A 56,321-nucleotide genomic window follows, 5' to 3' on the forward strand; every position below is an offset into this window, starting at 1 on the left:
CGGTTGGTTGACCGTGTCAGGCCGGTTCAGGTGGCATGAGGATTTGACACGGCAAAGATGAAGGGGCTTGCCTTTGCGGAGGCAAGCCCCTTCATCTGGACAGCGGGGCGGTTCCATAAGCACAAGTAGATGGGGCCCGCGTTATGATTGTTCTCCTTGGCCATTCAAGCGAGGAGGCATGCGAACGCCTTTGAGCCAAAAGGACAACAGACCGCCCAAGAGGAGGCAGATGTCTGCGGACAAGTACATTTTGAAGCTCCGCACGACCCAATACATGGGGAATTCCGTTGGCGTTCCGGCCACCCAAGCGGCCTGAAGCCACTGCATCACAAGAAAGAGCCACAGCAGGACTGTGACTGTAAGGGCAGCAGTTCCTGCGCGTCGTTTCAGGATTGAAATTCGCGCTCCACCTTGATCCCCCCTCCGCCAGAGCAGCCAAAACAGGCAAAGACATGCTGGGCCGGCTAGAAAGGCAAAGCCTTCGAGCGCTTTCGGGAGTTGGCGCGCGGCATCCGGTGGCCAAGTTGTTATGGTCCAGAGCCATGAGTGGACCAGCGCTTTGACCAGCAGGGTTACCCCCAATACCACTAACGGCAACCATCGTTTCATCGTGTTCACCCTGTTGGACGGCCTCATCTGCTACTCCTGGTCTGTGCGGCAGTAGTCAAGGACGTCTCGTGCCTGCTCGTGGCAATCGTTCGCGCCAGGCACCCATATCCCGGAAGGGGTGCCGGGCTTGATCAGCTTGTTGACGCAATTTTCATCAACGTTTGGTACGGGCCAGCATTCAGCGTTTGGCGCCTTGGATTGCCCTGTATGGTCAGTCCACTCCGTATCGACGAATAACCCGCCAGAATCGCCATTGCGCCCGGGGACACCTCTCCCGACTTCTCCCTGGCCGGATTCATATGTGTCTGTCTTGAGCCAATGGTGCGGAATTCCCGTCCACTGAAATCCAGGGATTTCGTTTGGGCGCTCGCAGAACTGCACCTCCAGCCCCCACGCATCCACCCGGTTCACCGGATCATCGACGCAGTAGCCGTACCAGTCGCTGTCGCCGCCCTTTGCGCCCATGGGGTCAAGGGCGGTGAAGCGGCCGGTGTCGGCGTCGTAGTCGCGCCAGACGAAGCGCGTCAGGCCGGTGTCGGCGTCAAAGAGCCCGCCTGCGAAGCCGATGGGCAGGCGCACCACATCGCCCCGGACCTGCAACAGGTTGCCGAAGCTGTCGTATTGCATCGTCTGTACAACATGGCCATCTGTTGTGGCAAGGGCCAGGGGCGTGCCGACCTGATCGCAGAGCAGCAGGTACGAGTCGTCGCCGTTCGTCACGCCAACGGGCGTGCGGCCCTCATGGTACGCCAGCCTCCACCACTCGCGTCCGTCATGGAATTCCGTGAGCCGCAGCGGGTCCAGCCACTGGTAGGCCTCGACGACCCGCCCGTTTACACGCTTCTGCGTCCGCTGGCCCTTGGTGTCGTAAGCGTAGTCGATACGCCGCCCATCCGGCAGGTCCACGCGCAGCAACAGGCCCGAGGGTTCGTACAGGTAGCGCGTCTCCTCGTCGCCAACCATCCGCAGATTCCTGAAGCCCGCGCGATCGTGGCCGTATTGAACGGTTCCGGTCTGCCCCAACCGGTTGCCCAGGCTGTAGCTGTAGCGCCGCTCGCCGCGGAAACGTTGCGGGTTGATGTCGGCAAGGCGACGGCCCTCGCCGTCGTACTGGTAGGACTCCAGCAGGCCGCCGGAGCCATCGGTGACGCGGGCGAGGCGACCTGCGGAATCGTAGGCATAGCGCCGGATTTCGGACTCGCCCCCGAGGTTCAGGGTGCGTTCTGCGATGCGGCCGCGTTCATCGCGCCGCACTGAAATAGAAGGGGAGGACATGGCTGCTCCTTGCGTTTGCGCGCCAGGCAAGATGCCCGGCACAAATTACGCAAGCATAGCATGGGGTTTGGGGGGTGGACAAAAATACCCCGTTTTTGGCCGGTAAAAGGACAAAAATAGCGGGTTGACAGGGTTTGAGGGGAGCGCGTGGAGTAGCACAACTCCGGCCCGTGTTCTCAAATCGTATGCCCGGAATTCTCAGCTTGAATGCGCGGTTGCATGGGCCGGTCAGTGCCGAATCGCGCGCAGTTGTTCACGACTGTTTCACCCCGCCCACAAAATGTAGTGCAAAGATGTAGTGCAGCAAAGAAAAAGGGTTTGCGAATCGCTTCGCAAACCCTTGATTTCTCTGGTGGAGCTGGAGGGAATTGAACCCACGGCCTCTTGAATGCCATTCAAGCGCTCTCCCAACTGAGCTACAGCCCCACGGCGTTGGGAAGCACTGTCTAGCCAAAGGCGCGGCCGGTTGTCAACCGAAATTTCTATCCTTCGGCACGTGAATTCTCCTGCTCACCATGTTGCAAATGACGGAGAAGACGCATAATTCACAAGACAGTATGCAAAGCCTGAAAAAAGCCCAGATTTGCCGCATCACCACCACTCCAGGAGGACAGTCCATGCCGATGCACAAAGCGCCTTCACTTTCGAAGCTTGCCTGGCAGCTTGCTTGTGCCCTGGTTTTGACAACGGCCCTTGCCGCCCAGGCCCTGGCCTGCACCACCACCATTGTTGGCAAGAAGGCCTCGGCCGACGGCTCGGTCATGGTCTCCCACTCCGACGACGGCCTAAACGACGCCCGCCTGGTCTACGTGCCCGCCAAGGACCACGCGCCGGGCTCCATGCGACCGGTGTACTACTCGCACTGCTCGCTGGACTTCAAGCCCCAGTGGGGCGGCACGGTGAGCCACCGCATCGTGGACGGCGGCCGCGCCCCGGCCTACGCAACCGGCCCCCGGCCCGGCATGTCCGGCGACCCCAGGAGCGTTCCCCTGGGCTTCATCCCCCAGGTGGCCCACACCTACGCGTATTTCGACGCCAACTACGGCATCATGAACGAGCACCAGCTGTCCATCGGCGAGTGCACGGACAAGGCCAAGGTGGACGCCGAGCCCGAACCGGGCAAGCGCATCTTCTACTCGGCCGAGCTTTCCCGCGTGGCGCTGGAGCGCTGCAAGACCGCCCGCGAGGCGGTGAAGCTCATGGGCGAGCTCATCGAGAAGTACGGCTACTACGGCACGGGCGAAACCCTGCTTGTGGCCGATCCCAACGAAGGCTGGGTGATGGAGATGTGCGCCTACGACAAGGACGGCACCTCCGGCGTGTGGGTGGCGCAGCGCGTGCCCGACGACCAGTTCTTTGTTGCCGCCAACCAGTTCCGCATTCGCGACGTACGCAAAGGCGCGAGCGACATGATGTTTTCGGCCAACATCTTCAAGGTCGCCCAGGAAAAGGGCTGGTGGAAGCCCGCCGATGGCCCGCTGGACTGGACCAAGGTGTACGGCGACGGCGAGTACCATCACCCGTACTACTCCCTGCGCCGCGTGTGGCGCGCCCAGTCCCTGGTGGCTCCCTCCCGCAAGCTCTCCCCCTGGGCGGAGGACGCCTTCACCCGCAGCTACCCCTTCAGCATCAAGCCCGACCAGAAGCTTGACGTGAAAGACATCTTCGCCATTCACCGCGACAACTACGAAGGAACGGAGTTCGACCTGACCAAGGGCCTGGCCGCCGGTCCCTTCGGCGACCCCGGCCGCTTCGAGGGCGGAGCCGAAGGCCTGGCCAACAAGGAGGGCCAGCTCTCCGACGTGAAGGGCGAGTTCGAGCGCCCGCTGAACATCTACCGCTGCGTATACGCCTACGTGAACCAGTCGCGCTCCTGGCTGCCCGCCGCCATCGGCGGCGTCACATGGTTCGGCCCGGACCGCCCGGCCACGGCGGTGCTCATGCCCTTCTACGCCGGGGCCCTGGACCTGCCCCGCGCCATCCAGACCAGCGACATCCTGAAGCTGGACCGCGGCAGCATGTGGACGGCCTTCAACTACGTGGCCAACCAGGCCCAGATCAAATACCAGTATATGATCAAGGACATTCGCACCCTGCGCGACAAGCACGAGGCGCGCTTCTTCGGCACCCAGAAGGCCATTGAGGAGACAGCGCTCTCGCTGTGGAAGAAGGGCGATCAGAACGCCGCGCGGCTGCTGCTCACCGAGCGCTCCAACCTCTTCGCCGCCAACGTGCTGGCCGACTGGTGGGAGCTCTCCGAACAGCTCTACATCCGCTACAACGACGGCTACTTCAACACTCCGGACAACATCGCCCAGCCCGTGTTCTACCCCGCGTGGTGGCTCAAGCAGGTGGGCTACGAGCAAGGCCCCACCACCTACGCCAAGCCGGTCAAGAAGTAACCGGCAGACCCAAAACACCGACACAGGGCCGGGGGAGCGATTCCCCGGCCCTTTTGCTGTGCCCGTCCCCAATATTCATCAAGAGACATCGCGGCCGCCCCTGGACACGATACATATTATACGATATCAACTGGCATTACCCCGCGTCTTTCGACGCGGACAAGCTCCAACAAGGAGAACAGCCATGACGCGCAATGTGGTCATCGCCATCAACGGCGGGATGGTCGGCATCGACTTTTTGGCAGGCAGCCTCAGGGGATTCTTCCTTGGAGTCGGCCCAAACGCGGGTCTCACTGTCCGAGAGGCCATGCCAGGGCGTCTCGTGGCCGGAGACTGCAACCACGACTGGTTCCAGGCCGAAGTGGACGAGGCCGAGGGCGCAACGCCGCTCAGCGTACGCATCACGACCCCTGCCGACGCCTGGTGCAACTTCGCCCCGCTGGGGCTGCCCGGCTACCACATCGACCCCGGCAAGATTGTGGTGCTTACCTACGCCCGCAAGGAAGACGGCTGCCTGGAAATGCAGACCCAAGGGCTCTAAGCCTGCACGAAACCGGGACGCCTCTCGATCTTCGCTAAAGGGGCGGCCTCACGGCGTGCGCTCCCCTCCAGCGGGGGACAGCGCCCTGTCCGGGCGGGACTACCGCCCGGCTGCGCGCACGCGCTTCTGGTGAATGTCGTAGCTCAGGCTGTAGGCGATGGCGTAGGCGCGAACGTTGCGCACGTAGGCCACGGTGGCCTGCAAACCGCTCTGCAGGGCCGCGCGCTCCACGCTGCCGAACCAGACGTTGGGGTCCAGGCCCTGGACGCGGGCCTGCTGCCGCAGCCTGCGGATGCGCGCAGGACCGGCGTTGTAGGAGGCCAGGGCGAAGTAGAAGCGCTGTTCCTCGTCCAGCCCGTCGGGCCCGATCTCCTGGTCGCGCAGGTGGCCCATGTAGCGCGTGCCCGCGTGGATGTTCTCTGGCGCGGGGCGAATGTCGCGGAAGCCCAGAGCAGCGCCCGTGCTGGGCAACACCTGCATCACGCCCACGGCCCCCATGTGGCTGCGGACGCTGTTGTCCAGGCCGGACTCCTGGAAGCCCTGGGCCATCAGGTGCAGCCAGTCGAAGCCGTACTCCTCGCTGCGGCGCTTGAACTCCGGCACGTATTGCGCCGTCTTGGGGGACAGGAAGGGATTCTGGATCCACCGCATCCCGGCCTGGGACGCCGGAAAATTCTTGTGGAACAGGGCGGTCTGCCGCTTGGCGCTCTGGCGCAAAGCCGTGTTGGCTGCGGCCAGAAGCAGGGGGTTGTCCTTGCGCACCGCCCAGGCGATGCGCCCGCCGTGGGTGGCCTGGGCCTGGGGGAACACGGCCAGCCCCGGCAGCACTCCGGCCCAAAGCCGGGCCACGTGCTCGTCGGCCAGCACGTTGTCCACCAGCCCGGCGGAAAGCATCTCCAGCAAATTTTCAACGTCAAGGACGTGGTCGGCCTCCACCACGGTCATGGGGGGCAGGCCCCGGCGCTCGAAATCCCGGCCGAGCATGGCCAAGTGTTCGGCGTGGCTGCTGCCCGCCGCCACGTGCAGCACGCGCCCGGAGAGGTCGTAGCGGCTCTTGACCGGCGGGGTGTCGGTCCGGGTGACCAGCACATCGCGCACGTCGCGGAAACAGGGCTCGGTGAAGGCCACCAGCTGCTCGCGCGCCGGAGTGATGGTGAGCCCGGCGGCGGCGATGTCGCCCCGGCCCTCCAGAAGGGCCGGAATGAGCTCGTCCAGCAACACGGGCACGAACAGCACGGAGACCTTTGGCTCGCCCTTCTTCCTCCCCTTGTTCAGGCTCTTTTCCAGCAGCAGGGTCAGGTCGTGCTCCAGCCCCTGGAAGCTGCCGTCCGGGGCCATGTAGAAATTGGTGCGGCTGGGCGTCACCAGCACGCGCACCTGCCCGCGCCGAAGCATCTCCGGCAGGTCGGCGGTGGAGGCGTGCAGGAACTGGACGGCCTGGGGAGCCTGGTCTTGCGCCCGTGCGACTTCTAGCGGCGGGCAAAGCGCCAGCACAGCAAGCAGCGCCAAGACCGGAAGGCAAAAAGCCGGGGAACGGCGTCCAAAGGCGCGAAAACGGCAGGGGGCGTCCATGAGTCGTTGATAGCAAATTGCCCCAAAAAGCCAAGCCCTTTGGCCACCATCCGGCCAGAGCGCGTTGACAGGGGGCCGCACATGGGGCACTGCTCCCAAAGGGCGCTCTTCTCGTCGGCCCGCAACCAGCCAAGGATTCTTTGTGCCCGCACCCCTCCCCGACGCATCCGCGCCCTGCCCCTCCCGGACGGTCCACGCCCTCCAGGCCGCCCTGCCGCTGGCCTGCCTCGCCGCGGTGTTCCTGCTGGAACTTGCGCACGGCGTGTTCGTTCGGGCCGACGCCTTCCAGGCCTACTCCATGTTCAGCACCACCCTGGGCAACCTGCTGGCCGCGCGCGAGTTCCCCCAGTGGCTGCCGCTGGCCGCCTACGGAAGCCCGGCAGAGCCTTACATGCTGACCTTTCTTGGCCCGCTGCACCTGCTGGTCCTGCTGGCCGGGGCGGCCCTGAACCTCACGGACGCCTGGACCCTGTTCCTGCTGGCGACCTTTGCGGAGTCCGCCGTGCTGGTGCTCGGCTCGCAGCTGCTGGCGCGCGATCTCTACAAGTCCGGCTGGACGGCGGCTGCCGTGGCCTGCTGGGTGGCTGTGTCGGTGTACTGGTGCACGCAGATATTCTGGGCGCACCGGGTGCTGGTGTACGTGCCGCTGATGCTGCTCTTCGCCCTGCGGCTGCACCGCACCGGAGACCCGCGCCAGCTGCTGCGCTGCGCCCTGGCAGCGCTGCTGGCCCTGCCCGGCGGGCTGGCCTACATGGCCCCCATGTACGCCCTGCTGGGCTGCGTGCTGCTTGTGGCCCTGCGCGTGTTCGACCGCGCCTCGGGCGCGCCCCTGCGGCTGGAGCGCCCCGGCCCGGCGCTCATGGCCGAACTGGCCCTGGTGGCGGGCTTCGGCGCGCTGTACTTCTTGCTGCTCGGCGGCGCCTTCGAGGGCCTGGGCTTCGCCTCACCCGACCGCGACGCGGCCACCGGCGCGGCCAGCCTGGACGTGTTCCTGCGTTACGGCGGCTCCGCGCTGCACACCCTGCCGGAGCTTGTCACCGGCACCTGGCGCGCGCACATCGAGTACCTCTTCTACCTGGGCGCCCCGGGCGTCGGCCTGCTGGCGTACGCCCTGTGGCGCGAGCGCTCCAGCGCGTTCCTGGCCCTGGGCGTCCTTTCCGCGGTGCTGCTGCTGCTGGCCCTGGGGCCGCACGGGGGCATCGGCTACGCGGCGTACTGGTTCCCCGGCATGAACCGCTTCCGGCACCTGTCCTTCCTGCTGCCGGTCTTGCGCCTGCTGCTCTTTTTCCTGGTCGGATACGGCCTGGACAGGCTGCTTGGGGCGGACCGGGACGAACGCCAGCGCGCCTTCGCCTGCCTCATGCTGGCCGGGGTGGTCATCCTGGCCCTCAAGCGGGTGCCCCCGTTTTCCATCACCGCGCCAGGCCTGGGCCGCTACGCACCGGAATTCGGCGTGACCCTGCTCCTGATTGCGCGCCTTGGCGTGGGCCTGGCCGGACGCCTGGCCACGGCAAGGCAACAGGCGCTTGGCCTGGCCCTGGGCCTGGGCGTTGCCCTGGCCGCCCTGCTGGACCTGGGCTGGGCGCAACACTTTCTGCTGCGCGACACCTACTCCCACTTTTCCAAGGCCGAGGTGCGCGACGTAGGCGGGGTGGACGCCACCCGGGCACGCCCGCCGCTGTTCTTCGCCGCCCGCCCGGCCAACCTGGAGGGCAACCCCAACGCGCGGGCCATGGTGGCCTTCGCCCTGCGCCAGCCGGTGAACAACTTCACCCTGCTGCAAATGGCCGGGGCGGACCCGGCCGCGCCCCTGTTCCGCATCGACTACGCCACTGCGGGCGTGCTCGCGCTGCTTGAACGCGCCGCGCCCGGCGCCCTGGCCCTGTCCAACGGACAACGCGACCCGCAGCTGTTCCTGCACGCCTACCATTGGCGCGAAGCCCTGGCAAAGGACTGGTTCCGGCAAGCCGTGGGCTGCACGGCCAAGCTGACGGTCGAGGGGGCCGACGGCTCCCGGCGTGACGCCTCCGGCGAAATCACCCACTTTTCCGCCAACCGGCTGGCCCTTGCCGTGGACGCCGGGGGCGCGGGCGGTGCCCTCTACTATGCCGACGCCTTCCACCCCGGCTGGCGCGCGCTGGTGGATGGCCGCCCCACGCCGGTGGTTCTTGCGCGGGAGGCTTTCAAGGCCGTACCCCTTGCGCCGGGCAGACATTTGGTGGAGCTCTCCTTCTTCGACCCTGGTCGCGAATGGGCCAGACGCGGCCTGGCGCTTCTGGGGGCCATGGGCCTGGCCCACCTGCTGGCCTGCGCCCTGGCCCGGAGCGTACCGAACAGGGCCGAGGCCAAACGCAAAACGCCGATTCGCGCGTGAAACCTTTCGGCGTCACGGAACGTCTAAACAGAGTCGTTTGCCGTGCCTTTCGGCGCGCAGGTTCACAGGCCCAAGCCAGCGCCGCGGGCCGACAGGACGGAACGCATCCCCTGAACCCCGGGGCTGGGGAAAACGGGTGGTGGATCACAGCATGAACGAAGTCGTCCGTATCGAAAACATCACCAGAACCTACCGCATGGGCGAAGAAACCGTCCATGCCCTGCGCGGGGTGTCCCTCACCGTCCGCCAGGGCGAGTTCGTGGCCATCATGGGCTCCAGCGGTTCGGGCAAGAGCACCTGTATGCACATTCTGGGCTGCCTGGACCGGCCCAGTTCCGGAAGCTACGCACTGGACGGCGTGGCCGTGGAGAACATGGGCAAGGACGAGCTGGCGGAAATACGCAACAAGAAGCTGGGGTTCGTGTTCCAGGGCTTCAACCTGCTTTCGCGCACCAGCGCGCTGGAAAACGTGGAGCTTCCGCTGGTCTATGGCCGCATTGACGCCGCCGAACGCAGGCGGCGCGCCCTGGCCGCCCTGGAGATGGTCGGGCTCGCCGGCCGCTCCGGGCACCTCTCGAACCAGCTCTCCGGCGGCCAGCAGCAGCGCGTGGCCATCGCCCGCGCCCTGGCCGGAGATCCGGCGCTCATTCTGGCCGACGAGCCCACCGGCAACCTCGACTCCCGCATGAGCGAGGAGATCATGGACATATTCAAGCGGCTGAACAGCCAGGGCAAGACCATCATCATGGTCACCCACGAGCCGGACATCGCCGCCCATGCGGGCAGGCAGGTGACCTTCCGCGACGGGCTCATCATCTCCGATTCCGCCAGCGCGAACTGCGCCAGCGCGGAAGGGATCGGGGCAGACGGCGCGCCCACGGCGCGGGAGGCCTAGCATGGACATCCTCCTGCCCTTGCGCATCGCCGCACGCGCCCTGCGGGTGAACCTCATGCGCTCGTTTCTGACCATGCTGGGCATCATGATCGGCATCGGCGCGGTCATCGTCATGGTGGCCGTGGGCACGGGCGCGACCAAGCAAATTTCCGAACAGATCGCCACCATGGGCTCGAACCTGCTCATCATTCTGCCCGGCAGCACCACCAGCGGCGGCGTGAACTCGGGCATGGGCTCGCAGCCCACCCTCACCTTCGACGACGTGAAGGCCATCCGGGTCGAGTGCCCGTCGGTGCTGCGCGCGGCCCCGGAGCAGCGCGGCACGGCCCAACTGGTGGCCGGGAACATGAACTGGTCCACGGACATCAGCGGCACCACGCCGGACTTCCTGCTCATCCGCGACTGGAAGGTGGCTTCCGGCCGGGAACTCACCGAAGCGGACGTGGACACGGCCCAGAAGGTCTGCCTCATAGGCCAGACCGTGGCCCAGAACCTTTTCGGCGACGAGGATCCCGTGGGCAAGCCGGTGCGCATCAGCGGCGTGCCCTTCACCGTGGTTGGCCTGCTGGGGGCCAAGGGCCGCAGCGCCCAGGGCACCGACCAGGACGACAAGGTCTTCATGCCCCTCACCACCGCGCAGAGAAAGATCATCGGCAACGCCTTCCCCGGCACCGTGGGCCCCACCCTGGTACAGGCCGTAAGCGAGGACAGGATCTCCCAGGCCGAGGAGGAGATCCTCGCCCTGCTGGACCAGCGCCACCGCGTGGGCCCCACCAAGGAACGCGACTACACCGTGCGCAACCTTTCGGAAATTCTCGCCGTATCCCAGCAGTCCGCCAAGACCATGAGCCTGCTTTTGGGCGCGGTGGCCTCCATCTCCCTGGTGGTGGGCGGCATCGGCATCATGAACATCATGCTGGTCAGCGTCACCGAACGCACACGCGAAATCGGCATCCGCGTGGCCATCGGCGCAAAAGAGCGCGACATCCTGCTCCAGTTCCTGGCCGAAGCCGTGCTGCTCACCCTGCTGGGCGGCATCATCGGCATCGGCATCGGCGTGGCCGGGGCCTTCGCCATCTCCGGTCTGCTCGGCTGGCCCACGCTCATCTCCGGCACGGCCATCGGGCTCGCCGTGGCGTTCTCCAGCGCCATCGGCATCTTCTTCGGCTATTATCCCGCGCGCAAGGCCGCCGGACTGAACCCCATAGACGCCCTGCGCTACGAGTGACGCCGCGCGTCGACAACGCGGGCGGGAGCTCTTTTCCGCAGCCCCCGCCCGCAGTTTCCACCACCATAGGGGACGACCGCCTGTGACGGACCATCCACACCCCACACAGCCCCCGGAAAGACCGCGCCACCCTTCAAGCCATGACGCAGGCACCTCGGCCGCCGTCTTCGCCGCTCTGGCCCTCAAGCCGGGCGATGTTTTCCTGGACATCGGCTGCGGGCTTGGAGACCACGCTCTGGTGGCCGCGCGCATCGTCGGCCAGGAAGGACGCGTCCACGCTCTTGACGCGGACGCCCGCTGCATCCGCTATCTGGCCGCACAGGCCCAGTTCGAGGCCCTGCCCCAAGTGGACGCGATCGAGGCGGACATCACCCGCACGCTGCCCCTGCCGGACGGCTCGGCCGCGGCCTGCCTTCTGGCCGCAGTGCTGCACATGCCGCGCGTAGCACATGCCTTGCCCGCAGTGTTTTCGGAACTCTTCCGGACCCTCGGCGAAAACGGCAGGGTCTGCGCGCTGGAATGCGGAACATTTCCGTTGTGCGGCCCGCCGCTGCCTCCGGACCTGGCCGGAGGCCGGATCATGGCGGCGGCGCGCTCCAGCGGCTTCCACCTCAGCAGTGTCGCCATGCTGGGCTACCACTACCTGATGACGTTCCAGAAAGCCCACCCGTAAACAGCGCCACGCGCTTTCGGCTCCAGACGCGCCGCCTGTCTCCCCCGCCCGTCGGCAGGAGGCAGCGAAAGGCCTGAGCCCGCCAGTCGCGCAAGACTGCGGCGCACGGCCGCGGCACTGTTCGCACTGCCCCACCTTCGCGCCCTGCATCAGTTGACAACACCTGGAAATTCCGGTTCAGCTATGTAATACGTAAGTACAAGGTGTTTCATGCCATGATGCTGTACGCGCCAGAGATGCTGAAAGGGCAAGGGCGGCAATACGCCACCTTTCTTTTTTTGTCCTTGGCAGTGGTGGCGGCCTGTCTGGTCGCCTACCCGCAGGTGCGCCGCGCGCCGTTGCTGGTGGCCGCTTCCGAACGCCTCCTGGCCGAAGGGAAGACCGCCGAGGCTCTGACGGCCCTGCGCGAGGCAATGCAACTCGGCCCTGTTCCCCTCACCAGGGCGGACGCCATGCTGGATGCCGCCCTCAAGGTCGGGGACGCCGACATTTCCGGCACGCTCGCCCTGCTGCTGATGGATGCGGGCCGAACCGTGGATTCCGGACTTGCCGGGCGAGCCGCCGGACTGCTGGACGCCAAGGGCGCCCCGGACGCGGCCCTCGCCCTGTTGGAAAAACGCCGGGGCATGGGGCCGCTCAACACACCCGAAGCCCTGCACCTGGGCGATTTGCTGCGCCGCGCGGGCCGTTTCGAGGCCGCGCTCTCCACCTACGACGATGTGTTGAGAAACCATCCCGGCGAAACGGCCGCCCAGGCGGACCGCGCCGAGACATACCTGTGGATGGGGCGGCCCGCCGAGGCGGAACACGCCGCGCGGGAGATGCTCGCGCGGGAGCCGGGCTCCCGCGCCGGGCAGCTGGTGCTGGCGCGCGCGCTGGCCTCGGCAGGCAAAACAAAGGCGGCCATCGCCGCGTACAAGAAACTCCTGGGGGACGCCCTGTGAGACTGCTTCCCTCGCGTCTTCTCGTTCTTGCCCTTGCGCTGCTGCCCCTTTGCGGAACAAGCGCGCTGTCCCAGCCCTCCGCCCCTGCGGCCGCGGTTGCGCCTTCCCCGCCGCGCGACGACGTGGCCGACTGGCTGGCGCGGCTGGAGTTGGCCAAGCTTCTTACCGAAAGCGGCCGCCACGCGGAGGCCGCCGAAGAGTTCCGCAAGGTGCTCAGGGACAGACCCGGCGAGACGCAGGCCCGCATCGGTTTGGCCCGCGCCCTGTTCTGGAGCGGCAAGCGCGACGAGGCCGCGGCCGAACTGGCCAAAGCGCCCCCCGCAGCGCTTAGCGCGGAGGACAGGCTGCTCCAGGCGGAGATCCATCTGGCGGCTGGTCGGCATGAGCAGGCCATCGATGCGCTCATCGCCTATCTTGCGTTGCGTCCAGCCGACCTGAAGGCCCGGCTCAAGCTCGCAGACGCGCTTTCCTGGCGCAAGCGCCTGGACGAATCCCTGGCCGAGTACGAGAAAATCCTTTCCGCCACGCCGGACGACCGGCAGGTGCGCCGCCGCTACGCCCGCGTGCTCACCTGGGCGGGCCGCAACGACGACGCCATCCGCGAGCTGAGGATAAGCCTTGGGCGGTAGGCGCGCCATAGCCGTCCAGGCCGGGGCAGTCTTGCTCTCCCTGTTGCTTTTTCCTTCCCCGGCCTGCCCGGCCCCGCGCAGCATCGTGCCCGAAACGGAGCGCATCTCCGACATCGAGGCCAGGCGCGAGCTGGCCCGGCTGCTTTCCCTGTCCGAATCCGGACGGGCCGAGGCCTTGGACATGCTGACCGGCCAACTTTCGCTGTCGCCCTGGGACGACGAAACCCGCCTCGCCCTGGTCGAGGTCTTGGCCCGCTCCGGCCGAGTGGCCGAGGCCGAGACGGCCCTGCACAACCTCCCAGCAAAAACCCTGGCCCAGCCGGAAATCCAGGAGCGCATCGGGACGGCCTGGTTCGCCGCCGGACGCATGGACCGCGCCGCGGAGCATTTCCGCAGGGCGCACGAGGGCGGCCGCCCGGTGCTGCGTATGCTGGCCAAGGCCCTGGCCTGGAGCGGGGACTCCAGCCAGGCCCGCCCCCTGCTGGAGACGCTCGCCGCCGAAAATCCTGCGGACCGGGAAATCGCCGTGTTGCTGGTGCGCCTGCGCCTGGCCGATGGCGATGCCACGGGGGCGCGCGAACTGGCGGACCGGCTGGTGGGCTCCGCGCCCGGCGACCCTCTGGCCCTGGCCGAACTTGCCGATGTGGAAACGGCCCTGGGGCACGCCGCAAGCGCGCGCCTTCTGTATGCCAAAGCCGTGGCCCAGGCCGCCACGACGGCGGACAAGGCCCGGCTGGCCGAACGGCAGACCCAGGCGGGCAAGACATGGGGGGCCTTTGGCAAGGCCGTCGTATTCTGGCGCAAACGGGCGGCCCAGGGAGACGCCGCCGCCCGGCTGCCTCTGGCCCTGGCCTATGTGGCCGCCCAGCGCGAGGCAGAAGCCGAGGGCGAGCTGCGCGGAATGCTGCTGAACGCCCCGGACTCCCCCGACGGCAGGGCCGCCCGGCTGGCTCTGGCGCGGCTCAAAGTGAACGGAGAGGCTTTTGCCGAGGCTTTGGAGGTCTTGCACCCGCTGCTGCCGGGCAACGCCCCCGGCGACCAGCCCCCGGCCCAGGCGCATGAGGCTGTTGCCCTGGCCGCGCGGGCGCACTGGCGGCGGGGAGACCCGCAAACCAGTCTGGCGCTGCTGGCCACGCTTCCGGCCGATGCCGAGCCCGGCCTGCGGGTTCGGCTTTTGCGGGCTTCCGGCCGAAATGCCGAGGCGCGGAGCGTTCTGGCCCGGGCCCGCGCACACCACCCGCGCGACCCCGAGATTTCCTTCCTGGCGCTTGGCGACAAGGCGGCTTCGCGGTCGCAGCTCGACGCGCTGACGGTGCCGGGCGCCCATAGCCCTGCGGAGCTTGTCGCCTGGTCGCAGCTGTACGCCGCGCAGGGGTGGCGCGACGCGGCCATCCACTGCCAGCGCGCGGCCCTGGCCGCTGACACGGACCATTTCCCCGCGCGCATGGCCCTTGCCGAAACCCTGGCCGCTTCCCAGCGGTACCCGGAAGCCTTGACGGAACTGGACGCCCTGGCCACGGAATTTCCGGACTCCTCCAAGGTGCTGCTCACACGGGCCAGGGTGCTCTCCTGGGACCGTCGCTATGCCGATGCCCAGGCGGCCTATGCCGCACTCTCCCAGGCCGATCCCGGAGACCCCGTGCCCCTGCGCGAGGCCGCGCGCGTCCACTTCTGGGCCAAGGAGAGGCCCCAGGCCCTTGACGCCTATGCCCTGCTGCTTTCCCCGCCAGTGGACGCGGCCCTGGCCGCAGACCTGGCCCGGACGGCGGATGCTGCGGGGAGCCAACGCTTGCGCGGTCTGGCCCAAGACATCGCCCAGAGCGCGGAGCAGGGCTCGCAATACCACAAATACGAGGCCCTGCTTCCTGCCGGGGCGCAATCCTCCTCCCTCCCCGAGCCTGGACTGGACGCTGCCCTTGTCCGCAACCTGCCCGCCTACCGCATCCAGAAGGCCGCATCGCTGGAGGCCCGCGCCAAGAACGCTTCCTTCGACAACCGCTTCGCCCGCGCCCTGCCGTTGTACGACAAGCTGCTGGACTTCGAACCCGGCAACCAGGAGGCCCGCTTCGACCAGGCCCAGGCCGCCTGCTCCCTGGGGCTGTGCAGCCGGGAACGCGCGGCGTACGCGCGGCTGCTGGAGATCGACCCCATGCACACCCTTGCGGGAACGGCCCTGGAACGGCTCGACCGGCGCACCGCGCCGTCCCTGGCCCTGCGCCAGAACATCTGGCACGAGGAAGGCAGGGGACGCTTGGCGCGCATTCTGCGCCTGCGCACCGACCTGGGGGTTTCCGCCACGGCGCACGACGACCACCGCTTCAGCCTTACGCAGCATTTGTGGGAAGAGAGCCCGCGCCACGCCAAAACCTACGAGGCCGTGGGGCAGACCCTGGCCTGGCAGGGCGTGTTCACCTCCACCCTGCGTGGCGATGCGGCCTGGACCAACAAACGCTACTCCATGGCCGCGCTGGACAATGTGGATACGGGCCGAATTCGGCTGGAGGTCAGCCTCGACGATGTGGCGCGCGTAGGCTTCGGCTACGAGCGCACGGAGGAGTTGGCCAACGAGTACGCCCTGCGCAAGGCCATCCTCTCCGACACCGTGTTCGCGGACCTGCGCATGAGCCCGTCGCGCGAATGGGACATCGCTGCGGAGGTCCGCGCCAAGAGTTACAGCGACGGCAACACCGGGGACATGCAACGGCTCGCCTTGGGGTATCTCGTCACCGATTTCCCGCGCCAGCTCAAGGCGGAACTTTCCGGTGAGCGGCGCAACACCGACAGGCAAAGCCAGGAGGTGTACGCCGGAGCGGACCTTGTGGACATCCTCCGCCCGTACTGGACCCCGCAGGAGTATACAGCGGCGGCCTTTTCCCTGGAATGGCGGCACGACCTGGCCGACCTGGAGTTCTGCGGCGCGCCGCAACACTGGTATGCCCTGCGGACCACGGTGGGCACGGATTCGGAGAACAATCCCTCGGTGCGCCTGGAAGCGCAATGGCGCTACGAGTTCGCCGGGCATTGGGCCCTGGAGGCCAAAGGGCTGCTCCACCGCTCGCCCAAGTGGGACGCCGACGGCCTGTGGACGGGCCTGGGCTTTGGATTCTAGGGAGGCGGCGATGGCTAGCGGAATGAGGACACGACTGTTCGCCACGGCGCTTTCGGCGGCCATGCTGTCCATCTTCCTCTACCTCATGGCCCGGACACTGCTCTTCCTCCTGTCCGCCCGGCTCTGGCAGGAAATCACCGTCGGCGTGCTGCTGCTGCTGGCCGAGGGCTTCACCATGCTCCACGCCTTCGGCTATTTCCTCAACGTGTACCATGGCCTGCGCGCCGGGGACGCTCCGCGCATCACGCGGGACACGGTTCCTCCGCTGGAAAGCCACCCGCCCGTGGCCATCGTGGTGGCCTCCTACAAAGAGCCGCTGGATGTTCTGGAGGACACGCTCACCTGTTTCTACAACCTCACGTACTCCAACAAGCGCATCTATTTCCTGGACGACACCCGCTACGACAAACCCGGAGAAAATCCGGCGGCCATGGCCGAATACCGCGAGCGGATCGACGACCTGTGCCGCCGCCTTGAAGTGAACCTCTTCCGGCGGCCCTGGCGCGGAGCCAAGGCCGGCATGATCAACGACTTCCTGGATTTCCTGGCGGGCCGCCCCGTGGCCGAGGCCGTGCTGACCTCCCATGGGGACGCGCCACGCGACGGCGAGACCGAAAAGTACGTCATCGTCTTCGATGCCGACATGAACCCCCTGCCGGATTTCGTGGAGCCCCTGGTGGCCTTCATGGAGAAGCACAAGCGCCTGGCCTTCATCCAGACGCCCCAGTACTACTCCAACTTCGAGGCCAACCTGGTGGCCAAGGCCTCCGGCCTGCAGCAGGCTGTGTTCTACGAATACATTTGCGAGGGCAAAAGCGCCCAGGACGCCATGTTCTGTTGCGGAACAAACGTCATTCTGCGCCGGGAGGCCTTGGAGGACGTGGGAGGCTTCGACGAAAGCTCCGTCACCGAAGACTTCGCCACCAGCCTGCGCTTCCACGTCAACGGCTGGAGCAGCGCCTACCTGAACAAAGTCTGCGCCTTCGGCATGGGGCCGGAGGACCTGGGCGGCTACTTCAAGCAGCAGTTCCGCTGGGCGCTTGGCACCGTGGGTCTGCTGCGGTCCATCGTACGGGAGTTCCTGCGTGGGCCGCAGCGGCTGCCAGCGGCCAAGTGGTGGGAGTACTTCCTCTCCAGCACCCACTACTTCGTGGGCTGGGTGTTCCTGGTCATGGCCGTGTGCCCGCTTCTGTACCTGTTCACGGACACGCCCAGCTACTTCGCCAATCCGGAACTCTATCTGCTGTTTTTCATGCCCTACATCATCCTGACGGTGACCATCTTCCTGTACTCCATGAGCCAGCGGAAATACCGCTTCTGGGAGCTGGCCCAGGGCATTCTGCTGCAGGCCGTCACCTTCCCGGTGTACATGAAGGCCTCGCTGCTGGCCGTGCTGGGCGTGCGGGGCAGCTTCGGCATCACGCCCAAGGGCGGCAGCACCTCCTTGCCCATGCTCAGGCTATGGCCGCAACTGGGTTTGGCCCTGGCCTGCCTGGGCGGGTTTACCTGGGGTATGCTGCGCCTGTGGCATGGCGACGGGCCCACCCTGGCCCTTTTGACCAATTCCGGCTGGTGCCTGTACCACTTCGCCATTCTGTGCACCGCGCTGCATTTCAACTTTCCGGAGGTAGGGGAATGAGGCGCGCCCTGTCCACCGTGCTCGCCGCGCTGCTTTTAGCCTCCATGGGCGCCTGCGGCGCGTCGCCCAAAAACGCCACGACCTTTGGCGTGGCCCTTGACGGCTTCCCCGTCACCCCCGCCATGATCACGGCGGCCAAGTCCTCCACCGGACTGCCCGTGCGGCTGGTGCTCTTCTATGCGCAGTGGCCCGCCGACCCGACCGGGGCGTGGGAATCGCACACATCGAGCCTGGAGACCATCCGCGCGGCCGGGGCTGTCCCGTGCCTCACCTGGGAACCCATGAGCATAGGCGAAGGCGGGCGGGAGCAGACAATACCCGCAGCGCGCATCCTTGGGGGAGAATACGACGGCTACATAACCGCGGTGGCGCAGGAGCTGAAGGCTTTCGGCGCGCCGGTGCTTCTGCGCCTGGCCCACGAGATGAACCTGGAGCGCTACCACTGGGGCACGGACAAGAGCGGGTACGGTCCGCAGAGCCCGATGCTCTATAAAGGGCTGTTCCGCCGCGTGGCGGACATCTTTCGGGCAGAGGGCGCGGACAACGTCCTGTTCGTGTTCTGCCCCAACGTGGATTCCCTTCCCGCGGCCCCCTGGAACACCGCCGCCGCCTATTACCCTGGGGACGACCTTGTGGATGTGCTTGGCATGGACGGCTACAACTGGGGCACGAGCCACAGCAAGGCCGTTCACGGGTACGACAGCTCCTTCCGCTCCTTCCGGGACATCTTCGGGCCGCTGTTCAACGCATTGCGCCAGCTGGCCCCGGCCAAGCCGGTGATGGTCTTCGAGACGGCGTCGGCATCCGCCGGGGGCGACAAGGCCGCATGGGTCGCCGAGGCCTTTGGCGCGGCCGCAGAATGGGGCCTTGCCGCCGTGACCTGGTTCGAGGTGGACAAGGAACTGGACTGGCCCCTGCGCAAAAACGTGCCGCGCGATCCCGCGCCGCTGGCGCGTCCGTTCCTGTCCGACGACCCGGCCTGGCTGAAAACACTCTCCGGGAGACGTCCATGAACGCATCACGGCGACGCGAAAAGCGCCTCGACATCGAGAGCGTGGTGCTTCCGTTCCTTGGGTCGCGCGCGGAGGACTACCAGACCTTCGAATACCTGCTGCTGGACGTGAGCCCGGGCGGAGTCGGCGTCACCCTGCCCCGGTGGCTGGCCTCGCGGGAGCTGTTGCGTCAGGGGCAGCGCGTGAACCTGCACCTGCCCTTCGAACTTGGCGGCAAGATGCTGCACAGCGGCGTGGTGACCTGGACCAGATGGGACGAGGAGCAGGAGGCGCAGTACGCCGGGGTGGTGCTGGACGAGGCCTCGCCCGCGCTCTACCCGGTATTCGTTACCCTGGACAGCCGACAGATAGCCATTGACCTTGGCGGCTTTTCCGGACTGGACCATCTTTTGGCCCGCGTGCTCAAGGACTCGGTGCTGCTCAAGCGCGGAATCCTCATCTACCTCAAGCACCTGAGCGCCTATTTTTCCCGCGTAAGCGACCTGGAGCGCGAGGAGTATCTCCTGTTCCGGGAAGCCGTCATCGACGAAGTGCGGCACAACGTGCAGACGCACATGACCACGTTGTCCGCTCTGCTGCGCCAGGCCGAGGATAACGGCGAACAGGCCCTGGAGCGCCTGGACCTGGACGAGCTGCGGCGGGCCATGGATCCGGAATTCTACATCGACATGTTCAACGCAGCCCTGGGCGACGAGACCGTGGGCCTGTTCCTCCGCGCCATCAAGGAACTGGAACGCAAGCTCCTGTCCAACCACAACACCTGTGTGCTGCTCTACATCAACTCACTCTGAGGCTTTGCCGAAGGCCTTGCGGATGACGAGGACATTGTTCGGATTTCCGGCCTTGTACCCCACGCTGTCGGCGGCGGTGCGAATGAGGTAGAGACCCATGCCTCCCTCGGGCAAATCCTCCAGGCTCTGGGCCACGGCAAGGTCGTTGGTGAGCTTCGTGCGGTCCTTGAGCGGTTCGCCCTGGTCCTGCACGCAAATGACCAGCCCCGTACCGTCCACGACAAGGGTCACCCGGACCATGCCGTCCGGCCGCCCCTTGTAGGCGTGCTTGATGGAATTGTTGGCGGCCTCGCACGTGGCGAGTTCCAAGGCGTCCGCCTCGTCCCGGGACAGGGGGAGGCCCTGGCAAACGCCGCGCACCGCCAGTCCCAGCAGGTACACAAGCTCCAGCCTGCTCGCTATGCTCAGGTCTATGGACTGCATGGCGTCACCCTGTGCGGGGGCCTGCGGCCAAGGTGGAGACAGCCTCGGCCTCGGTCTCAAAAATGCGGAAAACGCCCCGGTCCAGCCGGGTGATGGCGAAGAGCTTGCGTACCTTCTCGCCCAGGCAGCATACGGCCATTTCGCCACGGCCGCCCAATGTCTTCATGCTCGACATCAGCGAGGCCAGGCCGCTTGAGTCCATGAAGTCCACCTGCTCCAGGTTGAGCACAAAACGCTGGCCTCCCGCCTGGATCAAATCCACCATATGGGCCTTGAGCCTTGGTGCGGCCGCCGCATCCAGGCGCTGGCCCTTGGCGAGAACCACCGTCACGCCCTGTTCGGTCCTGTCCGTAAATTCCATGCGTTCCTCCCCAAAAATCAGATTGCCGTGAAGCGCACGCACATGATGGAGATGTCGTCGTCGGGCGGGCGGCCATCGGCGTGCGCCTGGAGCGTGCCGACGGTGCGGTCGAGCACCAGCTGCGGCGTCCACCCCACGCATTCGGAGAACACCTCCCAAAGCCTGACCTCGCCGAACTGCTCGCCGTCCGGGTTCTCCAACTCCGTAACGCCATCGGTGTAGATCAAGAGCAGGTCGCCATCGCCGATGACGGCCCGGCCAAGCGCATAGGTGTTCCCCATGCCCATGCCCACCAGGGTGCCGCCATCCTCAAGCAATTCGGTGCGGCCATCGGACCGCAACAACATGGGAGCAGGATGCCCGGCGTTGCAGTAGGCCAACATGCCGCCCCTGGTCTCGTAGACCATGTAGAACATGCTGAAAAACTTATCGAAGCGTTCAATGGGGAAGGCCTCGTCCAGCAGGCGCAGCACGGTTTCCGGAGAGCGGGGCTGCTGCGTGAGCGTATCCATAAGCATGTTTCCGGCCAGCGACAGCTCCTGGGCGACGGAAACGGAGACAAGGGCCGCAGGCACGCCATGGCCGCTCACGTCCACCATGTACAGGCCGGTGTGCTGCGGTCCCAGGCAGACCACGTTGAAGATGTCGCCGCCGATGGTGGCGCTGGGCATGAAACGATAGTCCCACTCCAGGCCCAGGCTGCATGTGCCCTCCTTGGGCAGCAGGCTGCGCTGTATCTCCGCGGCGGCCTCCAGGTCCGCCTGCAGGCGTTGCTGGCGTTCCTCCAGTTGCACCTGCGCGCGCTTCAATTCGGTAATGTCGTTCACCAGCACAAAGAACCCGCGCACATCCGAAGGTTCCCCATCCGGGATGTAGTGCGCCAGGGCGTGGCGATGATCGCCATCGGCATTGACCAGTTCGCGCTCGAAGTGCTGGGGTTCGCCGCGCAAAACGCCGCGGACCTGACGCTCGTATTGCGAGAAGGCTTCAGGCCCGAGCAGGTCCGGCAAGCTCTTGCCGATGACCTCGTGCAGGGGTTTGCCGATCCATAGCAGGTAGGCGTCGTTGGCGAATCCGCAGCTCAGGTCGGCGTTCCAGTAACCCACCATGCCGGGGATGTTGTTGGTGATGGACTTGAGAAACTGTTCGTTCTTGGCCAGGGCCGCGTTGGCCTGCTCCAGCTTCTGGCGGGCCTGCGCGCGCTCGGAAACATCCCGCACAATGCCCGTAAACAGATTCTCCCCGCCGATGACCATGCCGCCCACGGTCAGCTCCAGGGGGATGCTTGACCCGTCCTTCCGCAGGCCCTGCACTTCGCGTCCCCCCTTGCCCAGGACATGCGGCTCACCGGTGCGCAGATAGCGGGCAAGATAGCCATCGTGCTGGCTGCGAAAGGGTTCGGCCATAAGCAGCGAAACGTTCCGGCCAACCAGCTCCTCCTGGGCGTAGCCAAAAATCCGGCAGGCCGCCGCGTTGGCCGAGCGGATCAGGCCGTCTCCGCCCACGGTGAAGATGGCGTCCACCGCGTTCTCCAGCACGGCGGCCAAGCGGGCTTCGCTCTCGCGCAGCTCAAATGTCATGGCCTCCGCCAGGGAAAGCGCCCGCGCCCTGGTGCCCAGCAGGGACTGCACGAACAGCGCGAGCAGCAGGCTGATGCAGATGCCGCCCGCCAGGACCATGCGCGGCACAGAGCGGTCCACCGTGGCCTCGAACTCCGGCAGGGAACGGAACACCAGGGTCCACGGTCTGCCATAGGTCATCACCTCGCGCCGCAACTCGAACATCGGAGTACGGCCGCTGTCCCGCAAGGAGCCGTGGTTCTCGCTGCGGAACAACAGCGCGTCTTCGGTGGCGGCACTGCCGTCGTATATCTCCAGCCCCAAGCCGGGAAGGGTCTTGCCAAGAACGCCCCGCATGAAGTCGTTTACGCGGAAGGGACTGTACACGTAGCCGCGCAAGGCGGCACGCCGCTCTTCCACGGTGAACACGGGGACACCCGGTTCATAGTGGGGCATGTACAGCAGAAACCCGGCCTGCACGTCCGCATCGGTCTCCTGCACCAGGGTCACCCTTCCCGTGGCCGCAGGATCCCCGGTGTCGCGCGCCCGCTCCATGGCCGTCCGGCGCACCGGCTCGCTGAACATGTCGTAGCCGAACGCCTTCTGGTTCCGCGTGTCGAAGGGCTCCAGGTAGAGGATGGCGGTATAGATGTCGCGCCGTCCCGGTGGATGCACTGCGTATTCGGGAAATCCCTCGGCCCGCACGGTCTTTTCGTGCCGCCGCAGGTCGGAGGGGGGCACCAGAATCGTGTAGCCGATTCCCTGGATGCCGGGATAATGCTGCGCGATGTTGAGCTTGGCCACGTAACCGCGCCATTGGGCGCGGCTGGGCTGGCCGAGTGCGGCGAACATCGCCCGCCCCCCGCGAAGGGCCATTTCGTAGGTGGAAAGACGGTCCTCTATGGCCAGGCTTATTTCCTTCGTCCTGCCCGAAAAACGCGCCCTGGCGAGCGTGTCGGTCAGGGTCGAGGCGTTGTGCCACCCGATCGCGGTCAAAATGAGGCAAAGCAGAATAAGCCCCAGGACCAGTGGCGACGGGCGGCTCCCAAGGCCAAGCCATGTTCTGGCGTCTCCTTGCGTGCGGGGGGCGGATTCAATGCGGTCTGCCATGGTGCACGGCCCTGCCTTGGGTGGACATCAAATTCGATATATCTCGCAAAACGTCATGCCAGCGCAAGAGGTTTCTCGTCTACAACGGACGGATCGCCTTTGCCGCGGAAGCCTGCGGACGGGCCGCGCAGTCTTGGCGACGGTGGCGTTATCAGCGGTCTGCCGTTCCCTGTTCCGCGCACTGAAGGCGCGTCATCATGGGGCCTCTGGCCCCCAAAGACCGGGGGGCTCTGTAGCGTGCGCGGCAACTGCTCGAAAACGCAGAAGGCGCACCCCATTCCCGTCTCAACACCCTGCCCGGCTGCGGCCGTCAGGCGGGGACGGGACACTGCTTTCACCCCGCCAGCCGTTGCGTTTTCAACAAGGGGAAAACGCACGGGCGCTTGTGCGCAGTCTGCCGCTTTGCTACGATGTCTCGCATCAGGAGGCGCCCATGCCCATCGCCGCCCGTCTGCTGCTCGTCCCCTGCATTCTCGCCCTGCTTGCAACCCCGTCCATGGCCGAGCGCCGTGTCGCTCTGGTCATCGGCAACGGCGCGTACAAGGACGCCCCCCTCAAAAATCCGACCAACGATGCGCGAGACATGGCGGCAGAGCTCCAAAAACTGGGCTTCGAGGTCATGCTTCGGGAAAACGCCACCCTGCGCCAAATGGAGGACGCGCTGGACCAGTTCTGGGCCAGCATCCGACAAGGCGGCACAGGGCTTTTCTTCTTCGCGGGGCATGGGCTGCAGGTGAAGGGCGTCAACTATCTGGTTCCGGTGGATGCACGCATTCTTGTGGAGCAGGATGTGCGAAGCGCGTGCCTGGACGCCAACCGGGTTTTGGGCCGCATGGAAAACGCCGGCAATGGGCTGAACATCCTGCTCCTTGACGCCTGCCGCAACAACCCCTTCGCCCGCTCCTGGCGCAGCGCGGACGCGGGCCTGGCCAAAATGGACGCGCCCACGGGCACGCTCATCGGCTACGCAACAGCGCCAGATTCCGTAGCAGCGGACGGCACGGGCAGAAACGGCGTATACACCAGGCACTTGCTGGAGCAGATGCGCGCGCCCGGGCAAAGCATTGAAGCCATGCTCAAGCGGGTGCGCATCGGTGTGCTCCGCGATACGGATCGGCGGCAGACGCCTTGGGAGTCCTCAAGCCTCACCGGAGATTTTTTTTTCAACCCGCAGGACGCGCCCGCATCCCAGCTCGCGCCGCTCCCCGCAACGCCGGAATTCGACGCCAAAGCCCGGAAAAAACGCTTGGCCGAAGAGGCGGCGCGCCTCAAGCTGGAAAAGGAACAGCTGGCCCAAATGCAGGCCCTCCAGGCCGAACAGGAGCGCCTGGAGGCTGAGCGGCAAAAGGTGGAGCAAGCCAAGCTGCTGGCCATGGCCCCCCGCCCCAAGCAGCCCATCAAGGGCGTCCAGACGCCGACCGCTTCTTCCCATGCGGCGCAATTCGCACAATTGGCCCGCGCCGGTCAGGCCAATGCGCGGGAGCATTTTCAGCGCGCCATACAGGGCAATCCCGACGATGCCGAAGCACGCGCAGGACTAGCCATCGCACTGGTGTTCGCCGAGCAGGACGCCGATGCCGCCTATCAGGTCAAGCGGCTCTCGGAATCCAGCGCGCAGACGCCGGGAGTTCGGCTTGCCCAAGCTCTCCTGGCGGGGATGGCGCGCAAGCCCGAAACCCCGCATCTGTTCGCCCTGGCTGCCGAGGCCGGGGCGGACCGCGCCTTGGTGCTGCTTTGCCAGGCCACTGCGGCGGAACGCAGCCTGCAATATGAAGAAGGGCTTGCACGGCTGCAAAACTACGCCGCCCTGGTGCCAGAAGGCCAGCGAAGTCCAAATCACCAGTTGCTGGCCCAGGCCATGGACGTGAAGAATCGTCTCGCGGGGCGGTACGCCATCGCCTGGGGACAAAAGGAATCTCCAAGCCCCATGGTCATTGAGTTCGCCGTCAAAGACGGGGTTCTGGTGGGGACTGCGGGCGGCGCCGGTGAGCACATGCGGCTCGTGAGCATCACCAACATCCTGCTCCAGGGAAACGCCCTGAGTTTTCAATGCGACTTCCGGGTCGGGCTGCTCTTTCTCGGCGGCTCCGGACTCACCTATAAATACAGCGCCGAACTTGGAAGAGACCTGTCGGCAATCCGCGTGAAGGTGGACTCCGGTCAGGGCAGGGGCGGCATGGACTGGCTGGTGCGGCTGCCCGACGCACGCTGACGCCAAGGCCGCTATCCGGGCGCGGGCTAGTCTTTCGGTCCGGGGCAGGTGTTGGGGTCCAGGTCGAGCACTTCCTCGCCCCGGATGTAGTGCATGATGCGCGGGTGGTCCACGGCGTCGAGCAGGTTGGCGATGGCCCCGCGCAGGCGTTCCGCGCCGCTCAGGGCGCAGCCGATGAGTTCGATCTCGCGGCCCATGTCGAAGCCGATGCCGATCTGCCGCAGGGCCTGGGCCGTGGCGGAGTGCAGCACGGCCTCCATGTCCTCCTTCACCAGCTCCAGGCAATTCTTGATGACGGAGAGGGCGTTGTTGCCAACATGCGCCATGCCGCCGGCCGCCTTGGCCAGTGCATCGCGGCCGACCTCCAGACGCGAGCCCACGGTAAGGGACACGATGCGCGAGCAGTCGGACAGGAAGCTGTGGTCGTAGTGGCTGAAGAAATCCACCGAGCGCGAATAGAGCATGATGAGGCCGAAAGGCCGGGTGTCGTGCCCGCGCAGGATGAAGGCCAGACGTGAGCGGTAGCCCTCCTGATAGGCCACGCAGTCATACGACTCGCCGCCGCGCTCGGAACTCATGAGGTTGTTCGAGAGCACGTAGCTCCATTTCTTGCCGGCCACGGCCTGCATGACGGGATGGCCGGGGATGCTCTCCTCCAGGGCGTGCACCAGAATGGGCGTGCTGGTGCCATGGGCGGTGTTGGCGGCCACGTTGATCCACTCGCCGCTGGCGTCGCGCAGGCGGCAGACGAAGAGGTCCGCCTCCAGAAGCTCCGTCAGCACCTCGGCGCTCTGCTCCATCACCTCCTCGGGCGTCTGGAATTCGCCGCCCACGTTGATGAGCGCGTAAATGATCTGCAGGGTGAGGGAAAGATCCTCGTGGGAGCGGCGCATGACCGCAAACTGCTGCTCCATGTGGCTGAGCGCCTGCTTGGCCTTGCCCCGGCGGCGCAGGCGCGCGGCCACGGGCTTGTCCAGCGCGGCGCGGACATCCGTCAGCATGGGCAGAAGCGAACGCCAGTCATAGACCTTGGCCCGGCCATCCACAAAGACCGGGCGCTTGCCAGCGGCCTCCAGCCCCGCCTTCACCGAGTGCAGGAGGTCGCACATGGCGCGGCGCACCGGGGCCGGGGCTTCGCCCATGATGGACAGGAGTTCCTGGCGCAGGGGACGCGGGGGAACAGGACACGGCATTTGACGGGATCGGCTTGGCATCTGGCTACTCACGGGCTTAGCGGTACGCACTGCGCGCGGGGCAAACGCGCGGGAGCAGGTGCCATTATACCCCGGCGGGGGGGCTTGGCAAGCCGTGTGCGGAAAGGAACAAGGCGGCTTGTCCAGACGCCACGTCCTCAGCGTTTTGCATCAGCACTTCCCTTGCGCAGTTGCGGTCGCCCCTGGGCCAGGCAGCAGCCATTTCCACCACCGGCAATCCCGGCTCCACGCTTCGCAACACCACCCCCCGCCGCGCCCAGTCCCGGGCCGAGGCAGGAACAAGGCACAGGCCGAATCCGGCGGCGACCAGCGATAGCGCCGCGTGCTTGCCGTTCACCTCCTGCGAAATACGGGGTTCGCCACCGGCCGGGCCAAGCGCCCCCTTCAGGGCGGACAGCATGGCATCGTGCAGGACGGGCATGGCCTGACGGGGAAACAGGATCAGCGGCTCCGCGGCGATCTCCGCCAGTGGTGCCACGGTGAGGCTCGCCAGACGGTGGCCTTCCGGCAGGGCGAGCACATAGGGCTCGCGCAGCACCAGTCTGGTGTCCAGGCCGCTCAAGTCCACCCCGGCGGCCAGGCGGATGAAGCCTACGTCCAGCCGCCGTGCGCGCAGTTCGTCGCACTGCGCCGGTGTGGGCAGCTCGCGCAGGCGCAGGGCCACGCCCGGCCTGGCGGCCCGAAACGCGGCCAATGCCCGGCACAACACCGCGTCCATCACCGGATTCATGAAACCCACCACAAGCTCCCCGGCCTCGCCCGCGTGGATGCGCCGGGCCACGCCGGAGGCCTCCTCGGCCTGGCGCAGCACCTCGCGCGCGCGCGCCAAAAACGCCGCTCCGGCCGGGGTGAGGCGCACGCTGCGGCTGCTGCGCTCAAACAGCCGCGCACCAATCTCCTCCTCCAGCGCGCGGATCTGCTGCGAGAGCGGCGGCTGGGCCAAATGCAGGCGCGCGGCCGCACGGCCGAAGTGCAGTTCCTCGGCCACGGCGAGAAAATAGCGCAAGTGTCTCAGCTCCATATTTCATATATGAAACATATCAATCAGCAGTGCAAGATATATTTCACATGCACGACAGATCCCCCTATGCTGCCGCAAACAAGGAGGCCTCATGTTGCGAAGACGGACGTTCCTGACGATGCTGACGCTGCTTTCGCTTTGGACCGCGCCCCAGGCGACTGGGGCCGAAGAACTGCACCCCACGGGAGGAGCCATGGAGGAGAAGCGCATGGAGACGGGACGAGAGCAACTGGAACGATTGAATCCCAGGGCCGAGGCAGACCTGCGCGCAGCCCTGGACGACATTGCGCCGGACATGGTGGAAATGGTCGTGGCCTTCGGCTACGCCGACATCTACGCCCGGCCGGGGCTTGCCGCAGAGGACCGGCAGGTGGCCACCATTGCCGCGCTGACCGCGCTGGGCAACGCGGAGCCGCAGCTCCGCTTCCACATGGACGGCGCGCTGAACCTGGGCTTGAGCCCGCAGGAGGTGGTGGAAATCCTCTATGTCAGCACGGTGTTCGCGGGCTTTCCGGCCGGGCTGAATGCGCTGGGGTGCGCGCGGGAGGTGTTCCGCCAACGCGGGGTGCGGCCAGCCCCCCCGGCCCCGCGTACGGGGGACCGCAGGACACGCGGTCTGGCCGCACTGGAGGCCACAAGCACGGGCGCGGGCAAGCAGGTGCTGGATGCGCTTGCGGACATGGCGCCGGACATGGCCGGATTCATCCTGGACTTCTCCTACGGCGACGTCATCTCGCGGCCGGTGCTCTCGGCCCGGCGCAAGGAGATCGCCATGTGCGCGGCGGCCATGGCGCGCGGCACCATGCGGCCGCAGCTCAAGGTCCATGCCCGTGCGGGCCTGAACGTTGGCCTCACCCGTCAGGAACTTGTGGAGGTCGCCATGCAAATGGCGGCCTATGCGGGCTTTCCCGCCAGCCTGAACGCCCTCTCCGCCCTGCGCGAGGCGTTTCAGGAGGCGCAAACCGCGCAATAGCGCCGGGGCGAAGCTGTGGGACGAAAAAAAAGGGCGGGCCGCGCAAACGGTCCGCCCTTGAGGCTTTTGCAGGGATGACGCGATCCTACCCGCCCAGGTACGCCTTTTTGACTTCCGGGTCGGCCAGCAGCTGCTCGCTGCTGCCCTGGGCCACAATCTCGCCGGTGTCCAGCACGTAGCCCCGGTGGGCGAAGCGCAGGGCCAGATTGGCGTTCTGCTCGATCAAGAGGATGGTCAGGCCCTCGCGGTTCAGCTCCTTCAAGGTGCGGAACATGTCGTACATCAAGAGCGGAGCCAGCCCCATGCTGGGCTCGTCGAGCATGAGGAAACCGCACTTGCTCATGATGGCGCGGCCCAGGGCCAGCATCTGCTGCTCGCCGCCGGAAAGGGACTCGCTGCGCTGCTTCTTGCGCTCGGCCAGGCGCGGGAACAGGGTGTACACCCGATCGTAGTCGCGCGCGGTGGCCTCGTGCCCGTCGGTGCGGGCGTAGGTGGCCAGCTTGAGGTTCTCCTCCACCGTCAGGTTGCCGAAAATGCGGCGCCCTTCGGGCACCAGGGCCATGTCCAGGTCGGACACCACCTTGTGCGGCGGCACGTTCAGAATGCTCTGCCCCTTGAAGATGATGTCGCCCTCGGTGACGCGCGGGGCCTCCGGGGGCGGCAGGCGGCAGATGCTCATGAGCGTGGTGGACTTGCCCGCGCCGTTGGCGCCGATCAAGGTCACGATCTCGCCCTCCTTCACGTCGAAGGAGATGCCGTGCAGGGCCTCGATATTGCCGTAGCGAACCTTGAGGTTCTTGACTTCCAGGAGCGTGTTCAAATCGTGTCGTCTCCAAGGTAGGCTTTGATGACCGTGGGGTTCTTCTGGATCTGCTCCGGGGTGCCGTCCGCGATGGTGGCCCCGAAGTCGATGACCTTGATGCGCGTGCACAGGCTCATGACCACGGTCATCTGGTGCTCGATCATCCAGATGGTGACGGGGAAGGTGTCGTGTATCCAGCGCACCAGCTTGATGAGTCCTTCCACATCCGCCGAATTGAGCCCGGCTGCGGGCTCGTCCAGGAGCAGCAGCGAGGGCTTGACGCTCATGGCCCGGGCGATCTCCACCCGGCGCTGCACGCCGTAGGGCAGGTTCCTGGGCAGTTCATAGGCGCAGTCCTTCAGGTCCATGGCCTCCAGAAGCTCCCAGGCGATCGTGTCGATGGCCTTTTCCCGCGTCACGTAGTTCTTGGTGCGCAGAAAGCAGTCCATGATGCCGTAGCCCAGGCGGTAGTGCTGGGCGATGCGGATGTTGTCCAGCACATGCATCTCGCTCCACAAGCGGATGCCCTGGAAGGTGCGCGCCACGCCCAGGGCCGTCACCTGATGGGGCCTGAGGCCCCTGGTGTCCTTGCCCTGGAATTTTATGCTGCCCTCGCTCGGCTGGTAAAAGCCGGAGATGAGGTTGAACACGGTGGTCTTGCCCGCCCCGTTGGGACCGATAAGCGCCACCATCTCGCGTTCGGCCAGTTCGATATTGAAGTCGTTGACCGCGATCAGGCCGCCGAAGCGGCGCGTGAGTCCGTGTATCTCAAGAAGCGACATGCTCTCTCCGGCTCGCTATTTGAACGAATAATACTTGCGCAGTTTGGGGAACAGGTCGGACAACTCCTTGTTGCCCATAAGCCCCTCCGGCCTGAACTGCATGAGCAGGATCAGCACCAGGGGGATGACCACCCACTTCCACACGCCCAGGAAGCGCAAAGCTTCCATAAGCACCGTGAACAGCACCGCGGCCAGCGTGGCGCCCGAAAGCGAGCCCATGCCGCCCAGGTACACCATGACCATGATCTCGGTGGAACGCATGATGTCGAAGCTTTGCGGGTTCACGTAGCCCAGGATGTGCGCGTAGAGCCCGCCCGCAAGACCCGCCAGGCCGGAGGAGAGCATGAAGGCGATGAGCTTCATGCGGTTTGTGTCCACGCTCATGATCTCCGCCGCGATCTCGTCCTGGCAGATGGCGGGCACGCCCTTGCCAAGCGTGGAGGACACGAAGCGCCGGAGCAGCCACACGGTGAACAGGGTGCCCAGCATCACGAAGATGAGCATCCAGGGGATGTCCACCACGGCCTTCATGCCGTTTTCCGTGGCGCTCATGCCCATGAATCCGCGCGGCCCGCCCACTATCTCCATGTTGTTGATGGCCGAGATGACGATGTAATTGGCGGCCAGGGTGATGATGGCCAGGTAGTCGCCCCGCGTCTTGAAGGAGGGGATGGCCACCACCAGACCGGCCAGGGCCGCCGCCACGGAGCCCACCAAAAGCGCCAGGGGGAAGCCCACAAGCGCCAGTTGGCCGGGCAAAAGCGGCGCGCCCAGGATGGCGTTCTTGCTGAACAGCAGCACGGTGCAGATGGAGGAGACGTAGGCCCCCACGCACATGAAGCCGCCGTGCCCGCAGGAGAACTCGCCCATGTAGCCGTTCACCAGGTTCAGGCTGGTGGCGAGCATGATGTTGACGCCCATGAACATGAGCACGGAGATGTAATAGCTGTCCAGCACGCCGAACTGCGCCAGGACGGCGATGCAGGCCATGAAGGCGAAAACGCCGATGGTGACGATGTGTTTCTGCATTGGCTGGCCCCGCCTAGATCTTGGTGGTCTGCGCCACGCCGAAGATGCCGGTGGGCCTGAGCCAGAGGATGATCAAAAGCACCGAGAAGGCGAAGAGGTCGCGCAGGGTGCTGGGGAACACCGCCACAACGCCGATCTCGATGAAGCCGAGCAGGAAGCCGCCCACGATGGCGCCCCGGATGTCGCCGATGCCGCCCACCACCGCCGCGATGAAGGCCTTCCACCCGATGAGCGCGCCCATGTACGGTTCGAGGATGGGGTAGCTCATGGCGAAGAGGATGCCCGCCAGCCCCGCCATGCCGGAACCCAAGATGAAGGTGAACACGATGATGGTGTCCAGCGGAATGCCCATGAGCGGGATGGCGAACTTGTCGTAGCTGATGCCGCGCATGGCCATGCCGATCTTGGTCTTGCTGACGATGGTCTCCAGGAAGAAGAACACCAGGATGGCCGCCACGATGACGATGACCTTGAGGTTGGTCACGGACACGCCGCCGCCCAGATCCCACACCACCTTGTCGATGAGGTCGGGGAAGCGTTTGCGGCTGGCGCCGAGCAAGGCCAGGTTGCCGTTCTCGAGCATGAGGCCGGCCATGAGGGCGGTGATGACCACGTACAGCCGGTTGGCGCCCTTGCGGCGCAGGGGGCGGTACATGGTGCGCTCCAGCGCCACGCCCACGAAAGATGTCAGCACCATGGTCACCGGCACGGTGATGGCGAGGGCCAGGGCCGGGTTCAGACTCATGCCCAGGGCGAAGCCATCGCTTGTGCCGAGCAGCGTCACCGCCACGAAGAAGGCGATGTACGCGCCCACCATGAAAATGTCGCCATGGGCGAAGTTGATGAGCCGAAGCACGCCGTAGACCAGGGTGTAGCCCAGGGCGATGAGGGCGTAGAAACTGCCGAACTGCAACGCGTTCAGGATATGCTGAAAGATTTCCACCGGGGGCACCTTGGCTTTGAGAGTGAGCCTGCGCGCGGCCGGGTCCGCACAAGCCTGCGCCCTGTGTCGGGCGGGTGCGGCGGGAACGCCTTGGCGCGCAAAACAAGGCGGCGGGGACCGTTAAAGCGGCCCCCGCCGCGCGTCATGCCATTCGCGCGTCTACTCGGGGCAGACGGATTCCTTGAACTCGAACTTGCCCTCCGGGCTGATCTGGACCACCACGGCGCACTTGTTGGGGTCGCCGGTGCCGGCGAACTTCATGTTGCCGGTAATGCCCGCGAACTCCTTGATGTTGGCCAGGGCGTCGCGCACGAGCTTGCGCTGGGCCTTGATGTCCTTCTCCACCTTGCCGGCGGACTGGATGGCCTGGAGCACCAGGCGGGTGGCGTCCCAGGTGAGGGCGGCCACGTCGTCCGGAACGTACTTGTACTTGGAGTTGTAGCGGTCGATGAACTCCTTGGTGGCGCCCTGCGCGCCGGCCGCGGCATAGTGGGTGCTGAAGAACTGGCCGATGCAGTCCTTGCCGCACAGGGTCATCAGCTCGGCCGAACCCCAGGCGTCGGAGCCCATGAACGGACCCTGGTAGCCCAGGTCGTGGGCCTGCTTCACGATGAGCGCGACCTGATTGTAGTTGTCGGGGACGAAGATGAAGTCAGGCTTGGCGGCGATGATCTTGGTCAGCTGGGCGGAAAAATCCTGGTCCTTGGTGCCGTGGGACTCGAAACCGACCACGGAGCCCTCGCCGTTCTTCTTCTCCCACTCGGCCTTGAAGATCTCGGCCAGGCCCTTGGAGTAGTCGTTGGCGATGTCGAAAATGACCGCGCTGGTCTTGGCGCCGAACTGCTTGGAGGCGAAATTGACGGCCACGGGACCCTGGAAGGGGTCCAGGAAGCAGGCGCGGAACACCCAGGGGCGGTCCTTGGTGGTGTCCGGGTTGGTGGACCAGGGGGTCACCATGGGCACCTGGGAGTCGTTGCAGGTGGCGCCGGCCGGAATGGCCTGCTTGGAGGAGTTGGGGCCGACGATGGCCACGACGTTGTCCTGGTTGATGAGCTTCAGCGCGGCGTTGACGGCGCTTTCGGCCTTGGCTTCGTTGTCCTGGTAGATGAACTCGAGCTTGTACTTCTTGCCGCCGACCTCAAGGCCGCCAGCGGCGTTGATGTCTTCCTTCAGCATTTCGGCGGCGAATTTGGAAGCCTCGCCCACCTTCGGGATATCGCCGGTCAGTTCCAGGTTGAAGCCGACTTTGATCGTGTCGCTGTCCTTGCCGCAGCCCATGAGCGCAAACGCGCCCAGGGAAAGGGCAAGAACGGCCATCAGCACCTTGACTGTCATCGTTTTCATCGTTCCTCCTCCGAAATTTGTAAAAAACCACCAGGCCAATTAGTGTATTTCCCATTAACCCAAACGGAAATGGAGTTCAAAGGATTTTTTCCCGAAAGCGGGTCATTTGCCCGCGTACCGAATTTTATTCTTCTTCCACATGGAGCACGCCGCGTTGCCTGCGGCGGCGATTTGGTGTAATTCCCCACCCTGCGCCAAGAAATCGTTCGTACAACGAAAACGGAGCCCCCATGTCAGAAAAAGCAGTGCGCAAGGTGCTGGAGCACGCCCGCGAAGGCCTGAACGTCCGCGAGGCGTTCTTTGAGGAAAACGCGCAGCATCTGGTGGACATCGCCAAGACCATGGCCCTCGCCCTTACCGAAGGAGGCAAGGTTCTTTTCTGCGGCAACGGCGGCAGCGCCGCCGACAGCCAGCACCTGGCCGCCGAATTCGTCAACCGCTTCCGCCTGGAGCGCCCGCCCCTGCCCGCTCTGGCGCTCACCACGGACACCTCCATCCTCACCGCCATCGGCAACGACTACGGCTTCGACCTGGTGTTCGTGAAACAGGTGCAGGCGCTTGGCCTTGCCGGGGACATCCTCATCGGCATCAGCACCTCCGGCACCAGCAGGAACGTCATCGCGGCCCTGCGCGAGGCCAAGGCGCGGGGGCTGGTGACCATCGGCATGTGCGGTTCGGCCACCGGGGAGATGGAGCCGCTCTGCGACCACCTCATCAGCGTGCCCAGCCGCGACACGGCCCTCATCCAGGAGGTGCACATCGCCGCCGGCCACATGCTGTGCCACGTGGTGGACCACTTTCTCTTCGAGGCGGTGATGGAGCTTGGCCGAAGCTAGGTCCAGACCCAGCGGCGGCGGCGGCTTGGCCGTTGCCGTTGCCACACTGGGCCCGGTGGGCCGGATGCCCGGAGCTCCGGGCACATGGGGTTCGCTGGCGGCCCTTCTGGCCGCGCCCTGGTGCTTCACCCCGCTGCCGATTGGCGCGCGCGTTGGCGTGTTGTGCCTGGTGCTCGTTCTGGGGGCATGGACCGCGGGCAGGGCCGAAAAGGCCTTGGGCGGCAAGGATCCTGGCTGCGTGGTGGTGGATGAGCTACTGGGGCAGTGGACCGCCTTCGCCCCGTTTCACCTGGCGGGCTGGACACGGGCCATGCCGCTGGAGATGCTGGCCCTGTTCGTCCTCTTCCGCATCTTCGACATTTTGAAGCCCTGGCCCATACGGCAGGTCGAGCGCACCGTTCCGGGCGGGTTCGGCATCATGCTGGACGATCTGCTGGCCGGATTGCTGGCCGCCGGGGCCTACGCCTTGTTGCGGCCCCTGGTCTAGGCCCACCAGCACCCGCCCAGGGCCGTCCCTGAACCGGAGTCGGCCGCCATTCGCCCCCCCATTCCCGCGCCGCATCCCGGACGCAAAAAACCGCCGCTGCCCGAAGGCAACGGCGGTTTGTACGTGCGTTCGCGGCAGCAGGCTAGTTCTGCAGCTTGAACTCGTCGCGGCGGTTCTTGGACCAGGCGGCCTCGTTGTGGCCCGGGTCCATGGGGCGCTCCTTGCCGTAGCTCACGATGGTGATGCGGCTGTCGGGAATGCCCAGCTGGTTCAGGAACTCCTGAGAGGCCTTGGCGCGACGCTCGCCCAGGGCGAGGTTGTACTCGCTGGTGCCGCGCTCGTCGCAGTGGCCTTCAACAACGATGTTGAACAGGGAGTACTTCTTCATGGCCTCGGCCTTGGCGTTCAACACCTCGCGGCTCTCCGGGGTCAGCTCAAAGGAGTCGAAGGCGAAGAAGATCATGTTGCCGAGTTCGCGCTGGGCAGCCTCACGCTGCTGGGCGCGCAGTTCGTCCTCGGTGAGGGCGCGCGGAGCCGGAGCGGGCTGGTTCTGCCAATCGGTATCCTTGTCCGAAATCTCGACCTTTGTGGCCGAGGCGGGCATGACGTCGGCGGACTTCTTGGCGCAACCGGCGCCCAGGGCCACCAACATGCACATCATCAGAATGCTTCCCCAAATACGTTTGGCGTTCATGATTCCTCCTTCAATTCCCTTGCGTTTGCGCAGGTGATGCGTCCGGGATGTTCAAACAATCCGCCACCAAAAGCTCTTTCCAGGCGAAGATATTCCGCCTGTTTCCACCGAAAAGCAAGCTCCTTTTTCACCGCGTCTAGTTGAGGGCCGGAGCCACGCCCCAGGCCGGGGCCATGGCGTCGCCGGGACCGGTGGGCAACTGCCGTGCCGCATCGCCATAGCGCGTGGTGATGAAGATCTTGCTGCCGCCGTTGCGGGTTGAGGAAAAGGAGATGAAATACCCGTCCGGGTCGAAGCTCGGATCCTCGTCGCTGCCGGGTCCGAAGGTGATCTGCCGCTCCTGCCCGGCCACCAGGTCGCGCACGAAGATGCGCTGCCCTTCCGGGGTGAGGCGCGCAAAGGCCACGAAGCGTCCGTCCGGGCTCAGGGTGGGCCGGGTGTTGTAGCTGCCCTCGTAGGTGATGCGCTCGACAGCGCCGGTGTCGCGGTTGAGCAGAAAAATCTGCGGTCCGCCGAGCCTGCCGGAGCAGAAGGCCATCTTCCGGCCGGAAAGGTCGAAGGCGGGCGAGACGTTGATGGCCCAGCTGGGGGCCAGCGCCTTGCCGGGATTCATGTGCTCGTCCAGCAGGTAGATGTCTGGATTGCCGCTTGTGGACAGGGAAATGGCGATGCGTCCGTCCGGGGTGTAGGTGGGGCTGATGGCCACGTTGCCCGCGAACTTGCGCAGGCGCGACACGCGCGTGTTGCGGTCCCATATGCCCAGGCGGTGCCCGCGGTCGGAAATGTTGGTGTAGGCCACATACCGCCCGTCCTTGGACCAGGAGGGGCTCACGTTGTAGCCGTTGTCGTTGGTGATCTGCGTAAGCCCGCGGCCCAACGCCGAGGAGGTGAACAGCTCCTTGCCGCCATTGACCTTCTTGGAGAAGGCGAGTGTCGAGTCGAAGAAGCCGCTCTTGCCGGTGAGCACGCGCATGAGCTGCGCGCAAAAGCGGTCGGCCACCAGGGCCACCCCCCCGTCATCCACCTGGCTGTAGCCCTTGCCCAGAAGCAGCTTGCGCGTGTAGGTCTCGTACACGCGGGCCTCTATGTCCTGGCCGCGCCCGCCCACGGTCATCACCAGGTCTATGCGGCCAAGCTGCAGGGGCTTGAAGTCGATTTCATCAGCCTTGAGCCCTTTGCTGGGATCGCCGCCCAACACCTCGCTCATGTAGGCCAGCCGCAAAAAGGGCAGGTAGCTGATGTCGCTCTGCACGGTTTCGGCGAACCGCTTGGCCAGCGCGCTGCTGCCAGGGCCGCCTGGGCCGCGCGCGGGCAGCACGAGAATGTTCACCTTGTTCTGGCCGGGACCAAAAATATCCACGGACAGGGCGTCGCCAGCGTGGCCGCCCTTGGCCAGCAGCAGAACCATGAGGCAGGCAAGAATCAAGGTCTTGAGTTTCATTGCGTTCTCGGGGATGCTGAAGCTATTTCAGCATTTCCTGCAGGTTGAAGGTGATGCGCAGGGTGTCCAGGGTCTTCACGCGCGGGGGGGGCAAGGTTTCGGTCTGGGCCACGGCGTTCATGGCCGAATTGTCGAAAATTTGGTTGCCGGAAGACGTGACGACCTTTGACCCCAGGATCTTGCCCTGCCGCGGGTCGATCTTGATCTCCAGGGTCACGGCCACGTTGGTCTCGGTGCCGAAGGCCGGGTACCGCCAATTCTTTTTGATGATCTGCTTCACGATGTCGCCGTAGACGCTCATGAGCCCTGTGCCCGTGCCGCCCGCGCCCGTGCCCTTGCCGCCGCCCGCGCCGCCGGGGCCGGTGCCTCCTGCCGTAAAGATGTTGCCGCCCGTGGACTTGCGCAGGGCGGCCAGCTCGCCCGCCACGGGGTCGGGCTTGGCGGCCGGGGCCTTGGCTGTCTTGGCCTTGGCGGAAACGTCCTGCTTCACATCCTGCAAGGCCTGCTTGAGCAGCTCTTCCTTGGTGGGCTTCTTCTCCTCCGGCTTGGCGGGCTGCGGCGGGGTCTTGTCTTCCTTCTTCTCCGGCTTGGGCTTTTCCTCCACCTTCTTTTCACTGATGGCCTTGGCGTCGTCCACCTTGGGGGCGGGCTTGGGCTCGGGCTTGGCCTGGGCGGGCGCCGGCGGGGGGGCGATGGCGGCGGCGGCCTGCTCCTCCTGCTGGCCTTCGGCCAGGGCCGGGGGCGCTCCGGCGGCCTCGCCGGTCTCCCCTGCGGCCGGATCCTCGGAAGGATTCAGAGACACCAAATCCACAGTGTACATGGGCTTGTCCATGTCCACCTTGAGTGTGGCGCTCAGGTTCATCATGGCCAGGGTCACAAGCATGGCGTGCAGCGCCAGCGAAAGCATGAACCCTGTGGAACGTCGGGATTCCCGCACGGATGTTCCCTCTCGGCCCGAAAGCTACGGCTTTCCAGGCTGTTGCGCCGCCCCGGCGGCCGGGGCCTTCTCTTCGCTCGACTCGGCCACGATGCCGAGCTTCTCGATGCCCACGCTCTTGATCTCGCCCATGACCTTGACCACGATGCCGTAGGGGACTTCCTGGTCGGCACGCAGGTACAGCTGCTTTTTCTGGTTCACCACCAGGTTCAGCAAATGGTTCTGCAAATCCTCGAAGGGCACGTTGTACTCGTCGAGGTACAGGCCGCCGTCCTTCTTGACGGTGAGCACCAGATGGTCGCTGCCCGCAGGCAGGGTGCGCACGCTGCGGGTCTTGGGCAGGTCCACGTCCACGCCTTGCGTCAGCATGGGCGCGGTGACCATGAAAATGATGAGCAGCACCAGCATCACGTCCACAAAGGGCGTGACGTTGATCTCGGCAAGGTAGCCCCGCTTGCCGCCGTCTTTGCCGACGCTTGCGCCCATGGCCGCCTCCTACTGGTTCCGGGAGCCCGGCCCGGACGCCCAGGAGACTTCGCGCTCCACGCGGTTCAAGAATGCGCCCGCGAAGTTCACCAGCTCGGTCTCCACCTCGCCCAGCATGGCGTTGAGGTAGTTGTAGGCAATGGTGGCGGGGATGGCCACCACCAGCCCGATGGCCGTGGCGATGAGGGCCTCCGAGATGCCGGGGGCCACGGTGGCGAGCGCGGCCGACTGCGACAGGCCGATGGAATGGAAAGAGTGCATGATGCCCCACACCGTGCCGAAGAGCCCGATGAACGGCGCGGCGTTGGCGCAGGTGGCCAGAAACGAGAGCGATGCGGACAGGCGCTTCATCTCCTCGGAAACGCCCTGGCGCAGCACGCGCCGGAGGGTGTCCTTCACCAGCATCCGCTTGCGGTCGCGCTCGATGTCGGCGCGCTCCAGCTTGCGGAACTCGCCCACGGCCAGCAGCCCCACCTTGGACAGGGGCGAGGTCTCGTCGCGGCTGATGGCGGAAAGCCCCTCGGAGAGGTCCGCCGCGTCGTTGAACAGGGCATAGCCCCGCGCCACCTGCTTTTTGGCCCGATTGTACAGGATCAGCTTATGAAAAATGATGGTCCAGCTCCACAGGGACATGCACACGAGGAACCCCATGACCAGCTGCACGCCCAGCGTGGCGCTCAGGAACATGCTCCAAAATCCGCCTTCAGGCACCATGCGCGTCTCTCCTCTTGGGCAGCGGCGGCGTTCGCCTGCCGCGTGCGAGTGTGTCCCGGCCGCAGCCGACCGGGGCCATGCGAAAAACCTAGCGGCGCGCGCGGGCGCGCTGCACAATGTCCCAGGCGTTCTGCGCCGCCTGGGCGATGTCCTCGGGCGTGAGCCCCGCGCCCAGCCCCACCTTCTGGCGCATCTCGCGCGAGACCAGGTCGCCCGGCGCATGGGCGTCGTTGTCGATGACCAACCTGGCCCCGCAGCGTTTGGCCATGGCCGCCACGTGGCCGTTGGCGTAGCTGTGGCCGCGCCGGGTGGTGATCTCCAGCGCCACGCCGCGCTCTGCGGCCAGCCGGGCCTCCACCTCGGTGATGAGCCCCGGATGCGCCAGCACGTCCACCCCGGCCTCGATGGCGGCGAGGTTGGTGCCCTGGGCCACGGGCTCCACCACGGTCTCGCCGTGGCAGACGACGATCTGCGCCCCGGCCTCGCGGGCCATCTGCGCAAACTCGGCCATGAGGGCGGGCGGCACATGGGTCAGCTCCACCCCGGCCAGCACCTCCATGTCGAAGAAGTGCGCGTAAGACACCGTAAGACGGCGGACGTTGTCCAGAATGAGGGGGATGTTGCTGGCGTCGGCGTGGTCGGTAATGGCGATGGCGCGGTACCCGGCCACCTTGGCCCGGCGGATGAGCTCCGCCGGAATCAGCTCGCCGTCGCTGAAGGTGCTGTGCGTGTGCAGGTCGATCATGCTCGCCTCACATCTTGTACTTAAGCTCGTCCGGGGAGAGGTTTTCCAGCTCCTCGGTCCACTTGTCGCGCTCCACGCCGGAAAACTGGGCCTGCGCGGCCTCCAGGGTGCGGGTGCCCGCCTGGTCCAGCACGCGCCGGGCCACGCGCACCGGCAGGCCGAAGCGCGCGGCCAGGGCTATGGCGTCGGACGGACGGCAATCCACCCGCAGAACCTCGCAGCCCTCGCCCTCGCCCCGCAGCAGCACCAGCTCGGCGTAAAACGTTCCCTCGCGCAGGTCCACCACCTCGGCGGCGGACAAGCGCGCCCCCAGGGCCTTAACCACGCGGCCCATGAGGTCGTGGGTCATGGGCCGGGGCGTCTCCACGGCGTTTATGGCCAGGGAAATGGCCATGGCCTCCACCGGCCCCACCCATATGGGCAAAGCCAGGTCGCTGGCCTCGTCCTTCAGGATGATGACCGGCGACTGGGCCTTTTCGTCCACGGCGAGGCCGAAAATCTTCATCTCTACCATGGCTGGCCCGCCCTCTCTCCCACCAGGGAGTGGTTCTTGGCTTCGACGATGCGCGCACGCACGAGCAGACCCGCGGGATCGCGCCGGAAGCCGTCCGGAGCGCCACCGCCCGCGTCGTCCAGGCGCAGGTTCACCACGCGCCCGGCCTCGTCGCGGCCACGCCAGAAGGACGGACCCTCGTCCTGTTTGCGGCTTTTGGCCTCCAGCAGCACAACGGCCTCGCTTCCCTCCAATCTTTTTAGAGTTTCTTTAGTAATGTCATTCTGCAAAGACTGCAAGCGCAACAATCGCGCCTGGGCAACGGTTTCGTCAATCTTCGGCGTCATGCGCACGCTGGCCGTGCCGGGCCTGTCGGAATAGCGGAACGAGAAGCTGGACTCGAAGCGCACGCGCTCCATCATGTCCAGGGTCTGGGCGAAATCGTCCTCGGTCTCGCCGGGGAAGCCCACAATGAGGTCCGTGGTGAGCGCAATGTCCGGCCGGGCCGCGCGCAGCCCCTCGACGATCCCCAGATACCGCGTCCGGTCGTACTTGCGGCCCATGCGCGCCAGCACGGCGTCGCTGCCCGCCTGCAGCGGCAGGTGCAGGGCCGGGCACAGGTTCGCAAGCTCCCCGAAGGCGCGGATGACCGCCGGGTCGATGTCCTTGGGGTGCGAGGTGGTGAAGCGCAGGCGCACAAGGCCGGGGATGGCCGCCACCCGGCGCAGCAGTTCGGCGAAGCCCACGCCGCAACCGCCGGAATCAAGGCCGTAGGAATTCACGTTCTGGCCAAGCAGGGTGATCTCGCGCGCGCCCTGCTCCACGCGGGCGCGGCACTCGTCCAGCACGGCCTGGGGTGCGCGGGACTTCTGCCTGCCGCGCGTATGGGGCACGATGCAGTAGGCGCAGAAATTGTCGCAGCCTTGCATGATGTTCACAAAGGCCTGGGCCGGTCCGGCGTCGGGCTCGCCCGCGTCGGCGTCAAAGGCGGGAGCGGGGTGCGGGGCGTGGGGATGCAGCACGTCCTCGCGTTCCGGGTAGGCGGGCAAAAAATCCAGCAGGGCCACGCGGGCGTCCGGCTCCGCGGCCAGACGGTCAAGGGCGTCGGGCGCGGCGGCGATGCCGTCGGTGCCGAAGACCAGGCGCACAAAGGGAAAGCGCTCGAAAAACCCCTGGCCGATCTGCTGGGCCACGCAGCCGCCCACGGCGGCCAGCAGGCCGGGCTTGCCGCGCCGATAGGCCGCCAGACGGCCAAGCTCGCTGTACACCTTCTGTTCGGGTTTTTCGCGTACGCTGCAGGTGTTGACCACGAAACACCAGGCGTGCTCCTCCGTGGTTTGCCGCCACCCGCGCGCCACAAGGGCGCGGGTCAGCCAGTCCGAGTCGCCCACGTTCATTTGGCACCCGAAGGTGATGATGTGAAAGGTCTTGTCCAAGAACACTCCAAAAACGTTTCAAGCACCCGCACTCCCCGTGCGGAAGCGGGCATATTCCCCTTCCGGCCGCAGGTCAACGGTCCGCAACGGCTGTCCCCCTGCACCCGGCGGCGGCAGGCCATGCCGACTTCAAAACCGTCGTGCGCCGAAAAAGGGCACAAGCATGGGCACGCGCGCGGCATAATCCCGCCATGCCGAGCCGAGTTCGGCGGCCAGCCTGCGCTCCTCCAGCCAGGTTCCCAGCACCATGTACGCGCAGCCGAACAGCGTGAACACCAAGGAGCCCAGGCTTTGCGTCGGCTGGCAGGCCAGGATGAGGATGCCGCCCGCGTGCATGGGGTGGCGCACCAGCCCGTAGGCCCCGGTGGTGCGGAACTGTCGCCGGATGTCCGGGCCGTGGGACAGGCGGCCGTGCAGGAACTCCCACAATTGCGTCAGGCCAAGCATCCTGAGCCCGCCCACCTGGAGCACGGCCCAGGCCAGCAGCAACACCCCAGCGCCCTGCCCCGCCCACAGCAGCACCCTCGCCGCGCCCCCAACAGCCCACATCCGCTGGGGCAGGTCCGGCTCCTTGGCGAGCACCAGCCAGAAGGTCCACACGCTTACCAAAGCGTAGCCCAAAGGATACAGGACACAGCGCGGCCCAAGGGCCAGCTCGAAGGCGGCCTTGACCCTGCGCGCGGCCAGGATGCTATGCAGCGCGCCCCAGCCCGTCCACAGCCCCAGGGCGTAGGCCGCGTCGGCGAGCGCCTCGGGAGCCAGGGAGCCGGAGGGCGTCACGCGGCGTCGCCCTTCTCCGGCGGCAGGCCAGGCAGCCAGGCGTCCAGGAACTCCAGCACGGCGCGGGCGTTTTCCTCCACCGGGCGCAGGGCGTCCAGCACGCACTCGGCCTCCGGGTTCTCCTCGTAGGGCACGTCCACGCCCACCACCTGGCCCAGGCCGGGCACGGGCTGGCCGGTGCGCTTGCGCATGAGCGCCTTCTGGTACATGCCGGGCATGACGTAGGCTCCCCGGTGGCCGCCGATGGACTGCTGGCTGGAGCGCACGGCCTCGCGGCGCATGGCCTCGGGCAGGGGGCAGCGCACCAGCACCTCGGCCATGCGCGGAATGACGGCGCGCGCCTCCTGGCGCATGGCCAGCCTGTAGGCCGTGGCGTCCAAAATGACGCCCCGCCCCTGGACCACCAGGTCCGCGGCCTCGCGGGCGAAGAGCTCATACGCCTTGGCGCGTTCCTCCGCCGTGTAGGCGGGCTGCGGGAAGTAGGCCCGGCGGCGCTCGTCCATCATCAACAACGCGGGCTCCACCCCGCGCCGGGACAGTTCCTCGCACACCGCGCGGGCGATGGTGCTCTTGCCGCAGCCGGGCAGCCCGGTGAACCAGAGCGCCCAGCCGGGGGAGTCGGCCGAGGCGCTCATGCCTGGCCTCCGTCGCAGGGCTCAAGGTAGCGGCCCGGGGTGCGCCAGTCGAAGGCCTCGTCCTCCAGCACGCGGAGGATGAAGCGCACCAGCGCGCGGCGCACGGCTTCCGGATGGTCGGGGTACCACTCCGGCGAGACGATGACCAACCCCCGGAACACGAAGAAGGGCGCAATGGCCGCGAGCACGCCCTGGTCGCCGCTGGCGGCGAGGTACTCTTCGAACAGAATGTTCCAAAGCTCCGCAAACGGCCCCTGGAACAGCGCTCCAGGCTGTGCGGCCTCCGGGTTCATGCGCAGGCCGAAAAGCAGGTAGTTGGCGGCCAGCGAGGCCAGATCGCTGGCGGGTTCGCCCCACTCGCCCCGGCTGCGGTCCAGCACGCGGAAATCCCGTTGCGGCGCGTCCGGAGGATCCACCAGGATGTTCCAGGGGTGCACGTCGCCATGGACCACGCTTAGGCGGTGGGAGAAGCCCCGCAGCTTCCAGCGCCAGTCGATGAGGCGCTTCTCAAGCCGCGCGAAGTCCTCGTCGGCCAGAAAGGGGCAGGGGTGCGGAAACGCCTCGTCCACCAGTCCCATGATGCACTCGCTGGCGCCCAGCAGGTTGCGCACATGGCGATAATAGAGGTCCGCGTCGTCCTTCTTCACGGCGTGGATCTCCGCCAGCCAGCGGGCGAGGGCGCGCGCCATGTCGCGGTCGGCCGGGCGGTAGTCCCCGCCGCTGATGCGCTCCAGGTCCAGAAAATAGTCATAGCCCCGGAGCTTCTCGTTCATGATGAAAAACTCGCACGGCTCGGCCACGGGAACAAGGCGGCTGTGGGCGTCCACGTAACCGAGGGCCATGGGTCGCACGTGGCGCGGCAGGCGCGCGCTGGTCTCGAACTGAAACATGAGGATGGCGGCGCGATCCCAGTAGAACTGGTGGCCGTACTTGTCGCCGCGCATGACGGAGAGCACGCCCTCTCGCGGCTCCCCGTCCACGCGGAAGCGCACCAAGAGCGGCTTGCCGTAGCCGAAGCGCTTGATGCCCTGCTTGTCCAGAGTGCCGATGGCCCCGAGGTCGTCGAGCTCGGCGCCGGGCCCGAAGGCCCGGCGCAGGTACTCGGCCACACGTTCCGGCGTCAGGTCGATCATGGGACCCTCCTTCCGGTTGTCGCGCGGGGCGCCTGGTGCGGCGCGGCGCGGGTGGTTTCCGGGCGGGAACGCCCGGCTAGATGCTGCGCCCGAAATGGGCGCTCAAGCTCGCGTTGAAGTCCTCCATGCTGAACCGGTGCTCCTGGGTGCCCTTGCTGGCCACGCAGAAGGCCGCGCACACGCTGCCCAGCTCCGCCGCCTTGGCCAGGGGTTCGCCCAGGCACAGGCCCTTCAGAAGCCCTGCGCGGTAAGCGTCGCCCGCGCCGGTGGGGTCAAGCGCCTTGTCCACCTTGACCACGGGCACGCGGGTCTCCTGCGCGCCTTGGGCGATGAGCGAGCCTTCCTCGCCCAGGGTGGTGACCAGCGCGCCGGTGCGCTTGAGCAGTTCCGCGCGCGAAAGGCCAGTGGCCTTGATAACCAGTTCGAGCTCGTAGTCGTTGGTGCACAGGGCAAAGGAGCCCTCGATGGCCTGGGCCATCTGCTCGCCGGTAAGCGCGGTGATCTGCTGGCCGGGGTCGAAGATGTAGGGGATTCCCGCCTTCTTGAAGTAGGCGGGCAGTTCCACCATGTCCTGCACGTTGCCCGGCGAAACGATGCCCATGACGGAGCCGTCGTGCCGGTCCGGGAATCTGTAGCCGCAGGGCTCGCGCATGGCGCCGGGGTTGAAGCCGGTGATCTGGTTGTCGGCCTGGTCCGTGGTGATGTAGGCCCCGGCCGTGAACTGGCTCTCCACGCTGCGGATGCCGTCCAGCGGCAGGCCAAGGCCGCGCAGGCGCTCGGCATAGGGGGCGAAGTCGCGCCCGGCGCAGCCGAGAATCAGCGGCTTTTCGCCCAGCAGGGCCAGGTTGTAGGCGATGTTGCCCGCTGTGCCGCCGAAAAACTCGCACAAACCGTCCACCAGAAAGCAGACATTCAAGATGTGGATCTTGTCCGGCAGGATGTGGTCGGAAAACTTGCCGGGAAAGTTCATAATGCGGTCCAAGGCCACGGAGCCGGAAACATAAAGCTGCATGAATCCTCCAGAAGTATGCGGAGCAAAGCCCGCAAGGGGGGTGGTCGGCCGTCTCAGGACGGCCGGGGCGCTGTCTCGGCCTCGATCCAGCGCAGAAAATCCGGGTTGCCGCCGGTTATGGGCAGAGCGGCCACGCAGGGGCAATCATAGCTGTGGGCGCGCTTCAGCGCCTCGGTAAGGGGCGCCACCAGCTCTCCGGTGGTCTTGAGGACGAGCACGGCCTCTTCGGCGCTTTCAAGGGCGCCTTGCCACCAGTAGAACGAACGCATCCCCGGCAAGATGTTGGCGCAGGCCGCCAGGCGCTCCGTAACCGCGAGACGGGCCAGGCGCTCGGCCTCGGCCAAACTGGGCGCGGTGACGTAGACCAGGAACGCGGCCACGGCTTCCCGCCTATTTGCCGCACAGCGGCTTGACGCCGGGCTTGGCCGTGGAAAGATACTCGGCGATGGTGGCGGCGTCGGTTTCGGAAACCGTCGCGCCGTTGCTTCTCATGCGGTCCACGGTCTGCAGCCAGGCCTCCTGCGGGCGCGTCCCCAGCTTCTCGCATATGCGGCCGCCCGCATGGCAGGAAACGCAGGTCCGGGCGACGAGCTTGCCCGCGCTGGCCTGGGCGAAAACCAGCCCGGAGACCATGAGCAGGGCATACAGGCCTATGGCGAAGACGAGGAGCTTTTTCACGACGCTGTCCTTGGAATGATGCGTTCTGCGGCGGCGTGGTGACGCGCCCTCCCGCACTTCGGGTTCAATCACACTTCCCCTTGTCTGGCAACCCGAAACCGCCACCCGGACGCGCCCGGCCAGGTCGGCCCGGGCCGCTTGCCTCTCGCCGCGCCGAATGCTACCCACCCCGGAAAATCGTCTTGCCGGGGCGCCCCGGCCACAAGGAGCAGCCATGCCCGCCCAGACCGCCGCGCCAGCGACAGGCGCGCAGCGCACGCGCGCCCAGGAGGTGTTCGCCATCCTGGCCGCGCGCTACCCCTCCCCGGCCCCGGCCCTGGACTACGCCGACGCCTGGGGCCTGCTGGTGGCCACAGTGCTGGCGGCGCAATGCACCGACGCCCGCGTGAACCAGGTGACGCCGACGCTCTTTGCCCGCTGGCCGCGCATCGCCGACCTTGCCGACGCCGACGTGACGGACATAGAAGACGTGGTGCGCTCCACGGGCTTCTTCCGCAACAAGGCCAAGAACCTCAAGGCGGCGGCGGCGCGCGTCATGGCGGTGTACGGCGGCGAGGTGCCCCGCAGCATGGCCGAGCTCATCACCCTGCCCGGCGTGGCCAGAAAGACCGCCAACATCGTGCTCTCGAACGCCTTCGGCATCAACGAGGGCATCGCCGTGGACACCCACGTCACCCGCCTCGCCTTCCGCCTGGGCTTCACCCAAAGCGACGCCCCCAAGATCATCGAGCGCGACCTGATGCCGCTGTTCGACCGCTCCCAGTGGGCGGACATCAACCACTATCTGGTGTTCTTCGGCCGCGAGGTGTGCGACGCCCGCAAGCCGAAGTGCGCCCCGGAGAACGGCCCGCCCTGCCCGCTGGCCCACCTGTGCCCCAGAAAAGGACTCAAATGACCTACGATCCCGCCACACTCGGCCAGTTCACCATCACCGCCACCGACGGCGCGGCCCGGCGCGGCAGCCTCGTCACCGCCCACGGCGTGGTTCAGACGCCCATCTTCATGCCCGTGGGCACCCAGGGCAGCGTGAAGGCGCTTGCCCCGGACGACCTCGACGCCGCTGGCGCGCAGATCATTTTGGGCAACACCTACCACCTGTACCTGCGCCCTGGCGACGACCTGCTGGCGCGCAAGGGCGGCCTGCACCGCTTCGCCAGCTGGAACAAGCCCATCCTGACCGACAGCGGCGGCTTCCAGGTCTTCAGCCTGAAGGACATCCGCAAGCTTTCCGAGGACGGGGTGGAGTTCCGCTCCCACCACGACGGCAGCAAGCACTTTTTCTCGCCGGAAAAGGTCATGAGCATCCAGAACAACATCGGCTCGGACATCATGATGGTGCTGGACGAGTGCGTGGCCTACGGCGCGGACTACGACTACACGGCCAAATCCCTGGAGCTGACCACCCGCTGGGCGCGGCGGTGCAGGCAGGCGCACCCCAGGCACAAGAACGGGCAGCTGCTCTTCGGCATCAACCAGGGCGGGTTCTTCAAGGATCTGCGGGAACGGAGCCTCGCGCAGCTTGCGGAAATCGACTTCGACGGCTTCGCCATCGGCGGGCTCTCGGTGGGCGAAAGCATCCCCGAGATGTACGACATGCTGCACCACATCGCGCCCCTCATGCCCCGGGACACGCCCCGCTACCTCATGGGCGTGGGCACGCCCCTGGACATCCTGGAGGGCATCAGCGCCGGGGTGGACATGTTCGACTGCGTGCTGCCCACCAGGAACGCGCGCAACGGCACGCTGTATACGTCCCAGGGCAAGGTGAACATCCGCCGGGCCGAGTACCGGGAGGACGACTCCCCGCTGGACCCCCTGTGCCCCTGCTACGCCTGCCGCACCTTCAGCAAGGCCTATTTGCGGCACCTCTACGTGGCCCAGGAGCTTTTGTCGTACCGGCTCAACTCCCTGCACAACATCACCTTCTTCCTCACCCTGGCCCGCCAGGCGCGGGAGGCCATCGAGCAAGGCCGCTTCGCCGCGCTCAAGGCCCACTACCAGGACGTGTTCGCCCCGGCCAAGGACGGCGGCAAGCCATGATCCGCGCGGCGCTGGGCTGGCTTTTCCGCATATGGGGCGCGGCCAGCCTGCTGGGGCTGGCCCTGTGCGCCGGGCTCATGCTCTGCGCCGGGTGGTGGCTGCCCGTGCACGATGCGCCCGGCCCCGCCGACGCCATCGTCATCATGGGCGGGGATGCGCGGCGCTCGGCCCATGGGGCGGACCTGTACCTGGCCGGATACGCCCAGGCCGTGTACGTGGCCAGGCCGTTCTACGACCCGCCGGAACCCCTGTGCGAGTTGGGCCTGCCCTGTCCCAGGGAGGAGGAGGTGGTCCAGACCGTGCTCTCCATCAAGGGCGTGCCGCGCGCGGCCACGCGCCTATACGGGCGCGAGCTTTTGAGCACCGTGGAGGAGGCCGAGGCCCTGGCGCGTGCGCTGCCGCCGGAGGCCAGGACCATCCTTGTGGTCACCTCGCCCTCGCACTGCCGCCGGGCGCTCGCCGTGCTGCGCCACGAGCTGCCCGGCCGCACCATCCTCATGAGCCCCACGCCGCACGAGCGCTTCGAGCCCAAGTGGTGGACGCACCAGGCCTCGGCCAAGGCCGTGGTGCTGGAGCTGGCCAAATTCGCGCAGTATTACGTGGGCAAGCCGTTCCGCACGGGCGTTTCCATGCGGCCGGACGCTGGCGGGAGGGATGACACAGTCCGCGATGCGGCGGGAGGCGGAGGGCAAGACGCTCCCGAAAACGCCGGGAAATACGGAACGGACGCAACAACGCCCAGGGGCGAACCCGCGCGCACTGCGAAACCGCCCCAAGCCGGGGCAGACGGGTCACGCGGGGCGCAGTCCCTCTGAACTCAGGCCGGGGCCTTGCTGCGGCACTTGGGGCACAGGCCGTACAGGTCCATTCTGTGCCGCGCCAGGGTGAAGCCGTACTTCTCGGCCAACTCCACCTGTCTGGTCTCGATGACCGGGTCCATGATCTCGATGGTGCGGCCGCACACCTCGCAAATGAGGTGGTCGTGGTGCTCCGCGCCAAAGTGCGGCTCATAGCGGGTAATGCCGTCGGCGAAGCTCACGGCCTCGGCCAGGCCGCACCCGGCCAGCAGCTTGAGAGTGCGGTACACCGTGGCTTGGCCGATGGAGGCGTCGCGCCGTTTGACCTTGGCGTACAGCTCCTCGGAGGACACGTGCCCCGGCTCCAGCAGGAAGATATCCAGGATCAGCCTGCGCTGCGGGGTAATTTTGAGCCTGTGCTCCTGCAGATAGGAGGTGAAGGCCTGGTGCGGGGTCAGCCGTTGTGAGGAGTCTGGTTTCTGGCGCATGGAATGACTCTTATGGAATCCGCGGCGTTTCTGTCAATGCGCGAATGCGCATAACAGCCCTCTGACTTCTTGACAGCCCCCCCGGCCTGCGTTCTATTGACCCCGTCCGAGCCGCCTTGCGGCCGGGCGACGAAAACAAGGGGCTGCCATGCTGGAACTTTCGCTGTGGGTCCTCGGGGGCGTGTTCGTGCTTGGCCTTGTGGCCTGCCGCCTTGCGCGCAAGCCCAAGAAACAGCACGACATGGAACTCCTGGATTTCGACTTCGACAAAAGCAAGAACTATGAAAAGGACGGGCGCAAATACCCGTTCTCCTACTAGCCCAACCGTCCGGCTAGCACTGCTGGCCGGCGCGGCTGCGGATGGCCTCAAGCTCGCGGGCGCGCGCCCCGCTTGAGCGCAGCTCCTCGGCCTCGGAACGGGCGAACTCCTCAAGGGTCACATTGGCCGGGCTGGAACCCAAGGTTTCGGCAAAGGCGTCGAAAAGCGGGTCCACCCCTTCGTGGATCAGCATCCCCCCGCATTCCCCACCGTCCCCGCAGCGCTCCAGCACGGCCAGCACCTCGGCCATGCGGATGTTGTCCGCCGCCACGGCCAGCCCATAGCCCAAGTCCTCCGCCTCGCCCATGGGCGCCACCATGCCTGCATCGGCCAGAATGCCCAGGGTGTCTGCCACAACGTCCTCGGGCAGGCGCAAATCCCGTGCAAGGAGGCGCACCGGAAGCGGAGAAAGACCGGCCGCGAAACGCGCCGCGATGCGCGAAAGCGCGGCCACGGCCACCTTTTGGCGCGAGAGGGGGCTCAGACGCTGGGAAAGCCCCCTGCGCACGAAGGCGTTCATGTGCTGCACCGCAAAGGACACCTCCGCGCCGAGCAGCACGATGATCCAGCTTATGTACAGCCAGACCAAAAAGAGCGGCAGTTGCGCAAAGCTGCCGTAGATGGCGTTGTACTTGGTGAAGCCAATCTGCCAGTGGATGTACAGCCACTGGGCGCTTTGCCACATGGTGCCCGCCACCAGCCCGCCCACCGCCGCGGACTTGAGCCGCACATGCGTATTGGGCACAAAGGCGTAGACGAAAATGAAGCCCACCCACACCAGCGAAAGCGAAAACAGCTTGAGCAGGAACTCCTCCAACCCCACGGAGCCCGAGGCGCTCAGGAAGTCCTGGACCAGATCCAGCTTCTGCACGGCCACGGTGAGGCTGGCGGCCACAAGCACGATGATGGGGCAAATGACGATGACGGAGAAGAAGTCCGTGAATTTTCGCCAACTGCTGCGCCCGCGCTTGACGTTCCAAATGGAGTTGAACGCGCGCTCCACGTTGCCAACCGTGGTGAACACGGTGAGCAGCAACGTGCCCACGCCTATCCACCCAAGGGTCTTGACGTTTGTGTTGGCGATGTATTGCAGAATCTTGTTCACCACCTCCACGCGGTCAGCGGCGATACCCATGAGAAAATTGCGGAAAAAGCCCGCGTTCTGCAGACCGAAGCCCTTGGAGATGGAGAAGGCCACGGCCAAAAGCGGCACGATGGACAGGATGGTGGTGAAGGTCAGCGCCGAGGCGCGGATGATGCAATGGTCGGCCAAGAACCCCTTGACCACCATGTGCCCCAGACGGGAGAGGGCGTACGCCTTGCCCTTCAATCCGCCGACATCGCCTGCGTCCTTGGCCCAAATGTCCCGGCTGAAGTGGCGCTCCAGCCGCGCGCCCAGCCCCTTTCCCCAGCTCTGTCCCATGCGTCCTGCTCCCGGTCTAGAACAGCAAATCCTTGAAGAACTTGATGGGCTTGAGCGGCAAGCCCAGAATTCCCTTGATAGTGTTGGTAATCAGCAAGCCGGGTGGAATTTCCATCTCCGGGTCGCGCAGCCGCCCGAAAACGCGGATAGGCACCTCGGGGATGCCGGGCATGCTCGCGGCGAGCGTCAACTGGATCGTATCCGCAGCGGGCGAAAAACGTCCCTTGCCCGTCACGACCATGTTCGGGGCTTCCATGCGGAAATCCTCGGACTGGAACACCCCCTGTGCCACCTTGACCTTGGCCGAGGCCACGGAGAACGGGGAGCCTACCCGCCGGGCCGACGTGGACTGCGGCGTCGCCCCCGCCGGCGTCTTGGCTACGTCCTGGGCCTCGCCCTGGCCGGAGCCGGAGAGCACGTACGAGCCGTCCGTGATCTTGAAGCTTCCCAGTCCCTCCAGCGTGCGCAACAGATCATGGTCCGTGGGGCCTGCGCCGGTCACGTCCAGAAACAGGTCCGTCCGACCGGAAACAAGCTGCTTGCCAGCCCAATCCCGCATGAAGGCACCAGCCTGAAAATCCTTTGCGGCCAGCGCCAGGCGGGTCTGCATGGTCTTGGGCCCGGTCACCTGGGCCGAGAACTCGCCGCTGATGCTGCCGCCGTAGAACGAACCGGACAGGGGCTTCACCGTGAGCGTTCCGCCGGAAGCCCGAGCCGTGGCCCGCAAGTCGCGCGTGGAGATGCCCAGCACCTTGAAGCCGCGCAAGACCACGGCGCCCTCAAGGTTCAGGCCGCGCAGGGTGTCCACCGGCAGCGGATCCAGAGTGGGCGGGTCCGGCGCGGCTCCGCGGCGCGGCGGCGGGACGGGCGGCAGGTAGCGGTCCAGGTCCAGAACCCCGCCGGAGAGGTTCACGCTCTGCCGCGGGGCGCTGAAATTTTGCACCGAATACGACCCGCGCAGCGGCAGGTCGTCCAGCTGCGCGCTCAGGTTCGTCAAGGCCATGCCCTCGCCGGAGAGGCGCAGATCGGCCTCGCCGGACAAATGCTGCAGCACGCGCTTGTCGGCGGTTCTCGGCGCGTCGATGTCCAAAGCCGCCAGCACGCGCCTGGGGTCGCCCTCCTGGCAGCGCACGTGGCCCGACAGGCTCCAGTCCCCTCCCAGCCCGGCGACCGATGCCGCGCCGGACAGGTTCAGGCCGCAGGCCGACAGCGCGGCCGACTGCAGGGACAGAGTTGCGGCGGAAAAATCAAGCGCGCCTTTGCCCGAGAACACGGCCTCGTTCTCGCGGGCGGGGAGAAACCAGCCTTTCAAGCGGCCGCTGGCTGTAGCCCCGGAAAGCATGGTCTTGCCCTGGCGTTCGCGCAGCAGACCCGCCACCCGCGCATCCAGGGAAAGCTGCGGCGCAACGCCCGTGGCGGAAACGCCGCCATCCAACTGCAGGGCCCAGTCCGCCCCGGCCAAAGGCGCCGGCGCAAGGCGAGCCTGCGCCTTGAGCGCGGAAAGCCGCAACCGCCGGGGCTGGGCCTTGGGTTGTCCCTTGACCGGGGCAAGTTCCAGCACGCATGGCCCCAGACTGGCCTGCACATCGGCCACGGCGCGCCGCACCACGTGGGCAAGCCGGGTAGTCGGCGAGGTGGCGACACCCGGAGCATTGCCCCGAAACGTCAGGTCCATGCGGCCCGACAGCCCGCCCCCTGCGCGATTGACCCAGGCCACCTGCCGCGCATCCACGTCGTCCATGGTCAGCGAACCGCTCCACCCCAGCACAGGACCGGCGGGACCGGCCGTGGGCCTGGGGTCTCGCTGGGCCTCGCCAAGCTGCACGGTCACATCCGCCGCAAAGGTACCGCCCTGGGCGCGCATGGGCTTCAGCTGAAACCGGTGCCTGCCCTGCCCGCCCTGCCACTCCACCTGGGCGGCCTGCCCGGACACTCCGGCCATGGTGAGCGCGCCCGTGTTGATGCGGCCCGTTCCGTGCACCGCGCGCAGATAGTCCAGGGGCAGATCGGCCACCACCAGCGGCGGACTGGTGGCGTTTGAGGTGAAGGCCGACCAGAGCGCATCGGCGTCCAGACGGTTTGCGGCGAGTTCGAAGTCCAGTTCCGAGCCCTTGTCGAAGCCCATGCGCACCCGGCCGGACAATTCCGAGGAATCCAGGACGAATCCGCTGGTCTCGAACACCAGTTCATGCACATCGGAGGTGATGGACAGTGAACCATGGGCGTTGTGCAACGCGCCCTTATGATCGTGCACGATGGTCCCTGGCCAATAGGCGTTGGCCACGCCACGGGGGCTGAACGGCTCAAGGCGCAGCTTCGCCTCCAGGCGGAACATCTCGGTCACGTCCAGGAACGTCACTTCCCCCGTGCCCTTGGCCCCGATGAGATGCAGCCGCACATTGGACAACTTGAGGTGCCTGCCGGCTTCCTCCACGCTGAGATCGCAGGCCAGGCTGGCCTTGGGCGAGGTCTTGGGCATGAAGGTTCCGCCCACGTCGGCCCGGACCGTGGTCTCCGTAAGCAACGGGCCGGGGTCGGCGGCGCTCCAGTGCAGCTTGCCGGAGCTCTCGACGCGCGCCACCAGGCCGGGACGCGGCCAGGTAAAATCGCAGGAGGCGGTGAAGGGCAGTTCCTCTCCGGACTCGATGCGGCCCGTGCGCAGGTCCACGTCGGTGGTGATGTAGCTGTGGTTGTGGCTGTGGTCGTCCAGGCGGATGCTGCTGTCGGTCATGCGCAGACCGCGCACGGCGAAGCGCGAAAACATGGGACCGGCCTCGTGGGAGGCGTTTTCCTGCTCGCGCAGGTGCTCGGCCATGCCCTCCCAGTTGCCGCGCCCCTGCTCGTCCATGGTCAACACCACTTCGGCGTCGATGAGCTCGATATGGTCGAACACCAGATGACGCCGGAGCAGGGGCAAAACCTGGATGCGCGCGCCCACCTCGCGGGCGGTGAGCAGGGGCTGCTCGCCAAAGGCAGGGTCGTTGCCCAGGCGCAGGCCGTGCGCCTTAAGCCCGAACCAGGGGAAGAAACTCACCGTAAGCTCGCCGTCGAGGCGGGCCTCGCGGCCGGTTGCCGTGTGCGCAAGCCGCCCCAGCACGGCGCGGAATTCCGGCGTGCGCAGATAGTTGGATGTCCACCACACAGCCGCGCCGCTGGCGATGCCCAGCAGACCCAAAAGGATGAACGCTGCGATAATGAGCTTCTTGCGCATGGCGCCCGTCGGCCGATGGCCTGTTCGTAGGTGCGCGCGCGCGGCGCGCGCGGCAAGGAATGCAGGTTGCGACTGCCCGACCTTAGTGAGCAATAGCCGCTTTGCGGCACGGCGGCAAGCGCGTGCGCCTAGGGCGTCTCGCCCCCGCCGGATTCCAGGTGCTCCGGTGCGAGCCCCACAATGGCGATGCCTGCGCGGTCGGCGGCCTCGACAGCGGCCTCAAGGTCGAAGAACAGACTTTTGCCCGCCTCCACGCCCAGGCACGTGCCCTTGCCCCGCGCCAGCTCGCGCACCGTGTCCGGCCCCACGCTGGGCAGGTCCACGCGCTCCTCCTGGCTGGGCTTGAGCATCTTGACCACCACGCAGCCCGGCCCGCCCAGCTCGCACCCGCGGCGAATGGCTGCATCGGTGCCTTCCAGCGCCTCCACGGCGGCCACGATGCCCTCGCGCAGCACCACGCCCTGGCCGATGTCCAGCCTGCCCATCTCGCGGGCGAGCATGGCCCCGCGGCGCAGGTCGGCCCATTCGCGCTCGTCCGGGGCCCGCCGGGTAAGCACGCCCAGGGGCGTGCCAAGGCCCTGCGCATAGGCCTGGGGCGACACCAGCTCCATGCCCTCCGCCTCAAGCAGGGAGGACACGGCGCGCAGGATGGCGTCGTCGCCCTTTCCTGGCAGGGAGAGCAGCACCTTCACGGCGCGGGCGTCGAAATGGCGGATGTCCAGCACGCCGGGCTTGTTGATGGTGCCGGCCATGACCACCTGCCGGACGCGCTGCTCCTTGAGGAAGTCCAGCAGCTTGGCAAGCTGGCCCAGCTTGAGCTCGCGGTGGGCGTCGGCCAGGGGATAGACATCGGGGTTGGTGTGCCCGGAGAACCCGGCCACCACAAGGCGCAAACCTTTGGCCTTGACCCCCTGGGCCACCAGGACCGGGAACTGCCGCCCCCCGGCGATGAGCCCCACCACGGGGGCTTCGTGCTCGCGGCTCTGGCTCATGGCGCCCCCCGTCGGTCCTTCAGGGGCCTAGTCCTCTCCGCCGGACGCGCCGCGCCCGGCATCGGAGGTGATGCCGCGCGTGGTGGTCTTGACGAACTCCACCAGCCGCTCCACCTCGGGCACTCCGGGAAACTCGGCCAAGGCCTTGGCCAGGGCTTCCTCGCGCATGAGGCCGGAGCGGAAGATGGTGCGGTAGGCCTTCTTTATGGCGCCGATGGTCTGGGTGGAAAAACCCTTGCGCTTGAGGCCGATGAGATTGGGACCATAGAGCTTGGCGCGGGTGCCCTGGGCCAGCATGTAGGGGGGAACATCGTTGCTGTATCCGGAAAGGCCGCCCAGGAAGGCGTACTCGCCCACGCGGGCGAACTGCTGAATGGCCACCATGCCGGAAACGATGGCGTGGTCGCCTATCTCCACATGCCCGGCCATGCTCACCGCGTTGGCCACGATGACGTGGTCGCCGATGAGGCAGTCGTGGGCAACGTGGGCATAGGCCATGAACAGGCAGTGCGAGCCGATCTTGGTCTGCATGTGCCCCTGCGGCGTGCCGCGGTGCACGGTGACGAACTCGCGGAAGTCGTTGCCCTCGCCGATGCGCACCCAGGTCTCCTCGCCCTTGAAGCCGAGGTGCTGGGGCTCGTCGCCCAGGCAGGCATAGGAGCGCACATGGTTGCCCGGCCCCATGCTGGTGTAGTTCTTGACCTGCGAAAAGGCGTCCAGACGGCAGCCGTCGCCGATCTCGACCTTTGCCTCGATGACGCAGTAGGGACCGACCTGCACGTCCTGGCCAAGCTTGGCCTCGGGATGCACCACGGCGGCCGGGTGGATGGTGGTGGCCACTATTTGTCCCCCTTGTCCACGATGGCGGCGGAGAACACGCCCTCGGCGGCGGTCTCGCCGTCCACGCTGGCGCGGCCCTGCATCTTCCAGATGTTCAGCTTGTGGCGCACTACCTGCGCCTCCAGCACAAGCTGGTCGCCAGGCACCACCGGACGGCGGAACTTGGCGCTCTCGATGCCAGTGAACAAAAACAGCTTGTCGTCCTTGGCCAGGTCCAGGGTCTTGATGACGAAGAGC

52 protein-coding genes and 1 tRNA gene (1 of these 53 running past the window's edge) are annotated in these 56,321 nt (G+C 66.5%); 20 read left to right on the plus strand and 33 right to left on the minus strand.

The window, feature by feature from the left end:
* Positions 1-639: 639 nt before the first annotated feature.
* Together CHB73_RS15790 and CHB73_RS15795 are read right to left on the minus strand one after the other, a co-directional pair.
* Positions 640-1,884, minus strand: a complete 1,245-nt coding sequence (locus CHB73_RS15790) for an RHS repeat domain-containing protein (RefSeq protein ID WP_089275574.1) — start codon at positions 1,882-1,884, stop codon at positions 640-642.
* Between the two features lie 350 nt (positions 1,885-2,234).
* Positions 2,235-2,310 (minus strand) — tRNA-Ala (locus CHB73_RS15795).
* A gap of 191 nt (positions 2,311-2,501) precedes the next feature.
* Here CHB73_RS15795 and CHB73_RS15800 point away from each other — a divergent pair.
* Positions 2,502-4,286, plus strand: a complete 1,785-nt coding sequence (locus CHB73_RS15800; protein ID WP_235641635.1) for a dipeptidase — start codon at positions 2,502-2,504, stop codon at positions 4,284-4,286.
* 184 nt (positions 4,287-4,470) lie between these two features.
* Positions 4,471-4,827, plus strand: coding sequence for a hypothetical protein (locus CHB73_RS15805; protein ID WP_089275575.1), 357 nt, complete (start codon positions 4,471-4,473; stop codon positions 4,825-4,827).
* Between the two features lie 99 nt (positions 4,828-4,926).
* On the opposite strand, the gene CHB73_RS15810 is transcribed toward CHB73_RS15805, so the two are convergent.
* Entirely contained in the window at positions 4,927-6,336 is a 1,410-nt protein-coding gene (locus CHB73_RS15810) for an MltF family protein (protein WP_179217094.1), read from the minus strand.
* A gap of 205 nt (positions 6,337-6,541) precedes the next feature.
* On the opposite strand from CHB73_RS15810, the gene CHB73_RS15815 reads away from it, so the two are divergent.
* From CHB73_RS15815 to CHB73_RS15855, 10 genes are all read left to right on the plus strand, one after another.
* The gene (locus CHB73_RS15815; RefSeq protein ID WP_089275577.1) at positions 6,542-8,773 is read left to right on the plus strand and encodes a hypothetical protein; all 2,232 of its coding nucleotides are present in this window, start codon (positions 6,542-6,544) and stop codon (positions 8,771-8,773) included.
* Between the two features lie 151 nt (positions 8,774-8,924).
* Positions 8,925-9,668, plus strand: coding sequence for an ABC transporter ATP-binding protein (locus CHB73_RS15820; RefSeq protein ID WP_089275578.1), 744 nt, complete (start codon positions 8,925-8,927; stop codon positions 9,666-9,668).
* Between the two features lies 1 nt (position 9,669).
* A complete protein-coding gene (locus tag CHB73_RS15825) occupies positions 9,670-10,896 on the plus strand; it encodes an ABC transporter permease (protein WP_089275579.1) in 1,227 nt (408 codons plus the stop codon).
* 82 nt (positions 10,897-10,978) lie between these two features.
* The gene (locus tag CHB73_RS15830) at positions 10,979-11,569 is read left to right on the plus strand and encodes a methyltransferase domain-containing protein (RefSeq protein ID WP_089275580.1); all 591 of its coding nucleotides are present in this window, start codon (positions 10,979-10,981) and stop codon (positions 11,567-11,569) included.
* 215 nt (positions 11,570-11,784) lie between these two features.
* The gene (locus CHB73_RS16615; RefSeq protein ID WP_143337431.1) at positions 11,785-12,513 is read left to right on the plus strand and encodes a tetratricopeptide repeat protein; all 729 of its coding nucleotides are present in this window, start codon (positions 11,785-11,787) and stop codon (positions 12,511-12,513) included.
* Positions 12,510-13,142, plus strand: a complete 633-nt coding sequence (locus CHB73_RS16620; protein WP_143337433.1) for a tetratricopeptide repeat protein — start codon at positions 12,510-12,512, stop codon at positions 13,140-13,142. Before CHB73_RS16615 ends, CHB73_RS16620 begins: the two co-directional genes overlap by 4 nt.
* Positions 13,132-16,251, plus strand: coding sequence for a tetratricopeptide repeat protein (locus CHB73_RS15840; protein WP_143337435.1), 3,120 nt, complete (start codon positions 13,132-13,134; stop codon positions 16,249-16,251). Before CHB73_RS16620 ends, CHB73_RS15840 begins: the two co-directional genes overlap by 11 nt.
* Positions 16,252-16,261: 10 nt before the next feature.
* Complete coding sequence (locus CHB73_RS15845; protein ID WP_089275583.1) at positions 16,262-17,890, plus strand: glycosyltransferase family 2 protein; 1,629 nt, start codon at positions 16,262-16,264, stop codon at positions 17,888-17,890.
* Positions 17,887-18,903: a glycoside hydrolase family 26 protein gene (locus CHB73_RS15850; protein WP_089275584.1), complete on the plus strand. Its 1,017-nt coding sequence runs from the start codon at positions 17,887-17,889 to the stop codon at positions 18,901-18,903. The genes CHB73_RS15845 and CHB73_RS15850 overlap by 4 nt, the downstream gene beginning before the upstream one ends.
* Positions 18,900-19,694 carry a PilZ domain-containing protein gene (locus CHB73_RS15855; RefSeq protein WP_089275585.1) on the plus strand — a complete coding sequence of 265 codons (795 nt, stop codon included), beginning with the start codon at positions 18,900-18,902 and terminating at the stop codon, positions 19,692-19,694. Before CHB73_RS15850 ends, CHB73_RS15855 begins: the two co-directional genes overlap by 4 nt.
* Here CHB73_RS15855 and CHB73_RS15860 read toward each other — a convergent pair.
* From CHB73_RS15860 to CHB73_RS15870, 3 genes are read right to left on the minus strand one after another with little or no spacing between them, the layout of a single operon-like run.
* Entirely contained in the window at positions 19,686-20,117 is a 432-nt protein-coding gene (locus CHB73_RS15860; RefSeq protein WP_089275586.1) for an ATP-binding protein, read from the minus strand. The two genes, CHB73_RS15855 and CHB73_RS15860, sit on opposite strands and share 9 nt — an antisense overlap.
* A 4-nt stretch (positions 20,118-20,121) precedes the next feature.
* Entirely contained in the window at positions 20,122-20,478 is a 357-nt protein-coding gene (locus CHB73_RS15865; RefSeq protein WP_089275587.1) for an STAS domain-containing protein, read from the minus strand.
* 17 nt (positions 20,479-20,495) lie between these two features.
* Positions 20,496-23,033 (minus strand): CHASE domain-containing protein, encoded by a 2,538-nt coding sequence (locus CHB73_RS15870; protein WP_179217095.1) that lies wholly within the window; start codon positions 23,031-23,033, stop codon positions 20,496-20,498.
* A 547-nt stretch (positions 23,034-23,580) separates the two neighbouring features.
* Here CHB73_RS15870 and CHB73_RS15875 point away from each other — a divergent pair.
* Entirely contained in the window at positions 23,581-25,359 is a 1,779-nt protein-coding gene (locus CHB73_RS15875; protein ID WP_179217096.1) for a caspase family protein, read from the plus strand.
* 26 nt (positions 25,360-25,385) lie between these two features.
* On the opposite strand, the gene CHB73_RS15880 is transcribed toward CHB73_RS15875, so the two are convergent.
* Both CHB73_RS15880 and CHB73_RS15885 read right to left on the minus strand, forming a co-directional pair.
* Entirely contained in the window at positions 25,386-26,552 is a 1,167-nt protein-coding gene (locus CHB73_RS15880) for a histidine kinase (protein WP_143337437.1), read from the minus strand.
* A gap of 85 nt (positions 26,553-26,637) precedes the next feature.
* Positions 26,638-27,594: a LysR substrate-binding domain-containing protein gene (locus CHB73_RS15885; RefSeq protein ID WP_089275590.1), complete on the minus strand. Its 957-nt coding sequence runs from the start codon at positions 27,592-27,594 to the stop codon at positions 26,638-26,640.
* A 91-nt stretch (positions 27,595-27,685) separates the two neighbouring features.
* On the opposite strand from CHB73_RS15885, the gene CHB73_RS15890 reads away from it, so the two are divergent.
* Positions 27,686-28,567, plus strand: coding sequence for a carboxymuconolactone decarboxylase family protein (locus tag CHB73_RS15890; protein WP_327438400.1), 882 nt, complete (start codon positions 27,686-27,688; stop codon positions 28,565-28,567).
* Between the two features lie 85 nt (positions 28,568-28,652).
* Here the strand turns inward: CHB73_RS15890 and CHB73_RS15895 are convergent, their stop codons facing one another.
* From CHB73_RS15895 to CHB73_RS15915, 5 genes are all read right to left on the minus strand, one after another.
* Positions 28,653-29,387: an ABC transporter ATP-binding protein gene (locus CHB73_RS15895; protein WP_089275592.1), complete on the minus strand. Its 735-nt coding sequence runs from the start codon at positions 29,385-29,387 to the stop codon at positions 28,653-28,655.
* Entirely contained in the window at positions 29,384-30,151 is a 768-nt protein-coding gene (locus tag CHB73_RS15900) for an ABC transporter ATP-binding protein (RefSeq protein ID WP_089275593.1), read from the minus strand. The genes CHB73_RS15895 and CHB73_RS15900 overlap by 4 nt, the downstream gene beginning before the upstream one ends.
* 15 nt (positions 30,152-30,166) lie before the next feature.
* Positions 30,167-31,180: a branched-chain amino acid ABC transporter permease gene (locus CHB73_RS15905; protein ID WP_089275594.1), complete on the minus strand. Its 1,014-nt coding sequence runs from the start codon at positions 31,178-31,180 to the stop codon at positions 30,167-30,169.
* 13 nt (positions 31,181-31,193) lie between these two features.
* Positions 31,194-32,123 carry a branched-chain amino acid ABC transporter permease gene (locus CHB73_RS15910; protein WP_089275595.1) on the minus strand — a complete coding sequence of 310 codons (930 nt, stop codon included), beginning with the start codon at positions 32,121-32,123 and terminating at the stop codon, positions 31,194-31,196.
* A gap of 159 nt (positions 32,124-32,282) precedes the next feature.
* On the minus strand, positions 32,283-33,467 hold the full coding sequence (locus CHB73_RS15915; RefSeq protein WP_089275596.1) for an ABC transporter substrate-binding protein: 1,185 nt from the start codon (positions 33,465-33,467) through the stop codon (positions 32,283-32,285).
* Between the two features lie 230 nt (positions 33,468-33,697).
* On the opposite strand from CHB73_RS15915, the gene CHB73_RS15920 reads away from it, so the two are divergent.
* Together CHB73_RS15920 and CHB73_RS15925 are read left to right on the plus strand one after the other, a co-directional pair.
* Complete coding sequence (locus CHB73_RS15920; RefSeq protein WP_089275597.1) at positions 33,698-34,303, plus strand: D-sedoheptulose 7-phosphate isomerase; 606 nt, start codon at positions 33,698-33,700, stop codon at positions 34,301-34,303.
* A gap of 25 nt (positions 34,304-34,328) precedes the next feature.
* Positions 34,329-34,790 (plus strand): phosphatidylglycerophosphatase A family protein, encoded by a 462-nt coding sequence (locus tag CHB73_RS15925; protein WP_268806918.1) that lies wholly within the window; start codon positions 34,329-34,331, stop codon positions 34,788-34,790.
* 142 nt (positions 34,791-34,932) lie between these two features.
* Here CHB73_RS15925 and pal read toward each other — a convergent pair whose 3' ends face one another.
* The 14 genes from pal to CHB73_RS15995 form a co-directional block, all read right to left on the minus strand.
* Positions 34,933-35,484 carry a peptidoglycan-associated lipoprotein Pal gene (gene pal / locus CHB73_RS15930; protein ID WP_089275599.1) on the minus strand — a complete coding sequence of 184 codons (552 nt, stop codon included), beginning with the start codon at positions 35,482-35,484 and terminating at the stop codon, positions 34,933-34,935.
* Positions 35,485-35,620: 136 nt separating this feature from the next.
* Positions 35,621-36,925, minus strand: a complete 1,305-nt coding sequence (locus CHB73_RS15935; protein WP_218819452.1) for a protein tolB — start codon at positions 36,923-36,925, stop codon at positions 35,621-35,623.
* Positions 36,926-36,947: 22 nt separating this feature from the next.
* Positions 36,948-37,862, minus strand: a complete 915-nt coding sequence (locus tag CHB73_RS15940; RefSeq protein ID WP_143337439.1) for an energy transducer TonB — start codon at positions 37,860-37,862, stop codon at positions 36,948-36,950.
* A gap of 24 nt (positions 37,863-37,886) precedes the next feature.
* Positions 37,887-38,348 (minus strand): protein TolR, encoded by a 462-nt coding sequence (gene tolR, locus CHB73_RS15945; RefSeq protein ID WP_089275601.1) that lies wholly within the window; start codon positions 38,346-38,348, stop codon positions 37,887-37,889.
* A gap of 9 nt (positions 38,349-38,357) precedes the next feature.
* Positions 38,358-39,062, minus strand: a complete 705-nt coding sequence (gene tolQ / locus CHB73_RS15950; protein ID WP_089275602.1) for a protein TolQ — start codon at positions 39,060-39,062, stop codon at positions 38,358-38,360.
* 88 nt (positions 39,063-39,150) lie between these two features.
* Positions 39,151-39,807, minus strand: a complete 657-nt coding sequence (locus CHB73_RS15955; protein WP_089275603.1) for a histidinol phosphate phosphatase domain-containing protein — start codon at positions 39,805-39,807, stop codon at positions 39,151-39,153.
* 7 nt (positions 39,808-39,814) lie between these two features.
* Complete coding sequence (locus CHB73_RS15960; protein ID WP_089275604.1) at positions 39,815-40,321, minus strand: bifunctional nuclease family protein; 507 nt, start codon at positions 40,319-40,321, stop codon at positions 39,815-39,817.
* A complete protein-coding gene (miaB, locus tag CHB73_RS15965) occupies positions 40,315-41,736 on the minus strand; it encodes a tRNA (N6-isopentenyl adenosine(37)-C2)-methylthiotransferase MiaB (protein ID WP_089275629.1) in 1,422 nt (473 codons plus the stop codon). The genes CHB73_RS15960 and miaB overlap by 7 nt, the downstream gene beginning before the upstream one ends.
* 129 nt (positions 41,737-41,865) lie before the next feature.
* Positions 41,866-42,516 carry a methyltransferase family protein gene (locus tag CHB73_RS15970; protein WP_089275605.1) on the minus strand — a complete coding sequence of 217 codons (651 nt, stop codon included), beginning with the start codon at positions 42,514-42,516 and terminating at the stop codon, positions 41,866-41,868.
* Positions 42,513-43,151 (minus strand): adenylyl-sulfate kinase, encoded by a 639-nt coding sequence (locus tag CHB73_RS15975; protein ID WP_089275606.1) that lies wholly within the window; start codon positions 43,149-43,151, stop codon positions 42,513-42,515. The genes CHB73_RS15970 and CHB73_RS15975 overlap by 4 nt, the downstream gene beginning before the upstream one ends.
* A complete protein-coding gene (locus tag CHB73_RS15980; RefSeq protein ID WP_089275607.1) occupies positions 43,148-44,284 on the minus strand; it encodes a phosphotransferase family protein in 1,137 nt (378 codons plus the stop codon). Before CHB73_RS15980 ends, CHB73_RS15975 begins: the two co-directional genes overlap by 4 nt.
* A gap of 76 nt (positions 44,285-44,360) precedes the next feature.
* A complete protein-coding gene (locus CHB73_RS15985) occupies positions 44,361-45,296 on the minus strand; it encodes a carbohydrate kinase family protein (RefSeq protein WP_089275608.1) in 936 nt (311 codons plus the stop codon).
* Between the two features lie 53 nt (positions 45,297-45,349).
* Positions 45,350-45,676 carry a divalent-cation tolerance protein CutA gene (gene cutA / locus CHB73_RS15990; RefSeq protein WP_089275609.1) on the minus strand — a complete coding sequence of 109 codons (327 nt, stop codon included), beginning with the start codon at positions 45,674-45,676 and terminating at the stop codon, positions 45,350-45,352.
* A gap of 10 nt (positions 45,677-45,686) precedes the next feature.
* On the minus strand, positions 45,687-45,974 hold the full coding sequence (locus CHB73_RS15995) for a hypothetical protein (RefSeq protein ID WP_089275610.1): 288 nt from the start codon (positions 45,972-45,974) through the stop codon (positions 45,687-45,689).
* A 214-nt stretch (positions 45,975-46,188) separates the two neighbouring features.
* On the opposite strand from CHB73_RS15995, the gene nth reads away from it, so the two are divergent.
* The 3 genes from nth to CHB73_RS16010 are packed head-to-tail and all read left to right on the plus strand — an operon-like array spanning position 46,189 to position 48,829.
* On the plus strand, positions 46,189-46,869 hold the full coding sequence (gene nth, locus CHB73_RS16000; protein WP_089275611.1) for an endonuclease III: 681 nt from the start codon (positions 46,189-46,191) through the stop codon (positions 46,867-46,869).
* Positions 46,866-48,014: a tRNA guanosine(34) transglycosylase Tgt gene (gene tgt, locus CHB73_RS16005; RefSeq protein WP_089275612.1), complete on the plus strand. Its 1,149-nt coding sequence runs from the start codon at positions 46,866-46,868 to the stop codon at positions 48,012-48,014. Before nth ends, tgt begins: the two co-directional genes overlap by 4 nt.
* Positions 48,011-48,829: a YdcF family protein gene (locus CHB73_RS16010; protein WP_089275613.1), complete on the plus strand. Its 819-nt coding sequence runs from the start codon at positions 48,011-48,013 to the stop codon at positions 48,827-48,829. Before tgt ends, CHB73_RS16010 begins: the two co-directional genes overlap by 4 nt.
* 2 nt (positions 48,830-48,831) lie before the next feature.
* On the opposite strand, the gene CHB73_RS16015 is transcribed toward CHB73_RS16010, so the two are convergent.
* Positions 48,832-49,299, minus strand: coding sequence for a Fur family transcriptional regulator (locus CHB73_RS16015; RefSeq protein WP_089275614.1), 468 nt, complete (start codon positions 49,297-49,299; stop codon positions 48,832-48,834).
* A 148-nt stretch (positions 49,300-49,447) separates the two neighbouring features.
* Here CHB73_RS16015 and CHB73_RS16935 point away from each other — a divergent pair, with 148 nt between their 5' ends.
* Entirely contained in the window at positions 49,448-49,618 is a 171-nt protein-coding gene (locus CHB73_RS16935) for a hypothetical protein (protein WP_179217097.1), read from the plus strand.
* Between the two features lie 13 nt (positions 49,619-49,631).
* Here CHB73_RS16935 and CHB73_RS16020 read toward each other — a convergent pair whose 3' ends face one another.
* From CHB73_RS16020 to fabZ, 5 genes are all read right to left on the minus strand, one after another.
* Positions 49,632-51,041 carry a YihY/virulence factor BrkB family protein gene (locus CHB73_RS16020; RefSeq protein ID WP_089275615.1) on the minus strand — a complete coding sequence of 470 codons (1,410 nt, stop codon included), beginning with the start codon at positions 51,039-51,041 and terminating at the stop codon, positions 49,632-49,634.
* A gap of 16 nt (positions 51,042-51,057) precedes the next feature.
* Entirely contained in the window at positions 51,058-54,252 is a 3,195-nt protein-coding gene (locus CHB73_RS16025) for an AsmA family protein (RefSeq protein WP_089275616.1), read from the minus strand.
* 128 nt (positions 54,253-54,380) lie between these two features.
* A complete protein-coding gene (locus tag CHB73_RS16030; RefSeq protein ID WP_089275617.1) occupies positions 54,381-55,244 on the minus strand; it encodes an LpxI family protein in 864 nt (287 codons plus the stop codon).
* A gap of 27 nt (positions 55,245-55,271) precedes the next feature.
* Positions 55,272-56,084, minus strand: a complete 813-nt coding sequence (lpxA, locus tag CHB73_RS16035; protein ID WP_089275618.1) for an acyl-ACP--UDP-N-acetylglucosamine O-acyltransferase — start codon at positions 56,082-56,084, stop codon at positions 55,272-55,274.
* Positions 56,084-56,321: the 3' portion of a 3-hydroxyacyl-ACP dehydratase FabZ gene (gene fabZ, locus CHB73_RS16040; RefSeq protein ID WP_089275619.1), read on the minus strand. The gene runs 221 nt beyond the window's last position; 238 of the gene's 459 nt are visible here — the last part of the coding sequence; its start codon lies beyond the right edge, outside the window; its stop codon occupies positions 56,084-56,086. The genes lpxA and fabZ overlap by 1 nt, the downstream gene beginning before the upstream one ends.

Source organism: Humidesulfovibrio mexicanus (assembly GCF_900188225.1).
Lineage (GTDB): Bacteria > Desulfobacterota > Desulfovibrionia > Desulfovibrionales > Desulfovibrionaceae > Humidesulfovibrio > Humidesulfovibrio mexicanus.

Excerpts from the sequence above, each read along its gene's own strand:
- CHB73_RS15790 (WP_089275574.1), bottom strand. The coding sequence starts at position 1,884 with ATGTCCTCCCCTTCTATTTCAGTGCGGCGCGATGAACGCGGCCGCATC.
- CHB73_RS15800 (WP_235641635.1), top strand. The coding sequence starts at position 2,502 with ATGCCGATGCACAAAGCGCCTTCACTTTCGAAGCTTGCCTGGCAGCTT.
- CHB73_RS15805 (WP_089275575.1), top strand. The coding sequence starts at position 4,471 with ATGACGCGCAATGTGGTCATCGCCATCAACGGCGGGATGGTCGGCATC.
- CHB73_RS15820 (WP_089275578.1), top strand. The coding sequence starts at position 8,925 with ATGAACGAAGTCGTCCGTATCGAAAACATCACCAGAACCTACCGCATG.
- CHB73_RS15825 (WP_089275579.1), top strand. The coding sequence starts at position 9,670 with ATGGACATCCTCCTGCCCTTGCGCATCGCCGCACGCGCCCTGCGGGTG.
- CHB73_RS16615 (WP_143337431.1), top strand. The coding sequence starts at position 11,785 with ATGATGCTGTACGCGCCAGAGATGCTGAAAGGGCAAGGGCGGCAATAC.
- CHB73_RS15845 (WP_089275583.1), top strand. The coding sequence starts at position 16,262 with ATGGCTAGCGGAATGAGGACACGACTGTTCGCCACGGCGCTTTCGGCG.
- CHB73_RS15850 (WP_089275584.1), top strand. The coding sequence starts at position 17,887 with ATGAGGCGCGCCCTGTCCACCGTGCTCGCCGCGCTGCTTTTAGCCTCC.
- CHB73_RS15855 (WP_089275585.1), top strand. The coding sequence starts at position 18,900 with ATGAACGCATCACGGCGACGCGAAAAGCGCCTCGACATCGAGAGCGTG.
- CHB73_RS15860 (WP_089275586.1), bottom strand. The coding sequence starts at position 20,117 with ATGCAGTCCATAGACCTGAGCATAGCGAGCAGGCTGGAGCTTGTGTAC.
- CHB73_RS15865 (WP_089275587.1), bottom strand. The coding sequence starts at position 20,478 with ATGGAATTTACGGACAGGACCGAACAGGGCGTGACGGTGGTTCTCGCC.
- CHB73_RS15875 (WP_179217096.1), top strand. The coding sequence starts at position 23,581 with ATGCCCATCGCCGCCCGTCTGCTGCTCGTCCCCTGCATTCTCGCCCTG.
- CHB73_RS15880 (WP_143337437.1), bottom strand. The coding sequence starts at position 26,552 with ATGCCGTGTCCTGTTCCCCCGCGTCCCCTGCGCCAGGAACTCCTGTCC.
- CHB73_RS15885 (WP_089275590.1), bottom strand. The coding sequence starts at position 27,594 with ATGGAGCTGAGACACTTGCGCTATTTTCTCGCCGTGGCCGAGGAACTG.
- CHB73_RS15890 (WP_327438400.1), top strand. The coding sequence starts at position 27,686 with ATGTTGCGAAGACGGACGTTCCTGACGATGCTGACGCTGCTTTCGCTT.
- CHB73_RS15900 (WP_089275593.1), bottom strand. The coding sequence starts at position 30,151 with ATGTCGCTTCTTGAGATACACGGACTCACGCGCCGCTTCGGCGGCCTG.
- CHB73_RS15905 (WP_089275594.1), bottom strand. The coding sequence starts at position 31,180 with ATGCAGAAACACATCGTCACCATCGGCGTTTTCGCCTTCATGGCCTGC.
- CHB73_RS15915 (WP_089275596.1), bottom strand. The coding sequence starts at position 33,467 with ATGAAAACGATGACAGTCAAGGTGCTGATGGCCGTTCTTGCCCTTTCC.
- CHB73_RS15920 (WP_089275597.1), top strand. The coding sequence starts at position 33,698 with ATGTCAGAAAAAGCAGTGCGCAAGGTGCTGGAGCACGCCCGCGAAGGC.
- pal (WP_089275599.1), bottom strand. The coding sequence starts at position 35,484 with ATGAACGCCAAACGTATTTGGGGAAGCATTCTGATGATGTGCATGTTG.
- CHB73_RS15935 (WP_218819452.1), bottom strand. The coding sequence starts at position 36,925 with ATGAAACTCAAGACCTTGATTCTTGCCTGCCTCATGGTTCTGCTGCTG.
- tolR (WP_089275601.1), bottom strand. The coding sequence starts at position 38,348 with ATGGGCGCAAGCGTCGGCAAAGACGGCGGCAAGCGGGGCTACCTTGCC.
- tolQ (WP_089275602.1), bottom strand. The coding sequence starts at position 39,062 with ATGGTGCCTGAAGGCGGATTTTGGAGCATGTTCCTGAGCGCCACGCTG.
- CHB73_RS15955 (WP_089275603.1), bottom strand. The coding sequence starts at position 39,807 with ATGATCGACCTGCACACGCACAGCACCTTCAGCGACGGCGAGCTGATT.
- CHB73_RS15960 (WP_089275604.1), bottom strand. The coding sequence starts at position 40,321 with ATGGTAGAGATGAAGATTTTCGGCCTCGCCGTGGACGAAAAGGCCCAG.
- CHB73_RS15975 (WP_089275606.1), bottom strand. The coding sequence starts at position 43,151 with ATGAGCGCCTCGGCCGACTCCCCCGGCTGGGCGCTCTGGTTCACCGGG.
- CHB73_RS15980 (WP_089275607.1), bottom strand. The coding sequence starts at position 44,284 with ATGATCGACCTGACGCCGGAACGTGTGGCCGAGTACCTGCGCCGGGCC.
- CHB73_RS15985 (WP_089275608.1), bottom strand. The coding sequence starts at position 45,296 with ATGCAGCTTTATGTTTCCGGCTCCGTGGCCTTGGACCGCATTATGAAC.
- nth (WP_089275611.1), top strand. The coding sequence starts at position 46,189 with ATGCCCGCCCAGACCGCCGCGCCAGCGACAGGCGCGCAGCGCACGCGC.
- tgt (WP_089275612.1), top strand. The coding sequence starts at position 46,866 with ATGACCTACGATCCCGCCACACTCGGCCAGTTCACCATCACCGCCACC.
- CHB73_RS16010 (WP_089275613.1), top strand. The coding sequence starts at position 48,011 with ATGATCCGCGCGGCGCTGGGCTGGCTTTTCCGCATATGGGGCGCGGCC.
- CHB73_RS16015 (WP_089275614.1), bottom strand. The coding sequence starts at position 49,299 with ATGCGCCAGAAACCAGACTCCTCACAACGGCTGACCCCGCACCAGGCC.
- CHB73_RS16935 (WP_179217097.1), top strand. The coding sequence starts at position 49,448 with ATGCTGGAACTTTCGCTGTGGGTCCTCGGGGGCGTGTTCGTGCTTGGC.
- CHB73_RS16020 (WP_089275615.1), bottom strand. The coding sequence starts at position 51,041 with ATGGGACAGAGCTGGGGAAAGGGGCTGGGCGCGCGGCTGGAGCGCCAC.
- CHB73_RS16025 (WP_089275616.1), bottom strand. The coding sequence starts at position 54,252 with ATGCGCAAGAAGCTCATTATCGCAGCGTTCATCCTTTTGGGTCTGCTG.
- CHB73_RS16030 (WP_089275617.1), bottom strand. The coding sequence starts at position 55,244 with ATGAGCCAGAGCCGCGAGCACGAAGCCCCCGTGGTGGGGCTCATCGCC.